Origin of the sequence: Microbispora sp. CL1-1 (assembly GCF_012034195.1) — a bacterium.
Classification (GTDB): Bacteria; Actinomycetota; Actinomycetes; order Streptosporangiales; family Streptosporangiaceae; genus Microbispora.
On the sequence record NZ_JAATEK010000014.1, the window covers coordinates 115344 to 169493 of the forward strand.

The 54150-nt window shown below is 71.2% G+C and carries 59 protein-coding genes and 1 pseudogene (2 of these 60 running past the window's edge); 36 read left to right on the forward strand and 24 right to left on the reverse strand.

Annotated features, from left to right (window positions below):
- The 5 genes from HCK04_RS18720 to ligD all read right to left on the reverse strand — a co-directional run.
- Positions 1–801: the 5' portion of a DUF4097 family beta strand repeat-containing protein gene (locus tag HCK04_RS18720; protein ID WP_142648631.1), read on the reverse strand. Its footprint begins 45 nt before the window's first position; only the first 801 of its 846 coding nucleotides appear in the window; its start codon is at positions 799–801; its stop codon lies beyond the left edge, outside the window.
- An 89-nt stretch (positions 802–890) separates the two neighbouring features.
- Entirely contained in the window at positions 891–1436 is a 546-nt protein-coding gene (locus tag HCK04_RS18725; protein WP_142648632.1) for a toxin-antitoxin system HicB family antitoxin, read from the reverse strand.
- 349 nt (positions 1437–1785) lie between these two features.
- Positions 1786–2487 carry a TetR/AcrR family transcriptional regulator gene (locus HCK04_RS42530; protein WP_240971565.1) on the reverse strand — a complete coding sequence of 234 codons (702 nt, stop codon included), beginning with the start codon at positions 2485–2487 and terminating at the stop codon, positions 1786–1788.
- A 17-nt stretch (positions 2488–2504) separates the two neighbouring features.
- Positions 2505–4121, reverse strand: coding sequence for an MFS transporter (locus HCK04_RS18735; protein WP_142648633.1), 1617 nt, complete (start codon positions 4119–4121; stop codon positions 2505–2507).
- 36 nt (positions 4122–4157) lie between these two features.
- On the reverse strand, positions 4158–5105 hold the full coding sequence (gene ligD / locus HCK04_RS18740) for a non-homologous end-joining DNA ligase (protein WP_142648634.1): 948 nt from the start codon (positions 5103–5105) through the stop codon (positions 4158–4160).
- A 234-nt stretch (positions 5106–5339) separates the two neighbouring features.
- Between ligD and HCK04_RS18745 the strand changes: the two genes are divergently transcribed.
- From HCK04_RS18745 to HCK04_RS18755, 3 genes are all read left to right on the forward strand, one after another.
- Entirely contained in the window at positions 5340–6152 is an 813-nt protein-coding gene (locus tag HCK04_RS18745; protein WP_142648635.1) for a methyltransferase domain-containing protein, read from the forward strand.
- A 162-nt stretch (positions 6153–6314) separates the two neighbouring features.
- Positions 6315–7439 (forward strand): CapA family protein, encoded by a 1125-nt coding sequence (locus HCK04_RS18750; protein WP_142648636.1) that lies wholly within the window; start codon positions 6315–6317, stop codon positions 7437–7439.
- 12 nt (positions 7440–7451) lie between these two features.
- Positions 7452–8057 carry a CBS domain-containing protein gene (locus HCK04_RS18755; RefSeq protein ID WP_142648637.1) on the forward strand — a complete coding sequence of 202 codons (606 nt, stop codon included), beginning with the start codon at positions 7452–7454 and terminating at the stop codon, positions 8055–8057.
- 277 nt (positions 8058–8334) lie between these two features.
- Here the strand turns inward: HCK04_RS18755 and HCK04_RS18760 are convergent, their stop codons facing one another.
- Entirely contained in the window at positions 8335–8787 is a 453-nt protein-coding gene (locus HCK04_RS18760) for a MarR family transcriptional regulator (RefSeq protein ID WP_142648638.1), read from the reverse strand.
- Between the two features lie 97 nt (positions 8788–8884).
- Between HCK04_RS18760 and HCK04_RS18765 the strand changes: the two genes are divergently transcribed.
- The 3 genes from HCK04_RS18765 to HCK04_RS18775 all read left to right on the forward strand — a co-directional run bounded on the left by HCK04_RS18765 (position 8885) and on the right by HCK04_RS18775 (position 11094).
- Positions 8885–9655 carry a pirin-like bicupin family protein gene (locus HCK04_RS18765; RefSeq protein ID WP_142648639.1) on the forward strand — a complete coding sequence of 257 codons (771 nt, stop codon included), beginning with the start codon at positions 8885–8887 and terminating at the stop codon, positions 9653–9655.
- Positions 9656–9796: 141 nt separating this feature from the next.
- Positions 9797–10132, forward strand: a complete 336-nt coding sequence (locus tag HCK04_RS18770; protein ID WP_142648716.1) for a GNAT family N-acetyltransferase — start codon at positions 9797–9799, stop codon at positions 10130–10132.
- Positions 10129–11094, forward strand: a complete 966-nt coding sequence (locus HCK04_RS18775; RefSeq protein WP_260617326.1) for a pirin family protein — start codon at positions 10129–10131, stop codon at positions 11092–11094. The genes HCK04_RS18770 and HCK04_RS18775 overlap by 4 nt, the downstream gene beginning before the upstream one ends.
- Here HCK04_RS18775 and HCK04_RS18780 read toward each other — a convergent pair.
- A complete protein-coding gene (locus tag HCK04_RS18780) occupies positions 11087–12550 on the reverse strand; it encodes an MFS transporter (protein ID WP_260617327.1) in 1464 nt (487 codons plus the stop codon). The two genes, HCK04_RS18775 and HCK04_RS18780, sit on opposite strands and share 8 nt — an antisense overlap.
- Positions 12551–12668: 118 nt before the next feature.
- Here HCK04_RS18780 and HCK04_RS18785 point away from each other — a divergent pair, with 118 nt between their 5' ends.
- Both HCK04_RS18785 and HCK04_RS18790 read left to right on the forward strand, forming a co-directional pair.
- Positions 12669–13592, forward strand: coding sequence for an SDR family oxidoreductase (locus HCK04_RS18785; protein ID WP_142648641.1), 924 nt, complete (start codon positions 12669–12671; stop codon positions 13590–13592).
- A 1-nt stretch (position 13593) separates the two neighbouring features.
- A complete protein-coding gene (locus HCK04_RS18790; protein WP_142648642.1) occupies positions 13594–14433 on the forward strand; it encodes a MaoC/PaaZ C-terminal domain-containing protein in 840 nt (279 codons plus the stop codon).
- A 196-nt stretch (positions 14434–14629) separates the two neighbouring features.
- Here the strand turns inward: HCK04_RS18790 and HCK04_RS18795 are convergent, their stop codons facing one another.
- Entirely contained in the window at positions 14630–15328 is a 699-nt protein-coding gene (locus tag HCK04_RS18795) for a TetR/AcrR family transcriptional regulator (protein WP_142648643.1), read from the reverse strand.
- A gap of 175 nt (positions 15329–15503) precedes the next feature.
- On the opposite strand from HCK04_RS18795, the gene HCK04_RS18800 reads away from it, so the two are divergent.
- The 3 genes from HCK04_RS18800 (at position 15504) to HCK04_RS18810 (ending at position 19553) form a co-directional block, all read left to right on the forward strand.
- Positions 15504–16673, forward strand: a complete 1170-nt coding sequence (locus HCK04_RS18800) for an acyl-CoA dehydrogenase family protein (RefSeq protein ID WP_142648644.1) — start codon at positions 15504–15506, stop codon at positions 16671–16673.
- Positions 16670–18787, forward strand: coding sequence for an acetate--CoA ligase family protein (locus HCK04_RS18805; RefSeq protein WP_240971566.1), 2118 nt, complete (start codon positions 16670–16672; stop codon positions 18785–18787). Before HCK04_RS18800 ends, HCK04_RS18805 begins: the two co-directional genes overlap by 4 nt.
- A gap of 382 nt (positions 18788–19169) precedes the next feature.
- Positions 19170–19553 (forward strand): cellulose binding domain-containing protein, encoded by a 384-nt coding sequence (locus tag HCK04_RS18810; protein ID WP_168066051.1) that lies wholly within the window; start codon positions 19170–19172, stop codon positions 19551–19553.
- Between the two features lie 33 nt (positions 19554–19586).
- On the opposite strand, the gene HCK04_RS18815 is transcribed toward HCK04_RS18810, so the two are convergent.
- Both HCK04_RS18815 and HCK04_RS18820 read right to left on the reverse strand, forming a co-directional pair.
- The gene (locus HCK04_RS18815) at positions 19587–20738 is read right to left on the reverse strand and encodes a hypothetical protein (protein ID WP_142648646.1); all 1152 of its coding nucleotides are present in this window, start codon (positions 20736–20738) and stop codon (positions 19587–19589) included.
- Between the two features lie 119 nt (positions 20739–20857).
- The gene (locus tag HCK04_RS18820) at positions 20858–21550 is read right to left on the reverse strand and encodes an alpha/beta fold hydrolase (RefSeq protein ID WP_142648647.1); all 693 of its coding nucleotides are present in this window, start codon (positions 21548–21550) and stop codon (positions 20858–20860) included.
- Positions 21551–21752: 202 nt separating this feature from the next.
- Between HCK04_RS18820 and HCK04_RS44255 the strand changes: the two genes are divergently transcribed.
- Both HCK04_RS44255 and HCK04_RS18830 read left to right on the forward strand, forming a co-directional pair.
- Positions 21753–22523 (forward strand): helix-turn-helix transcriptional regulator, encoded by a 771-nt coding sequence (locus tag HCK04_RS44255; RefSeq protein ID WP_205830429.1) that lies wholly within the window; start codon positions 21753–21755, stop codon positions 22521–22523.
- 153 nt (positions 22524–22676) lie between these two features.
- Positions 22677–23102 carry a cellulose binding domain-containing protein gene (locus HCK04_RS18830; RefSeq protein WP_142648649.1) on the forward strand — a complete coding sequence of 142 codons (426 nt, stop codon included), beginning with the start codon at positions 22677–22679 and terminating at the stop codon, positions 23100–23102.
- A gap of 36 nt (positions 23103–23138) precedes the next feature.
- Here HCK04_RS18830 and HCK04_RS18835 read toward each other — a convergent pair whose 3' ends face one another.
- Positions 23139–23588, reverse strand: coding sequence for a helix-turn-helix domain-containing protein (locus HCK04_RS18835; RefSeq protein WP_142648650.1), 450 nt, complete (start codon positions 23586–23588; stop codon positions 23139–23141).
- A gap of 86 nt (positions 23589–23674) precedes the next feature.
- On the opposite strand from HCK04_RS18835, the gene HCK04_RS18840 reads away from it, so the two are divergent.
- Together HCK04_RS18840 and HCK04_RS18845 are read left to right on the forward strand one after the other, a co-directional pair.
- Positions 23675–24118, forward strand: a complete 444-nt coding sequence (locus HCK04_RS18840) for a VOC family protein (protein WP_142648651.1) — start codon at positions 23675–23677, stop codon at positions 24116–24118.
- A gap of 9 nt (positions 24119–24127) precedes the next feature.
- The gene (locus HCK04_RS18845; protein ID WP_142648652.1) at positions 24128–24466 is read left to right on the forward strand and encodes a hypothetical protein; all 339 of its coding nucleotides are present in this window, start codon (positions 24128–24130) and stop codon (positions 24464–24466) included.
- Positions 24467–24484: 18 nt separating this feature from the next.
- On the opposite strand, the gene HCK04_RS18850 is transcribed toward HCK04_RS18845, so the two are convergent.
- Complete coding sequence (locus tag HCK04_RS18850) at positions 24485–25111, reverse strand: Uma2 family endonuclease (RefSeq protein WP_142648653.1); 627 nt, start codon at positions 25109–25111, stop codon at positions 24485–24487.
- 78 nt (positions 25112–25189) lie between these two features.
- A complete protein-coding gene (locus HCK04_RS18855; RefSeq protein WP_142648654.1) occupies positions 25190–25675 on the reverse strand; it encodes a hypothetical protein in 486 nt (161 codons plus the stop codon).
- A 171-nt stretch (positions 25676–25846) separates the two neighbouring features.
- On the opposite strand from HCK04_RS18855, the gene HCK04_RS18860 reads away from it, so the two are divergent.
- Positions 25847–27205, forward strand: a complete 1359-nt coding sequence (locus HCK04_RS18860) for an IS256 family transposase (RefSeq protein ID WP_142648655.1) — start codon at positions 25847–25849, stop codon at positions 27203–27205.
- Positions 27206–27495: 290 nt separating this feature from the next.
- On the opposite strand, the gene HCK04_RS18865 is transcribed toward HCK04_RS18860, so the two are convergent.
- The 3 genes from HCK04_RS18865 to HCK04_RS18875 all read right to left on the reverse strand — a co-directional run bounded on the left by HCK04_RS18865 (position 27496) and on the right by HCK04_RS18875 (position 29666).
- Positions 27496–28623 carry a thiolase gene (locus HCK04_RS18865; protein WP_142648656.1) on the reverse strand — a complete coding sequence of 376 codons (1128 nt, stop codon included), beginning with the start codon at positions 28621–28623 and terminating at the stop codon, positions 27496–27498.
- Positions 28620–29078 (reverse strand): Zn-ribbon domain-containing OB-fold protein, encoded by a 459-nt coding sequence (locus HCK04_RS18870; RefSeq protein ID WP_142648657.1) that lies wholly within the window; start codon positions 29076–29078, stop codon positions 28620–28622. Before HCK04_RS18870 ends, HCK04_RS18865 begins: the two co-directional genes overlap by 4 nt.
- Before the next feature lie 75 nt (positions 29079–29153).
- Positions 29154–29666, reverse strand: a complete 513-nt coding sequence (locus HCK04_RS18875) for a VOC family protein (RefSeq protein WP_168066053.1) — start codon at positions 29664–29666, stop codon at positions 29154–29156.
- A gap of 177 nt (positions 29667–29843) precedes the next feature.
- Between HCK04_RS18875 and HCK04_RS18880 the strand changes: the two genes are divergently transcribed.
- Positions 29844–31163, forward strand: a complete 1320-nt coding sequence (locus HCK04_RS18880; RefSeq protein ID WP_142648659.1) for an MFS transporter — start codon at positions 29844–29846, stop codon at positions 31161–31163.
- A 3-nt stretch (positions 31164–31166) separates the two neighbouring features.
- Here the strand turns inward: HCK04_RS18880 and HCK04_RS18885 are convergent, their stop codons facing one another.
- Positions 31167–31802: a TetR/AcrR family transcriptional regulator gene (locus HCK04_RS18885; protein ID WP_142648661.1), complete on the reverse strand. Its 636-nt coding sequence runs from the start codon at positions 31800–31802 to the stop codon at positions 31167–31169.
- Between the two features lie 76 nt (positions 31803–31878).
- Here HCK04_RS18885 and HCK04_RS18890 point away from each other — a divergent pair, with 76 nt between their 5' ends.
- The 6 genes from HCK04_RS18890 (at position 31879) to HCK04_RS18915 (ending at position 40244) form a co-directional block, all read left to right on the forward strand.
- Positions 31879–32865 carry an ATP-binding cassette domain-containing protein gene (locus tag HCK04_RS18890; RefSeq protein WP_142648663.1) on the forward strand — a complete coding sequence of 329 codons (987 nt, stop codon included), beginning with the start codon at positions 31879–31881 and terminating at the stop codon, positions 32863–32865.
- The gene (locus tag HCK04_RS18895; protein WP_142648664.1) at positions 32862–33716 is read left to right on the forward strand and encodes an ABC transporter permease; all 855 of its coding nucleotides are present in this window, start codon (positions 32862–32864) and stop codon (positions 33714–33716) included. The genes HCK04_RS18890 and HCK04_RS18895 overlap by 4 nt, the downstream gene beginning before the upstream one ends.
- A 210-nt stretch (positions 33717–33926) precedes the next feature.
- Positions 33927–35039, forward strand: coding sequence for a polyprenyl synthetase family protein (locus tag HCK04_RS18900; RefSeq protein WP_142648665.1), 1113 nt, complete (start codon positions 33927–33929; stop codon positions 35037–35039).
- 311 nt (positions 35040–35350) lie between these two features.
- Positions 35351–36724: a family 2B encapsulin nanocompartment shell protein gene (locus HCK04_RS18905; RefSeq protein ID WP_142648719.1), complete on the forward strand. Its 1374-nt coding sequence runs from the start codon at positions 35351–35353 to the stop codon at positions 36722–36724.
- Positions 36724–38916 carry a germacradienol/geosmin synthase gene (locus HCK04_RS18910; protein WP_142648666.1) on the forward strand — a complete coding sequence of 731 codons (2193 nt, stop codon included), beginning with the start codon at positions 36724–36726 and terminating at the stop codon, positions 38914–38916. The genes HCK04_RS18905 and HCK04_RS18910 overlap by 1 nt, the downstream gene beginning before the upstream one ends.
- On the forward strand, positions 38913–40244 hold the full coding sequence (locus HCK04_RS18915) for a family 2B encapsulin nanocompartment shell protein (RefSeq protein WP_142648667.1): 1332 nt from the start codon (positions 38913–38915) through the stop codon (positions 40242–40244). The genes HCK04_RS18910 and HCK04_RS18915 overlap by 4 nt, the downstream gene beginning before the upstream one ends.
- Before the next feature lie 81 nt (positions 40245–40325).
- Here the strand turns inward: HCK04_RS18915 and HCK04_RS18920 are convergent, their stop codons facing one another.
- Complete coding sequence (locus HCK04_RS18920) at positions 40326–41090, reverse strand: SDR family oxidoreductase (RefSeq protein WP_142648669.1); 765 nt, start codon at positions 41088–41090, stop codon at positions 40326–40328.
- A 53-nt stretch (positions 41091–41143) separates the two neighbouring features.
- Here HCK04_RS18920 and HCK04_RS18925 point away from each other — a divergent pair, with 53 nt between their 5' ends.
- The 4 genes from HCK04_RS18925 to HCK04_RS18940 all read left to right on the forward strand — a co-directional run bounded on the left by HCK04_RS18925 (position 41144) and on the right by HCK04_RS18940 (position 43985).
- Entirely contained in the window at positions 41144–41488 is a 345-nt protein-coding gene (locus tag HCK04_RS18925; RefSeq protein WP_142648671.1) for a helix-turn-helix domain-containing protein, read from the forward strand.
- Positions 41489–41570: 82 nt separating this feature from the next.
- Complete coding sequence (locus HCK04_RS18930) at positions 41571–42368, forward strand: IclR family transcriptional regulator (RefSeq protein WP_168066055.1); 798 nt, start codon at positions 41571–41573, stop codon at positions 42366–42368.
- Between the two features lie 210 nt (positions 42369–42578).
- Positions 42579–43139: a hypothetical protein gene (locus HCK04_RS18935; protein WP_142648675.1), complete on the forward strand. Its 561-nt coding sequence runs from the start codon at positions 42579–42581 to the stop codon at positions 43137–43139.
- 87 nt (positions 43140–43226) lie between these two features.
- Positions 43227–43985, forward strand: a complete 759-nt coding sequence (locus HCK04_RS18940) for a sulfotransferase (RefSeq protein WP_142648676.1) — start codon at positions 43227–43229, stop codon at positions 43983–43985.
- 7 nt (positions 43986–43992) lie between these two features.
- On the opposite strand, the gene HCK04_RS18945 is transcribed toward HCK04_RS18940, so the two are convergent.
- Positions 43993–44190, reverse strand: a complete 198-nt coding sequence (locus HCK04_RS18945) for a hypothetical protein (protein WP_142648678.1) — start codon at positions 44188–44190, stop codon at positions 43993–43995.
- An 80-nt stretch (positions 44191–44270) separates the two neighbouring features.
- On the opposite strand from HCK04_RS18945, the gene HCK04_RS18950 reads away from it, so the two are divergent.
- Both HCK04_RS18950 and HCK04_RS18955 read left to right on the forward strand, forming a co-directional pair.
- Entirely contained in the window at positions 44271–44903 is a 633-nt protein-coding gene (locus tag HCK04_RS18950; RefSeq protein ID WP_168066057.1) for a LysE family translocator, read from the forward strand.
- Positions 44904–44931: 28 nt separating this feature from the next.
- Complete coding sequence (locus HCK04_RS18955) at positions 44932–45993, forward strand: DUF6461 domain-containing protein (RefSeq protein ID WP_142648680.1); 1062 nt, start codon at positions 44932–44934, stop codon at positions 45991–45993.
- Here the strand turns inward: HCK04_RS18955 and HCK04_RS18960 are convergent.
- Positions 45990–47369 carry a condensation domain-containing protein gene (locus HCK04_RS18960; protein ID WP_142648682.1) on the reverse strand — a complete coding sequence of 460 codons (1380 nt, stop codon included), beginning with the start codon at positions 47367–47369 and terminating at the stop codon, positions 45990–45992. The two genes, HCK04_RS18955 and HCK04_RS18960, sit on opposite strands and share 4 nt — an antisense overlap.
- Before the next feature lie 364 nt (positions 47370–47733).
- On the opposite strand from HCK04_RS18960, the gene HCK04_RS18965 reads away from it, so the two are divergent.
- From HCK04_RS18965 to HCK04_RS18985, 5 genes are all read left to right on the forward strand, one after another.
- Positions 47734–48636 carry a DNA-3-methyladenine glycosylase gene (locus HCK04_RS18965; RefSeq protein WP_142648683.1) on the forward strand — a complete coding sequence of 301 codons (903 nt, stop codon included), beginning with the start codon at positions 47734–47736 and terminating at the stop codon, positions 48634–48636.
- A 107-nt stretch (positions 48637–48743) separates the two neighbouring features.
- Positions 48744–49235 carry a VOC family protein gene (locus tag HCK04_RS18970; RefSeq protein WP_142648685.1) on the forward strand — a complete coding sequence of 164 codons (492 nt, stop codon included), beginning with the start codon at positions 48744–48746 and terminating at the stop codon, positions 49233–49235.
- A gap of 59 nt (positions 49236–49294) precedes the next feature.
- Positions 49295–49669, forward strand: coding sequence for a MerR family transcriptional regulator (locus HCK04_RS41255; RefSeq protein WP_221889936.1), 375 nt, complete (start codon positions 49295–49297; stop codon positions 49667–49669).
- Between the two features lie 126 nt (positions 49670–49795).
- Entirely contained in the window at positions 49796–50236 is a 441-nt protein-coding gene (locus HCK04_RS18980; protein ID WP_142648687.1) for a cupin domain-containing protein, read from the forward strand.
- Positions 50233–50553, forward strand: a complete 321-nt coding sequence (locus HCK04_RS18985) for a LuxR family transcriptional regulator (RefSeq protein ID WP_142648690.1) — start codon at positions 50233–50235, stop codon at positions 50551–50553. The genes HCK04_RS18980 and HCK04_RS18985 overlap by 4 nt, the downstream gene beginning before the upstream one ends.
- Positions 50554–50930: 377 nt before the next feature.
- Here the strand turns inward: HCK04_RS18985 and HCK04_RS42540 are convergent, their stop codons facing one another.
- Positions 50931–51350, reverse strand: coding sequence for a hypothetical protein (locus HCK04_RS42540; RefSeq protein WP_240971587.1), 420 nt, complete (start codon positions 51348–51350; stop codon positions 50931–50933).
- Here HCK04_RS42540 and HCK04_RS42545 point away from each other — a divergent pair.
- Together HCK04_RS42545 and HCK04_RS18995 are read left to right on the forward strand one after the other, a co-directional pair.
- A pseudogene (locus HCK04_RS42545) lies at positions 51318–51446 on the forward strand (cytochrome P450); the annotation flags it as partial. The gene HCK04_RS42540 and the pseudogene HCK04_RS42545 overlap by 33 nt on opposite strands.
- Positions 51447–51648: 202 nt before the next feature.
- Entirely contained in the window at positions 51649–51828 is a 180-nt protein-coding gene (locus HCK04_RS18995; RefSeq protein WP_185948993.1) for a hypothetical protein, read from the forward strand.
- A gap of 10 nt (positions 51829–51838) precedes the next feature.
- Here the strand turns inward: HCK04_RS18995 and HCK04_RS19000 are convergent, their stop codons facing one another.
- The 3 genes from HCK04_RS19000 to HCK04_RS19010 form a co-directional block, all read right to left on the reverse strand.
- Entirely contained in the window at positions 51839–52084 is a 246-nt protein-coding gene (locus HCK04_RS19000; protein ID WP_168066039.1) for a hypothetical protein, read from the reverse strand.
- A 189-nt stretch (positions 52085–52273) separates the two neighbouring features.
- Positions 52274–53029, reverse strand: a complete 756-nt coding sequence (locus HCK04_RS19005; RefSeq protein ID WP_142648692.1) for an SDR family oxidoreductase — start codon at positions 53027–53029, stop codon at positions 52274–52276.
- A gap of 94 nt (positions 53030–53123) precedes the next feature.
- Positions 53124–54150 carry the 3' portion of a low temperature requirement protein A gene (locus HCK04_RS19010; RefSeq protein ID WP_205830431.1) on the reverse strand. Its footprint extends 212 nt past the window's final position, so 1027 of the gene's 1239 nt are visible here — the last part of the coding sequence; its start codon lies beyond the right edge, outside the window; its stop codon occupies positions 53124–53126.

Consider the following 54150-nt stretch of genomic DNA (forward strand, 5'->3'; position numbering starts at 1 on the left):
CACCTCGGCGACCCTGTCGGTGGTCCCGGGGCCTTCGGCGGGGTCGAGGGTGTTGCGCACCACGCCGTTCTTGGAGTGCACGTCGAGCCACGCGGACGTGCCCTCGGCGATGCCGACGCCGATCTTGCCGTAGCCGGTCTCCAGGTGGATGGTGCCGCTCGCCACCGCGTGCACCCGGATGCCGCCGTGTGCGGTCTTGGCGGTGAGGTCGGCCACCGCGCGGTCGACGGCGATGTCGCCGTGGGCGGTCTTCAGCTGCAGCGCACCGGTCGCCTCGCCGATGGCGATGCCGCCGGTGGAGGTTCGCAGCGTGCCGGGGCCGTCGATGGTCTCGATCCGGATCGCCCCGGTGGACGTGGTCACCTCGGCGGGGCCGATCACCCGGTCGACCGAGACGTCGCCGTACGACGCCCTGATCTCCAGCGGGCCGGTCTCGTCCAGGCGCAGGTCGCCGTACGAGCTGTGCAGGACGGCCTGGCCGAGCGGGCCGGTGGCGACGAGCCCCATGGCGCCCTGGGTCTCGACGCGGGAGCCGGCCGGCAGCTCGATGGTCACATCGATGGAGCCGCGCCACGGCAGCAGATATCGCAGGGCCTTCGGCTTGGGGTCCTTGACCAGCAGCCGTCCGCCGGAGAACTCGACGATGATCCGCTCGGCGACCTGCACGCTCGCCTCGCTGGAGGGGTCGCTGGGGCGCACCTCCACCACGGTGTCGGCGCGGTCGCTCGCGTGGACGCGGACCTGGCCGAGGTAGATCTGGATGTCGGCGGTGATCGGCTCGGGGGTGTCGAAAGCGGGCATGGCGGAGCCCTCCTCATGGGTCCGGTGGAACATCCCGGCCTCGGGGCCGGGCGAAGAGTGGTGGCGGGGTGACGAGACCGGGGGCGCCGCTAGCGCACCCAGCCGGTGTAGCTGCGCCCGCTCCGGGGCTGCTGCGGGCGGCCGGCGGGAGCACTCCCGGCGCCCGGCTCGAACGCGGCGGAGACGGCGCGAACCAGCCAGGCGTTGACCGAGACGCCCTGCCGGGCGGCCGCCTCTTCGACCCGCACCTTGAGGTGCTCGGGCAGGCGCAGGGTCACCCGCGCGGTGCCGCCCTCCTCGCCGTACGGCTGCGCGGCGGGCGGGGTGGCCTCTGCCGCCGTCGGCGGCGCGGTCTCCGTCACGGCGTCAGCGTCCTCCGGCGACGGTTCCGAGTGCGGTGGCGTCACCACGAACGCCGGGTCGCCACCGCGGAGCCGCACGTCGACCGAACCCTGGGCGAGATCTCGGGTGATCTCGTCCGCCGCCGCCGACAACGCCTCCAGCAGGGTGAGCCTGGTCGCGGATTCGAGAGCGCTCGTGAGGCGTTCGGCGAGCTCGCGAGCATCGGGACCGCCCGCCTCGGCGGCCACGGTGAGCTGACGGCGGAGGTTCTCGACGTACGGCATCAGATCCATGACCCAACTATGACGCCATTATGACGTCACGTCAATCGTTAATGACGTCACGCGGCATCATAGTGATGTCATATGAGGACGGCCGTCCAGAAAACGGCAGTACAGAGCGGATGCTAGGTGATGTCATGAATGCGCCACACGGCGGCGGGGAACGGCGGGTGGGTGCGGCAGCAGGGAAACGGTGCAGGTTGACGCCACGAGCGGCCTGACGCCGCCTTCGCGCGTCGGCCGGCTCACGCACTGCTCGATTAGACGCCGCCCGCGCGCATCGACCATCTCGTGGGTCAACCGGCCCGCGCTCCGGCCGGCTCGTGAGCCGGCCGGTGTCGCGTCCGCCGGTCGGCGGGGGTCAGCGCAGGGCGCGGGTGAGCACGTCGAGGGTGATCTCGATGATGTCGTCCGGGCCCGCGTCCGCCGCCGTGGGCTCCTGCTCGTGAGCCGCGGACTCCAGGCTGTGAGCCGCCGGATCCGGGTCGTGCGCCGCAGCGAGCTGCGGGTCGTGGGCCGCCGGCTCCCGGTGGTGTGCCGCGTCGGGCATGAGGCGGCGGGCGCCCGCCCGCAGCACGCCCCACGCCAGCTCGGCCCGCAGCGCCGGGTGGTCGGTCCCGGCCTCGCGCAGCGCGTCGGCGAGGGGTGCGATCAGCTCGCCGTGCAGCTCGTCCACCCGCACCCGGCACTCGCCCGGCAGCCCGATCGCCTGCAACGCGGGGATCAGCGCGTAGTCGGGGCTGCCGACGAAGTCGAGCGCGGCCCTGCCGTACGCGCGGATCCTGGCGGGCAGGGAGGCGTCCGGACCGGTGGGGGCGATGGCGGCGCGCAGGCGGGCCGACCAGCGGGGAAAGGCGTCCTCCACGAGCTGGGCCAGGATGTCGGCGGTGGAGGAGAAGTAGCGGTAGACGCTGGAGCGGGCGAGGCCGATGCGGGCGCCGACGGCCGCCGGGGTGAGCGCGTGCACGCCCTCGGAGACCAGGATCTCCCGCGCCGCCTCCAGCAGGGCGGCGTGCTGGTTGGCCCGGTGATCCGCGACGGTCGCCGCGCTGATCCTCGGCATTACCCCCTCCAGGGTCGCTACATGTCCAGGTCGCGACCTCCAGTATCCGGCCCGCCCGCGGCGACCGGCTCCGGCGACTCGTCCTTCGCGACCGGCGTGCGGGGGAGCAGGAGGGTGACGCCGACCCCGGCGAGCAGCGCCAGCGCCGTGATGAACGTGACCCTGCGGGTCGACTCGGCGGCGGCGTCGACCGCCACCGCGTGGATCACCGGGTCGCGGAGCGCGGGAATGGCGGCGCCGGCGCTTTCCTCGACCGCGCGCGCCGCGCTCGTGCGCACCTGTTCGGGCCGGTCGGCGAGCCCGCGTTCGACGGCCGAGCCGAGCCCGGACACCAGCACCCCGCCGAGGATCGCGACGCCCAGCGCCGCGCCGAGCTGGCGGACCGTGCTCTGCAGCGCGGACGCGCCGCCGGACAGCCGCGCGGGCACGTCGGCCATGAGGACGCCGGTGAGCTGCGCGGTCGCGAAGCCGATGCCCGCGCCGTAGACGAGCAGCCACGGCACGGGCCGCCAGGCGCCCATGTCCGCCGAGAGGGACAGGCCGATCCCGGCCGCGCCGACGGCCTCCAGGGCGAGGCCGATCCGCACGATGGTCCGCGGCGACCACCTCTTCGACAGCGGGGGGACCATCCCGCCCGCCAGGAAGGTGCCGAGGGCCAGCGCGGCGATGACGAGGCCTGCCCGGAAGGCGGTGTAGCCGAGCGCGGACTGCAGGAAGAGCGGCAGCACGAGGATCATGCCGAACTCGCCGAGCGCCACGATCACCGCCGCCATCGCGCCGTAGCGGAAACTCGGCAGCTCGAACAGGGTCAGGTCGACGAGCACCGCCAGGCCGGCGCGCCCGCGCCGCCGTTCGCGCACCACCAGAGCGACCAGCGCGACGATGCCGACGCCGAAGGCGAACGGCACGGGGGAGACGCTCTCGAACCGCAGGCCGAACACGTCCGCGATCCGGCGCGGCTCCCACCAGCCGTACTTCTGGCCCTCGATCAGGGCGAAGACGACGCCGGTCGTGCCGAGCACGGCGAGGACGAGCCCGAGCAGGTCACCGCCCGTCGCGTGGCCGTCCCGCGACTCGGGCACCCGCAGCGAGCCGAGCAGGAGCAGCGCGGCGATGGGCAGGTTGATCCAGAACGCGGCCCGCCAGCCGTATTCGGTGACGAGCCAGCCTCCCGCCAGCGGGCCGACGGCGGCCATGCCGCCGATGATGGAGCCCCAGACCGCGAAGGCGATCACCCGCTGACGGCCGACGTAGACGCGGTTGATGATCGCGAGGGTCATCGGCACGGCCATCGCCGCCCCCACGCCCTGCACGGCCCGTACGCCGATGAGCATGGGCCCGTTCACCGACATCGCCGCCAGCACGCTCGCCAGCAGGAAGACCGCGACCCCCAGGGCGAACAGGCGGCGCCTGCCATAGCGGTCGCCCGCCCGGCCGAAGGGGATGAGCAGCGCCGCGAACATCAGCGAGTAGATCGAGTTGACCCACTCCACGTCGGTGGCGCCGAGGCCCAGGTCGGAGATGATCGCGGGCACCGCGACGTTCACGATCGTGGCGTCGATGACGACCATCGACACGCCCGTGGCGAGCACGATGAGGGGTATCCAGCTCTGGCGCGATGTTTGCGACGACATGTCGCGAACTATAGCAACACGCTGTCGCCAACTCGCTCACGAGCGCCGGGCGCGGGCGCGGCGCTTGCCCTCGTGCATGGCCTGCACGCGGGCGACCGGGATCGTGTGGCCCTCCTCGATCAGATCGCGGGGCAGCCGCTGGGGCTCCGGCATGAGCGCGGCCCAGGGGTCGTCGTCCCGCAGCAGCCCGGCCGCCGTGTGGACGGTGAAGTCGCCGGGGGCGATCCGGTCCAGGTCGTCCCATGCCACCGGGAACGACACGGGGACGCCGGGCCGTACGCGCGGGCTGTAGGCCGCCACCACGGTCGCCCCGCCGGATCGGGTCGAGTCGATGAACACCTTGTCTCCACGGTCCTCGCGGATGAACGCCGTCGTGGCGAGGGCCGGATCGAGACGCTCGGCGCGTACGCCGAGCGCGCGGGTGGCCGCGGCGACGTCCACGGTCGCGTGCGCCTCCAGCGGCACGAACACGTGCAGGCCCTTGGCGCCGCTGGTCTTGACCGCGCCCGACAGGCCGGCGTCGGCCAGCGCCCGGCCGACCAGGCGGGCGGCGGCGACGGCCTGCGGGAACGCCTCGGCCGACGGCGGGTCGATGTCGAGCACGAGATGGGTGGGACGGTCCCACTCGCCGGCCCGGACGAGGGCCGGGTGATACTCCACCGCTCTCTGGTTGGCGAGCCACAGCAGGGTGCGCCGGTCGTCGCACAGCGCGTACGACACCCGCCGCTGCGACGACTCGGCCCAGACGGTGACCGTACGCACGAAGTCCGGGGCGTAGGAGGGCACGTTCTTCTGCATGAACGGCGCCTGGCCCTGCCGCACCCGCACCACCGACAGCGGCCGGTCGCGCAGCACCGGGATGATGCGGTCGCGGACGGCGTCCAGGTAGTCGACAAGGTCGCGTTTGGTCGCGCCCGCGTCGTCGAAGAGCGGCTGGTCGAGGTTGGTCAGCGTGACTCCGTCGCGCACCTCATCGCTGGTCATCCGATCACCATGCCCGCGCTCGGGCCGGGGAATCAACCGTCGAGCGGGGCCGGATAGCCGCGCAGCACCTTCTTCGGCTCGCGCGCCTCGGCCTTCCGCGGTGTCCGCTTCGGCCTGCCCGCCGATCGGGTGCCGACGTCCTCGGCGCCATTGCGCCGCCTGCGCAGGCGGCTGTCTGTCTCTGAATATGAGATGTAATTGCTCAAATAGCGAGACATATGGAAGGGTGTCCACATGGCACACGAAACGGCCGTTTACACCCACGGCTTTCACGAGTCCGTCCTGCGCTCCCACCGCTGGCGTACGGCCGCCAACTCGGCGGCGTACCTGCTGGGCGTGCTGAAGCCCCACATGCGGATCCTGGACGTCGGCTGCGGCCCGGGCACGATCACCGCGGACCTGGCCGGGCTGGTGCCGGAGGGCGAGGTGATCGGCCTCGACACCGGGCCCGAGATCCTGGAGCAGGCCCGCCGCGAGGCGGAGGGCCGCGGGCTGGGCAACGTGAGCTTCACGACCGGCGACGTGCACGCGCTCGACTACCCCGACGCCTCCTTCTGCGTGGTGCACGCCCACCAGGTGCTCCAGCATGTCGGCGACCCGGTGGGCGCGCTGCGCGAGATGCGGCGGGTGACCAAGCCGGGCGGGATCGTCGCGGTGCGCGACTCCGACTTCGCCGGCTTCGTCTGGTATCCGCAGATCCCGGCCATGGACGACTGGCTGGACCTCTACCGCCGGGTGGCCCGCGCCAACGGCGGCGAGCCCGACGCCGGCCGCCGCCTGCACGTCTGGGCCAGGGAGGCCGGATTCACCGACATCACCTCGTCGTCGTCCACCTGGTGCTACGCCACCCCGCAGGAACGGGAGTGGTGGGGCGGGCTGTGGGCCGAGCGCACGGTCCAGTCGTCGTACGCCGACCGTGCGGTCGAGAGCGGCCACGCGACGCGGGACGATCTGCGGCGGATCGCCGACGGCTGGCGGGAGTGGGCCGCGAGCGAGGACGCCTGGTTCAGCGTCCTGCACGGCGAGATCCTCTGCCGCGTGACCTGAGCGCCCCGCTCGCGGCCATGCCGCCCGGTGCCGCCCGGTGCCTCCCGGTGTCGCCCGGTGCCTCCTGGCGGTCAGGGGGAAGGATGGAAGTGCGACGTCCATCGACGCGCACGGCCACTGGGCTGCTCCGCCCCGTTGAGCCCGTGCCGGAGGAGGGGTGCCATGCGGTCGGCGGCGGGGGACCCGGTGACGCTGTTCCTGTGCGGTGACGTCATGCTGGGCCGCGGCATCGACCAGATCCTTCCGCACCCCGGCGATCCCGTGCTCCAAGAGCCGTACGTCCGGGACGCCCGGGTGTACGTCGGGCTGGCGGAGGCGGTCAACGGCCCGGTCCCGCGGGAGGGCGGCTACTCCTGGCCCTGGGGCGACGCCCTGGAGGTGCTCGACGAGGTCGCCCCCGACGTACGCGTGCTCAACCTGGAGACGAGCATCACCCGCAGCGGCGACTTCGCCCCGGGCAAGCAGATCCACTATCGGATGAACCCGGCCAACATCCCCGCCCTGGCCGTGGCCCGGCCCGACGTGTGCGTGCTGGCCAACAACCACGTGCTCGACTTCGGCGTACGCGGGCTCGTCGAGACGCTGGACGTGCTGGAGGAGGCGGGGCTCGACCAGGCGGGCGCGGGACGGGACGAGGACGAGGCCCGGCGGCCCGCGATCGTGCCGCTCCCGGGCGGCGGGCGGGTCCTGGTGTTCGCGGTCGCGATGCCGTCCAGCGGCGTCCCCGCCGGATGGGCGGCCGCCCCCGGCCGGCCCGGGGTGGCCTTCCTGCCCGGGGCGACCCGCGAAGCCGCGGCGGATATGGTCGCTCGGGTCCGGGAGGTCAAGCGGCCGGGGGACATCGCGGTCGTCTCCATCCATTGGGGTTCCAACTGGGGCTACGAGGTCGAGGACGACCAGGTCGAGTTCGCGCACGCGCTGGTCGACGGCGGCGTCGATCTCGTCCACGGCCACTCCTCGCACCATCCCCGCCCGATCGAGGTGTATCGGGACCGGCTGATCATCTACGGCTGCGGGGACTTCATCAACGACTACGAGGGCATCTCCGGATATGAAGCATACCGCGACGACCTGCGGCTGATGTACTTCGCGACGGCCGAAGCGGCCTCGGGGCGGCTGCTGGAGCTGCGGATGGCGCCGATGCGGGCCGTGCGGCTGCGGCTGCGGCACGCGCGCGGCGACGACCGCGAGTGGCTGCGGGCGACACTCGACCACGCCTGCCGGGATTTCGGCACCCGGGTCGTCCCGGCGCCCGGCGGCACGCTCGCCCTCGCGCCGCCCGGGTAGGAGGGGGTCACGATGCTGGTCCACGAGATCATGACGACGCCGGTGGTGACGGTCCCGCGCACGTGGACGATCAAGCAGGCCGTCCGCCTGCTGTACGAGAAGGACATCACGGCCGCGCCGGTCGTGGACGAGAACGGGCGGATGGTCGGGATCGTCAGCGAGATGGACCTGCTGCGCGGCGAGTACGGGGCCAACCCGCGGGCCTTCCTGCGTCCCGAGGCGCCGCCCACCAGCAGGCCGCCCGCGCTCGTCGAGGAGGTCATGACGCCGCACGTCCGCACCGTGGCGGAGGACGCCGACACCATGGAGGTGGTCGAACTGATGATCACGACAGGGGTGAAGAGCGTCCCCGTCGTGCACGACGGCGAGCTCGTGGGGATCGTCAGCCGCCGCGACCTGATGGGCCTGCTGGCCCACGGAGACGAGCGGATCCGCGAGGACGTGCTCGCGGCGCTGCGCGACTGCGCCGAGACGGCGTCCTTCGGCGCGGCCGTACGGGACGGCGTCGTCGAGCTGTACGGCCCGGGTGACGAGCGGTCGGCCCGCATCGCCGAGCTGGTGGCCAGGACCGTCCCCGGAGTGGTCGACGTCGTCTTCCCCGAAGGCACCGTCAGCTAGACCGGATGCGGTGCCGGTGTCAGGCGTCACGCCGTTGAGCACGACGGGGCGGCGAGCGCGGTGACCGACCAGCACCTGGTCATCCACGAGCAGCACTGTGATCAACGTCCGGCGTCCTCTCCGGCGTGGTGAGGCGCAGCCGCCTGATCGCTCGCCATCGTCGTGCGGCCCGCCCCGACCAGCACGTTGATCACGGCGATGTGGTGAGCGACCACCGCTACCAGGCGGCACGGCCGCTGGAATGTCCCGATCGCGACGTCCCCGAGGAGATCGTCCGTCAGCCGAGCCGGTCGAGCACGTCGGTGGCGAGGCGTTCGAGCGCGGTGACCTGCTCGCGGGTGAGGCCGTCGAAGAACACGCTGCGCACGGTCTCCACGTGCCCGGGGGCCGCGGCGGTGATGGCCCGGCGGCCCTCCTCGGTGATCACGACGTACGCGCCGCGGCCGTCGTCGGCGCACTCCTCCCGCCGGACGAGCCCGCGGCGCTGCATCCGGGTGAGCTGGTGCGACAGCCGGCTCTGCTCCCATTGCAGGTCGCGCTGCAGCTCGTACGGCCGCAGCCGTCCCTCCTCGTGGTCGGTGAGATGCACGAGGACGTCGTAGTCCGCCAGGGACAGGCCCGAGTCGGCCTGCAGCTGCCGGTTGAGCCGGGCGGTCAGGCGGCCCTGCATGCGCAGGTACGCCCGCCAGGCGCGCTGCTCGTCCGCGTCGAGCCACCGGGGGCTGTTCATGCTCTCCAGGCTATCCGGAATCAATGACACGTCATGTATGTTGTCAGGCACCAGTAGATGACACATCATCTACATGGCGACGAGGAAAGGGCACCCCATGACCACGACCAGGCTGACCCCTCGTGTGGACGTCCGCCGGGCGGCCGAGCGTTTCGCGACCCGCATCTCCTGGCTGGATTCCAAGCACTCGTTCTCGTTCGGCGGCCACTACGACCCCGACAACACCCACCACGGGCTGCTGCTGGTCAACAACGACGACGTCGTCCACCCGGGCACCGGCTTCGAGACCCACCCGCACCGCGACATGGAGATCGTCACCTGGGTGCTCCAGGGCTCCCTGGTCCACCAGGACTCCGAGGGCCACTCCGGCGTCATCTACCCGGGCCTGGCCCAGCGCATGAGCGCCGGCACCGGCATCCTCCACTCGGAGAAGAACGACTCCTGGAGGCTGACCGGCGGCGACACGCACGACAAGCCGGTGCACTTCGTCCAGATGTGGGTGGTCCCCGACGAGCCCGGCATCACGCCCGGCTACGAGCAGCTGGAGATCGAGAACGAGCTGCTGGCCGGCGGCCTGGTGCCGGTCGCGAGCGGCATGGACAAGCACGCAGGTGAGGCGGCCATCCGGATCAAGAACCGGTACGCCGCGCTGTACGCGGCCCGTCTCCAGCCGGGCCAGAGCGTGGAGCTGCCCGAGGCGCCGTTCCTGCACCTGTTCGTACCCCGGGGGACCGTCACCCTGGAGGGTGCGGGCACTCTGGAGACCGGCGACGCCGTACGGTTCACCGCCACCGGCGGCCAGAAGGTCACCGCGACGGAGCCCGCCGAGATCCTCGTGTGGGAGATGCACGCGACGATCGCCGCCTGACGACGAGCCGGAACAGACGAGCCCGGAAAGACGATTCCGGAACACACGAGCCCGGAACAGACGAGCCCGGAACAGACGAGCCCGGAAAGACGATCTCGGAACAGACGAGTCGGGAACAGACGCCCGGAAGAAGGAGAACCGATGCAGCAGTCAGAACCGAAGGTCGCCGACAACCCGGAGGCGAGCCGCTTCGAGATCACCGTGGACGGCGCCCTCGCCGGTTTCGCCGAGTATCGGCTCAGCGGGCCGAGGATCTCCTTCACCCACACCGAGATCGACCCGGCCTTCGGGGGCCGGGGCCTCGGCTCGACGCTGGTCAAGGCGGCGCTCGACGCCGCCAGGGACGCCGGGCTGTCGGTCCTGCCGTTCTGCCCGTTCGTGCAGCGCTACATCGAGCGCCACCCGGACTACCTCGACCTGGTGCCCGCCGACCAGCGGGCCAGGTTCTCCCTCGACGGAGGGGAGGGATCGAAGTGAGCCCGGCGGAGCCGGCGGTGTACGGCTGCACGGTCGCCGACGGCGCCGCGAACGCCGAGAGCGTGCTCCTGCCCGGCCACGACGTGCCGCTCGGCCGCTACACGACCGTGCGCAGGCTGCTCCCGCAGCGCCCGCGCCGGATGGTCGGCGCGTGGTGCTTCGTCGACCACTTCGGGCCCGACGACGTGAGCGGCCGGCCGGGCATGCAGGTGCCGCCGCATCCGCACACCGGCCTGCAGACGGTCACGTGGCTCGCGGAGGGCGAGATCCTGCACCGCGACAGCCTCGGCAACGTCCAGTCGATCGTGCCCGGTCAGCTCAACCTGATGACCGCCGCCCACGGCATCGCCCACTCGGAGCAGTCGCCGCCGGAGCACCCGCCGGGCATGCACGGCCTGCAGCTGTGGGTCGCGCTGCCGGAGGAGGCCCGGCACGGCGAGGCGCGGTTCGAGCACCACGCCGCCCTGCCCGTGCTGCGCGACGGCGACGTCACGGTGACCGTCGTGGTGGGCGAGGCCGGGCCGCTGCGCTCGCCCGCCCTCGTGCACACCCCGCTGCTCGGGGCCGAAGTGCTGTTCGCGGGGCCGGGAGAGCACCGGCTGCCGGTGGACCCGGCCTTCGAGACGGCGGTGCTGGCCATGTCGGGCACGGCCGACGTGACCGGGGTCGCGCTCAGCCCCGGCTCGCTGCTCTATCTCGGCCAGGGCCGTACGGAGATCCCGATCGAGGCGGCCGGTCCGGCCCGGCTGTTCGTGCTGGGCGGCACGCCGTTCGAGGAACCGCTGGTGATGTGGTGGAACTTCGTCGGCCGTTCACACGAGGAGATCGCGCGGGCGCGCGACGACTGGATGCGGGGCGCCCGCTTCGGCGTCGTCCCGGGAGGGCAGGAGCCGCTGCCCGCCCCCGAGATGCCCACCGTGCGGCTGAAGGCCCGCGACCGCCACGGCCGCGTCCTCAGCTGACCGGCGAGCCCGCCCGCCTTCTGGTGAAACAGGTCAGCACGGCCAGCGCGGAGACGGCGGTCATGCAGGCCAGCGCCCAGCGATAGCCGGTCACGAGCTGCCCGACCGCCGTGGACGAGACGTGGGACAGCGTTCCCGCGAAGACGGCGTCGTGCAGCCCGGCCGGCAGCGGCACCGTGATGATCGACAGGACCAGCGCGGTGCCGACCACCACCCCGGTGTTCTGCAGCATCAGGCGCATGGCGTTGACGATCCCCAGCCGGTGTGACGGCACCCCGTCGAGGATCGCGGTGGTGTTGGACGGCAGGAACATGCCCGAGCCGGCGCCGATCAGCACGAGCGCGGCCATGAGCGCCCCGGACGAGACGCCGGGGGAGATCAGGCACAGCAGGACGGCCAGGCCCGCCGTCGTCAGCGAGGTCGCCGCGACGGCCACCGTACGCGGGCCGAGGCGGCGCAGCACGAAGCCCGCCCCGACCGACGCCGCCATCGCCGCGATCGAGAGCGGCAGCACCTTCAGCGCCGCGCGCACCGGGTCCTCCCCGCGTACGGCCTGGTAGAACAGCGACACCAGGAGCACCACCCCGACCCGGGCGGCCGAGTTGAGGAACGACGCCAGCGTCCCGAGGGCGAAGGTGACGTCGCGGAACATCCGGATGTCCACCACGGGATGCCGGGCCCGCAGCTCCCGAACGACGAACAGCGGCAGCGTCACGGCGAACACGGCGAGCCCGGACACGACCATCGGATGTCCCCAGCCGAGCCGGGTCACCTCCGACAGCGCGAGCAGCAGGCCGCCGAGACAGGCGAGCACGAGCGCGTTGCCCGGCAGGTCGAGCCCCCGGTCGCGGCCCTGCGGCGGTCCTGGACGCAGCGCTACCGCGCCCCAGACCAGGCACGCGACGCCGAGGGGCACGTTGTACCAGAACACCCAGCGCCAGCCGAGATGTTCGGTGAACAGGCCGCCGAGCGACGGGCCCGCGAGCTGGGCGATGGAGAACGACGCGGTGTAGACGCCCATCCCCTCGCCGAGCCGCGACTTGGGGAAGGCGTCGGTCACCAGGGCGGCGCTGTTGGTCAGCAGCATGGCCCCGCCCGCCGCCTGCGCCACCCGCAGCCCGACGATGACCCAGGCGCTCGGCGCGAGCCCGGCCAGCAGGCTGGCGACGGTGTAGGTGGCCAGGCCGCCGAGATACATCGCCCGCCGCCCGAACAGGTCGGCGAGCCGGCCGAACACGACCATGAGCACGGTCGTCGTGAGCTGGAAGGCGAGCAGGATCCAGCTCGCGGCGTCCGCACTCGCGTGCGTCTGCCGTACGACCTGGGGGAGCGCCACGTTGAGCGCGCTGCCGCCGAGCGCGGTCAGGACGCTGGCCATGCTCACGACCGACAGCGTCCGCCAGGCGCGGCGCAGCCGCTCCCGCTCGCCGGGGTCCGCCGCGATGGTCCGCGGCACGGCCGTCATCGTACGGCGAGCTGGATCATGACCGGCTCCTCCCTACCAAATTCTAGATTCCATTACTAGAATCACGTTCATTCGGGGACGGGTCAAGGTCGAGTCAAGGGAGCTGCGCATGGGCGGAATCGTGGAAGGCCGGGTCGTGATCGTCACCGGCGCCGCGCGGGGCATCGGGCGGGGACACGCGCTGGAGTTCGCGCGCCAGGGCGCCAAGGTCGTCGTCAACGACCTCGGCGCGGAGGTCGACGGCACCGGCTCGTCCACCGGCGCCGCGGGCGAGGTGGTCGAGGAGATCAGGGCCATGGGCGGCGAGGCCGTGGTCGACGGCGAGGACGTCTCCGACTTCGACGGCGCGCAGCGCCTGGTCAGAAGGGCAGTGGAGACCTTCGGCGACCTGCATGTCCTGGTCAACAACGCGGGCATCCTGCGCGACCGGATGCTCGTCAACATGACCGCCGACGAGTGGGACGCGGTCATCCGGGTGCACCTGCGCGGCACCTTCGCCCCACTGCGGCACGCCGCCGCCTACTGGCGGTCCAGGGCCAAGGCAGGGGAGCGGGTGGACGCCCGGGTGATCAACACCACCTCGTCGTCCGGCATCTACGGCAACCCGGGCCAGGGCAACTACGGCGCGGCCAAGGCGGGCATCGCGTCGCTGACGATCATCGCGGCCAAGGAGCTGGCGCGTTATGGCGTGACGGTCAACGCGGTCGCGCCCGCCGCGCTCACCCGGATGACCGAGAACCTCATCCCGGGCGGCAGGCGGCCCGCCGAGGGCGGATTCGACCCGGCGGCCCCGGACAACATCGCGCCGCTGGTGGTGTGGCTGGCGAGCGCGCAGTCGCGGGGGATCACGGGCCGGGTCTTCAACGTGCGCGGCGGGCACATCAGCGTGGCCGAGGGCTGGCACGCCGGGCCGGGGGTCGACAAGGACGCCCGCTGGGATCCGGCCGAGCTGGGCGAGGTGATCCCCGCCCTGGTCGAGAAGGCCGCGCCGAACGCCCTGACCAGCGGCCGCATCCCCAACGGGGAGGACTGACATGCCGCTCGACCACAGCCTGATCGGGGTGGAGAGCGCGCCGCACGAGCGGTCGTGGACGTCCGCCGACACCCTGCTGTACGCGCTGGGCGTCGGGGCGGGCACCGACGAGCTCGCCTTCACCACGGAGAACTCGGCGGGCATCCGGCAGCGTGTTTTGCCGACGTTCGCGGTCCTGGCCGCCCAGGCCCCCACGGGCCGGCGGCTCGGCGACTTCGACCCGGCCATGCTCGTGCACGCCGAGCAGGCGTTCGAGCTGCACCGCGAGCTGCCGCCCGCCGGTCGCGTACGGACCACCTCGACGGTGACCGGCATCTACGACAAGGGCTCGGGGGCGCTGGTGGTGATCGAATCCAGGGCGGCCGACGCCGAGAGCGGCGAGGCGCTGATCACGAGCCGCAGCTCGGTGTTCATCCGGGGCGAGGGCGGTTTCGGCGGCGACCGGGGGCCCCGCGACGAGTGGGCCGAGCCCGGCAGGCCGCCGGACCACACCGTGACCTACGAGACCCGCCGGGACCAGGCATTGCTCTACCGCCTGTCCGGAGACCGCAACCCGCTGCACTCCGATCCCGTCTTCGCCGCCCGCGCCGGTTTCCCCCGGCCGATCCTGCACGGGCTGTGCACGTACGGGATCACCGGGCGGGCGCTGCTCCACACGGTGGCGGGGTCGGACCCGGCGCGCTTCGCGGCCATGTCGGGACGGTTCAGCAGGCCCGTCTTCCCGGGCGAGACGCTGACCGTGTCGATCTGGGTGGACGGCCTGACCGCGTCGTTCCGTACGGCGAAGGAGGACGGCACGGTCGTCATCGACCATGGCAGGGCCGCCTTCCGTCCCGCCTGACGCGCTGACGCGCCGGGCGCCGCAGAGGCCCGCCGGGGTGGCGGACGGGCCGGCCGAGGTTGGTGAGGGCCGGCGCGTCAGGGCGTCATCGAGTCGGCCGGGGTCAGCCCGCCGAGGTTAGTGCACCAAGGTCAGCTGAGGTCAGCGCGCCGCGGCAGCCGCTGCGGTCTGCCGAAGCCTGCTGGGTCGGCAGGGGTCAGCTCAGCGCGGCCTCGGCGTCGTCCGCCGCGACCATGACACCGGTGGCCGCGTCGGTGGCGGCGTCGGTGGCGGCGTCGTGGGTGGCCAGGGGGTCGCCGAAGCGGCGGATGAGCGCGATCGCCGCCTCGACGACCTCCTGGGCCTCCTCCTCGGTCTCGCTCATGGCCACCTCGCGGCCGGCCTCGCCGATCACGCTGGTGAGCACCGAGACCGTGAGGCGGTCGGTCGGGGTGTTCGCCGCGCCGAGCAGGACGGCGTTCTGCCTGACCCACTCCCGGCCGCGGGTGCGCCGCATCAGCTCGAACCCCGGCGGGCCGTCGCCGTCCATGAACAGCCGGGCCAGGTCGCGCCGCTGCCACGACCCTTCGAGGAACGCCCTGGCCCCGGCGATGAACAGCTCGACGGGGTCCTTCACGCCCGCCTGCTTGGCCGCGGCGACGCTGGCGGCGGCGGCCTCCTCGTGGGCGGCCTGGTGCTCCTCGTACAGCGCGAGGAACAGCTCGGTCTTGCCCCCGAAGTGGTGATAGAGGCTGCCGACGCTGGAGCCCGCGCGCGCGACGACGTCCGCGACGTTGGCGTCGGCGAAGCCGTGCTCGGAGAAGACCTCACGGGCGGCCTGAAGCATGCTCTTTCGCGTCTGGGCGGTGCGACTCCACTCCCATGAGCCGCTCTTGCCGCCGGGCTTGCGTGCCATCTGGGGCTCCTTGTTTCCGGGGACGGCGTGTCCACGGTCGGCGCGTTTTCCAGGGACGAGGACATCGTAACCGGTCTAATTCTAGAAACTGATTCCAGACCTCTTGACACCCCTCCGGCGGAGAACCAGTCTGGAACCGATTCCTAGAGAGCAATTCTAGAAAAGAGTCGCGTCGATGGACTTCTCCCTGAGCCCAGAGGAACTGCAGATCCGTGACACCATCCGCACGTTCGTGGAGCGGGAGATCATGCCGCTCGAACCCGAGGTGCTGCGCAACGAGCGCGCCGGCGGCCCCGGGCTCGATCCCTCGGTCCTGCGCGACCTGCGGCTCAAGGCGAAGAGGATGGGCTTCTGGGGCATCAACACCCCCGAGGAGTACGGCGGAGCCGCCCTGGGCCCGGTCATGTCCGCGATCATCACCATGGAGATGGGACGCACGTTCGTGCCGTTCAGCTTCGGCGGGTCGGCCGACAACATTCTCTACGCCGGCACCGAGGAGCAGAAGCGCCGCTACCTCATCCCGACCATCGAGGGCGAGCGTCGTTCCTGCTTCGCCATCACCGAGCCGGGCGCGGGCTCGGACGCCCGCAACATCCGTACGCGTGCCGTCAAGGACGGCGGCGACTGGGTCATCAACGGCGAGAAGACCTTCATCACCGGCGGCAACGAGGCCGATTTCGTGATGGTGTTCGCGGTGACCGACCCCGACAAGGGCGCGAACGGCGGCGTCACCTGCTTCCTGGCCGACCGCGACATGGGCTGGAAGTCCGAGCCGATCCCGACGATGGGGCAGTGGGGCCCGGCCTCCCTGGTGTTCGAGGACGTCAGGGTGCCGGAGGAGAACATCCTCGGCGAGCTGGGCAGGGGCTTCGAGCTGGCGATGCAGTGGATCGGCCAGGGCCGCTACATGATCCCCGCACGGGCGATCGGCTCGGCCGAGCGCATGCTCCAGATGGCGATCGACTACGCCAAGGTCCGGGTGTCGATGGGCAAGCCGATCGCCGAATACCAGGCGATCCAGTGGATGATCGCCGACTCGCAGGTGGAGATCGAGGCGGCCAAGTGGCTCACGCTGTACGCCGCCTGGCGCGTGCAGCAGGGCATGGACGCCCGGCACGCCTCCTCGATCGCCAAGCTCAACGGCGCCGTCATGGCCAACCAGGTCGTCGACCGCGTGCTGCAGATCCACGGGGGCATGGGTTACACCAAGGAGCTGCCCATCGAGCGGTGGTATCGCGAGCTGCGCCTGTTGCGGATCTTCGAGGGCACCGACGAGATCCAGCGCCGGACGATCGCCCGCAACCTGCTCAGGGGCCACGCCCGCCTCGGCACGATCGGGGAATGAGGATGCCGGTAGGAGAGCTGTTCAACCCCCGGTCGATCGCCCTGGTCGGGGCGACGGACAAGTCCGGCTGGTCGATCAGCACGCTGACCAACCTCCGTACGCACGGCTTCCGCGGGCCCGTCCACCTGGTCAACCCGCGCGGCGGCGTCGTGCACGGCGAGCAGGCCCACCGCAGCCTGTCCGGCATCCCAGGCCAGGTCGACCTCGCGTACGTGATGGTGCCGACCACGGCCGTGCTGCCCGTGCTGCGCGAGGGGGCCAAGCTCGGCATCCGCCACTACGTGATCCTCACGGCGGGCTTCGGCGAGACCGGCCCGGAGGGCGCCGCCCTGGAGGCGGAGATCGTCGACTTCGCCCGGGAGAACGACCTCACCGTGCTCGGGCCCAACGGCAACGGCTTCATCAACGCCGCCGCCGACGTCACGCCGTACGGGCTGCCGATCCCGTCGCCGCTGCTGCGCGGGTCGGTGGGGGTGGTGCTGCAGAGTGGCGCGCTGGCCAGCTCGGTGCTCGGCTTCGCCCAGGCCCGCAACGTCGGGATCAGCCTGCTCACCTCGATGGGCAACGAGTCGCTCGTCACCGTCACCGACGTGATCGACTATCTGGTCGACGACCCGGCGACCAAGGCCATCGCGCTGTTCCTCGAATCGGTCCGCGACCCGGCGGCGTTCTCCCGCGCGGCGCGCCGGGCGCTGCTCGCGGGCAAGCCGATCGTCGCGCTGAAGATCGGCCGCAGCCGGCTCGCCTCCCGTACCGCCCAGGCCCACACCGGCGCGCTCGTGGGCGACGACAACGTCATCGACGCGGCGTTCCGGCAGCTCGGGGTGGTGCGCGTGCGGTCGCTTGAGGACCTCATCATCACCGCCGGCCTGCTCGCCGAGGTGGGCCCGCTGCCGGGCCCGCGCATCGGCGTCGTCACGCCCTCGGGCGGCGCGTCGGAGATCATCGCCGACCGGGCCGAGGACGAGGGGCTGGAGCTGCCGGCGTTCGCCCCGGAGACCGTCGCCCGGCTGCGGGAGATCGTGCCCGTCTTCGGCACCGTGCAGAACCCCCTCGACGTCACCGGCTACGTGCTCATCGACCGCACACTGCTCGGCCGCGCGCTGGAGGCCGTCACCGCCGATCCCGGCGTGGACGCGGTCATGCTGCTGTCGGATCTCCCGCGCGTCGCGCCGCCCGACGCCGCGCCCGTGTACGCCACCTACTCGGCCAGCGCCAAGCGCATCGCCGAGGCGCCGATGCCGGTCGTCGTCGTGAGCAACGTGCTGACCGACGTCACCGAGTTCGGCCGCGACGTCCAGCGGCAGGCCGGGTTCCCGTACGTCGCGGGCGGCATCGAGCACGGCATGCACGCCATCGGCGCGGCCGTCCGGTGGGGTCGGGCCTACCACGCCGCCGTGGCGGCCGGCGACGCCGCCCCGGCGCGGGCGGTAGTAGAAGCCCCGGCGGTCGAGCGCGGGACAGGGGTGTGGGCCGAGCACCGGGCCGCCGCCCTGCTGGCGTCCGCCGGGATCCCGGTCGTGCCCGGCGAGCTGGTGCACGACGAGGAGTCGGCGGTGGCGGCGGCGGTCGGGTTCGGCTACCCGGTCGTCCTCAAGGCCGCCGCCGAAGGGCTGGGGCACAAGAGCGACATCGGCGGTGTCCGGCTGGGCCTGTCCGGCGCGCGGGACGTCGAGCGGGCCTACCGCGAGGTCGTGGCCGCGGCCTCGGCGGTCCCCGGCGCAGGCCGGGTGGGCGCGCTCGTCCAGCCGCAGCGCGGCGGCGGCGTGGAACTGCTGGTCGGCGTCGTACGGGACCCGGCGTGGGGGCTCACCCTGGCCGTCGGCCTGGGTGGGATCTGGGTCGAGGCGCTGCGTGACACGGCGCTGCGCGTCCTGCCGGTGGACGCGGCCGAGGTGCGGCATGCGCTCGGCGAGCTGCGCGGCGCCGCGCTGCTGCGGGGCGCCCGTGGCGCCGAGCCCGCCGACCTCGACGCCGTCGCCGACGTCGTGGCCCGCGTCGCCGCCCTCGCCGAGAGCCTCGGCGACGACCTGGAGTCGCTGGAGATCAACCCCCTGCTCGTGCGCGGCTCCCACGTGGAGGCGCTCGACGCGCTCATCACCTGGCGAGGGTGAGATCCGTCCGTCCGCGCCCGGCGCACCGCCGCCCGGCGCGGACGCCCGGCGCGGACGGACGGCGCGGACGGACGGACGGACGGCAAAAGCATCCGGCGAAATTCCGGCGCGTCTGAAAAGCGTTATTTGCGGTGCCGGACAGTGCGTTTATCGGGCCTCGGCGAAGTAACCGGCCCGTGGCCGACGGTGAAATCCCCAGCTCCCATCGCTCGAATTGTACGGCGCTACCGAGAAACCGGGAAATATGCCCAGGAGATTGTTTGACAGCGCATGCCTGGCGGCTCACGATCACTGTGAAATCGGTTTCAAGGAACGCCGCTCCGAAGGGGGATCCATGCGTCTTTCACGGGCTTCATCGCGGATCGGTATCACGGGGATTCTCTTGACGGCGCTGGTGACGGCTCCCACCCAGGCGGCCCGCGCGGACGTGCCGGCCGGTTACGCCTGCACGGTGACCTACAGCACCGTGGCATGGGCCACCGGCTTCTACGCGATCCTGAACATCGCCAACACCGGCACCCGGACGTTCAGCCCCTGGATCCTGCAGTTCATCTTCCCCGGCGACCAGATCCTCTCCGCCGGCTGGAGCGGGACGTGGTCCACGACTCCGCCGAGCGTCCAGGTCACCAATCCGGTTTGGCGCGCGAGTATCGATCCCGGCACGAGCTACGAGCTCGGTTTCAACGCCAACGGGGCCGACGAGCACCCCTCCGGCTTCACACTGAACGGCGTCCCCTGCACCGTGACCTTCGCGTCGGCGAAGTGACGAGCGGCGCGAGCGCATCCTTGTGCCCGCGATTCAGGATCTCGTCCAGATCCACGCCTGGCTGTCCTCGTCGTACGAGGGGTTGCCGCCGACCGCGAACACCTGGTCCTGCCCGGGACTCGTGGCCAGGCCGAACACCACCGGATCGTTGTGGACCCGCGGGGCTTTCTCGTACGTCCAGGACCGGCCGTCGAAGTGCAGCAGAATGCGATGGTTGTCGTAGGAGTAGTTGGAGGCGCCCAGCCATACGCCGCCGTGGCCGTCGGATGCGACGGCGGTGAACGCGATCGCGCCGGCCGGCAGGGCGGGGGCCGGGTTCCACCGGTCGCCGTCCCAGCGCATCAACAGCGCGGCCTGGCTGCCGCCGGGCGGCAGGATCGACCCCGCGACCCAGACCTCCCGGTCCGACACCGCCGCCAGATCGCTGAGGTCGACCTTGGCGCCTGCCGGCCACGCGGGTGCGGACAAGACCGTCCAGCGGCGTCCATCCCAGCGCTCCAGGGCGGGCCCGGTGTCCCCGTCACCGGTCAGGGCCCACAGGCCCCCGGAGGCGCTGACTCCGAAGCGACGGGTGCCCGGCGACGACACGATGGACCAGCCGGAAGGGGACCAGCGGGCGAGCAGTGGCCGCCGGCGCGGATCTCCGGCGACGTCCTCGTCCTGACCTCCGGCGACCCACACCTCCCCGGGCCCGGTGACCACGGCGTCCTCCAGGAGGACCGGGAGCTTCCAGGGTGGTCGTCCCCGGGCCGACCACCGCCGGCCGTCCCACTGCCATGCGTTCGCGTCGTCGTCGAAGATCCAGACGTTGCCGGGGGACGTCCCCGACACCACTCGGGGATAGCGCAGGCCCGGCGGCAGTGCCACGGACCGCCAGGTGCGGCCGTCCCAGCGCAGAACCGGGCCGCTCTCGTTCTCGCCGGGGTCGCCCACGGCCCAGGCATCGTCGTGCCCGGTCACGGCGACGCTCCCCATCACCGCGCCGGATTCGGCCGTTATGGTCTCCGTCCAGGTTCCGCCGGACAGAGACGGGATCACCCCGGGCCGGGTGGCCGCCGCCGGTGTGCCCGGCGTGGAGGCGGGGGAGTCACGTGCATCCGAGCCGCCATCCGAGCATCCGAACGCCGCGGCGCTCAACGCACCGATCACGGTGAGCCGTACGATCGCACGGATATCCGGTCGCATCGCCCAATGATCGGGGCAATGCGGTCAGATGTCTCCAAAATCGAGGAAGCGGCCATGCTCGAACCTGTCCGTGCGGGGTGCTCCCACGTGGAGGCGCGCGACGCGCTCGCAACCAGGGATTATCGGGGCGATGGGTCCGCGGTGCGTTCGCCGAGCAGCAGCGCGGCGACCGCCTCCGGAGCCTCGCGCATCGCGTTGTGACCGGTCGGGAGGTCGTGGACCTGCCACTCGGGATCGGCGTCGAGCCGGGTGCGGAGTCCGGCGAACGGCGTCCGGTCCTCCCAGCCCGAGCAGTAGACGAACTCCCGGCGGGGCACCCGGGCGAGCGCGCCCGTGAGCCGGATCGTCTGCAGGAACGACGCGAGGGGATGGGGACGGCGGCGGGGATCGCCGCCGTCCGGCGGCCGGACGGCGTAGCCCGTGCTCGCGGCTCCGGCGGCGAACGCCTCCCGGTAGCGCTCGGTCGTCGACGACCAGCACGACTCGCCGTCGCGCGGCACGTAGGCGTCGAGATGCACCAGCCGTGAGACCCGGCCGCCGGCGCGATCGGCGGCGGCGGCGATCACCATCCCGCCATAGCTGTGGCCGACCAGCGTCGCGCCGGTGATGTGGGCGCGGTCGAGGAGCCGCAGCACGTCACCGGCGTGCGTGTCGAGGTTGGCGGTCGCGACCGTCGCGGCGTCGTCGTCCGGCCGCAGACCGGTCAGGGTCAGGGCATGCACGGCATGACCGGCGCGCTCCAGCAGCGGAACCACCGCCTCATACGACCAGGCGCCGTGCCAGCCGCCGGGCACGAGGACGAACGTCGCCATGTGTCTCTCCTTCTCTCGCTTCGCGGCATCGAGGCGCGCCGCATCGTCTTGAGGAAGTGTCACGAGGTCACGGCATGGCCGACCACCGATACGCTGCCAACCGATGCCCGTTCGCCGCCAACCTCCCCGGACCACCGGTGCGACCTCGCATATCTGGCCGTCCGGTGGGCGTCACCTGTGGCCGTCCGGTGAGGCGAGCGCAGTGCGGTCGCACGCGCGCGGACACCTGGTGTACGCGGCGAGCGGCGTCCTGGCGGTCCACACCGAGCGCGGCACGTCGATCGTTCCCGCCGACCGGGTCGCCTGGACCCCGGCCGGGTTCACGCACTACCACCGTGCCCACGGCGACACCGACATGCGGATCGTCTTTCTCGCGCCGTCCCTCGCCCGGCTCATCCCGGAGCGTCCCGCCGTGTTCCTGGCCTCCGGCCTCGCCCGCGAGGTCCTGCTCGCGCTGACCGGCCCCCGCAACTACGGCGACACCGCGCCTGCCTACAGCCGCTCCGCGCGCCTTCGCCTCCAACGCGTCCTGGTCGACGAACTCCGCGAGGCGCCCGAACAGCCACTGCACCTGCCGGAGCCGCGGGACGACCGGCTGCGGGCCATCGCCCGGATGCTGCGGGACAATCCGGCGGACAACGCCTCGCTGGCCCGGCTCGGGAAGACGATCGGAGCGAGCACGCGCACCCTCAGCCGGCTGTTCCGCAACGAACTCGGCATGACCTTCTACGAGTGGCGCACGCAGCTACGCGTCCATCACGCGCTCGTGCTCCTCGCCGACGGCCACGACGTCACCCGGATCGCGTACGCCTGCGGATGGGCCAACCCCAGCGGCTTCATCACGGCGTTCACCGACATCGTCGGAACGACTCCGGGGCGTTATCGAACCGCTCACCAGATCACTATTCCGGCGCGCGTGAAAAGCGTGATCAGCGACGTCGAGCAATGTCCTTCGTCACGAGGCCGGCCGTGAAACTTTCAGCGCGGCCGGCCGAAGCGGCGAACGTACGTATGGCAGGGCCAAGGTGTTGCGAATATGCCCCGGGAATTGTTTGACAGCGCATTTCGAGCGGCTCACGATCACATCGAAATGGGTTGTCACGGAACACCGCCCTGAGGGGGATCGATGCGTTTTCTGCGGGCTTCGTCGGGGATCGGTATCGCCGGGCTTCTCCTGGCCACGGTGTTGACGGGGCCCGCCCAGGCGGCGCCCACGGACGTGCCGGCCGGGTACGACTGTGCGGTGACCTACGCCAGCCTTGGATGGATCACCGGGTTCACGACCAGTGTGACGATCACCAATACCGGGACCCGGGCGTTCAGCCCCTGGATCCTGCAGTTCGTCTTCCCCGGAAGCCAGACGCTCATTCAGGGGTGGAACGCGACTTTCTCCCAGACTCCACCGAGCGTTCAGGCCGCTTCGAGCTGGCAGCCGAGCATCGATCCCGGCACGAGCTTCTATATCGGTTTCAACGCCTACGGGGCCGACGAACACCCCAGCGGCTTCACGCTCAACGGCGTTCCCTGCGCGGTGACCTTCGAGCCCTACTGAGGCGGCGCCGTCCCCCACCCAAGCGACCTTCGGCCGTCAGGCCGCACCAGGGCCGGGGAGGAGGTCGACGTCGCCGGCGTGCATCGGCTCTCCGCAGTGACTGCAGCGGGGGTCGACGTGGGCGATCTGCCCGCAGGCATGGTGACGGTAGAGGACGGGCGGCCCCGCCTCGCCGGCGAGCCAGCGGTCACCCCACCGGGCCATCACCATGAGCATCTCGACGAGCTCGGCGCCCTTGGCGGTGAGGTGATACTCGTAGCGGGGGCGGGCGTCGTAGGGCTGCCGTTCGAGTACGCCCTGTTCGACCAGGTGGTTGAGCCGCTCGGTGAGCACCTTGCGAGAGATTCCCAGGTCCGCCTGGATGTGGTCGAAGCGGCGTATCCCGGCCCACACGTCGCGCAGGATCAGTGGTGACCAGGGTTCGCCGATCACGTCCAAGGTGCGCGCGATGGAACACGCCATGTCCCCGAACTGCGTTCGCTGCATGGCGGCAGTCTATCAACCGGGGTTCCCTCAAGGAACTTAAGGTGTTACCTTTGGGGTCTCTTCAAGAAATCCTGAAAGGGAATCCCATGACCTTCGTCAGGCGCTTCGACCACGTCGGCATCACCGTCGCCGACCTCGATGCCGTGACGGCGTTCTTCGTCGGCCTCGGCCTGGAGGCCGATCCGAAGGTGGCCGTCGAAGGCGAGTTCCTCGACACGGTGATCGGCATGACCGGCGCCCGCACCGAGATCGTCATGCTGCGCGCCCCCGGCGGAGGCACGACGCTGGAGCTGTCCAGCTTCACACGGCCGGACCACCTCCAGGGTTCGCCCGCCGCGCCGGCCAACGAGCTGGGCCTGCGCAACGTCGCCTTCGAGGTGCACGACCTCCACGCCGCGGTCGAGCACGCCGCCGCCGCGGGATACGGCCTGGTGGGAGGCGTCGGCGAATACGAAGGCGTGTGGCGGATGGCCTACGTCCGCGGGCCCGAAGGAATCATCGTCTCGCTGGCCGAGCGCATCGAGAAGTAGGGAGACATCATGAGCACGACCGTGACCGACGAACAGATCCGGGCTCTGGCCGCGACCGCGAAGCCCTACAGCCTGGCACTCCTCCAGTGGGGGCCGGAACGGACCATGGACGGCGCGGACGCCATCGAACTCGAACACCAGCGGCGCATGGTGTCGCTGCGCGCCGAGGGGGTGATCGCGATCCTGTGCCCGGTCGCCTCCGACACGGTGGCGGGCGTCGCGATCATGACCGTGCCGGCCGGGGAAGCCGCGGAGATCATGGCCGGGGACCCCTGTGTCCAAGCGGGAATGATGCGCTGCGAGGTCCACCCCTGCCACGGCTTCCCCGGAGACGCCCTCCCCATATGAGCCTGCCGCCGAACGGGTTCAGAACTGAAGCTCGGCCCAGTCGAGGGTGATGGGGATCGGGTTGCTCACGACGGGAGCCTCCCCAGGCTCGTCCTTCATGAGGGTGCCGATGTGCTTGTAGAGCATCGCCGCCCGGTCCAGCCGATAGCGTTCGATCGCCGATATGCCGGTGCCGTCGATACGGACGATCCAGTAGTGCGGGATGCCGGCCTTGGCATACTCACCGAGCTTGTCCGTCGTGTCCTGGGTCTCCGATCCCGGAGACACGATCTCCACGACAAGCAGCGCGTGCTCGGCGCGCAGACGCTCGCCCCGCTCTCGGTCGAGGCACCGGTAGAGCGCGACATCGGGCCTGCGGTTGAGCAACGGCACGTCCCTCAGGCGCAGATCCACGTCGTTGTTGACAGTGAGGCACTCATGCCCCTTGCTCATGGCGGCACGGGCATGTCGCTCCAGCAGGTTCGCCAGTCGCCTGCCGGCGGTCTGGTGATCAGGTGTGGGAGCCGCGCAGTAGACCACGTAGCCGTCGACGATCTCGATGGCCTTGGCGATCTCCTCGGGGAGCGCGTCGTACTCCTCCGCCGTGACGCGGGCGGGTTGAGGGCGAATGCTGAGAAGCCAACTGTCATCCGGCAGAGCTGTCATCCAGCTTCTCCTCGTCACTGTCCACTCGACGGAGCCAAGCCTACGGTCTGACGTGCCGAAGCGCCGCCGACGGAGCGGTCAGAGGGTCGGAGACGGCTGCACTCCGAAGGGGCCGTGCCACTCGGCCTCGTTGTCCCAGCTGTCCAGGCCCCAGGCCGAGCGCGCTTCGCTCGTCAGTCTCCACGCCAGCTCCGTGTTCGTGCCGAGGGCCGAGCGAGCGGACACCAGTATGTCGAACAGGCACTGCCCGTGTGAGTCGTCGGCGGCGGATCTCACCCGGTCCTCGTCGAGGCGTTCGTTGAACACGTCTTCCAACGTCATCGACAGATAGAGGAAGGCGATCAACTCGCGGCGCAGGAGGTCGGCTTCCTCGCCGGGTTTCCCGTGCACTTCCGGCGATGTGGCCCGGACGTCATGGAGCAGGTCGGACAGCTCCTTCTCGGCGTAATATCCGACCTTGACCCTGTGGAGCACGTGAAGCAGCGCGGTGTCATTCCTGATGGCCTCGATCTGGCTCAATGCTCCCGTCTTCCGCCGGACGTCGTCTCTGACCAGACGTCTCACGATCGAATCGAACTCGTCGGGCTTCCCGTGCTCCGTGGCCGATCGGATGACGTGCCGAGCCGAACGAATAAGGTCACGGACGGTCGCGTCCGGGATGCGGTGTAAAAGTGAACGAGCGTAGGTTGCCGTGCTGAACCGTCCAAAGTTCGCACAACGCAAGGACCTACGCTCGTGGCACGCACACTACCGCCCGTTCAGGCCATCCGCGCCGAGATCGACGCCCTGTTCGCCGAGGGCCGTGACCTGGTCGAGGTCATCGAAGACGTCGCCCGTCTCGGTGCCCGCCTGATCATCCAGACCGCCGTCGAAGCCGAGGTGGACGCCTTCCTCGGCCGCGCCCGATACCAACGGGCCGCCGCCGCCGACGACGGCCGGCAGATCGTACGGCCCGGTCACCGCAACGGGCACTGCCCGACCACGATCAAGACCACCACCGGGCTGGTCACCATCGCGCGCCCGAAGTTGCGGGGCACCACCGAAAAGTTCGCCTCCCGCCTGTTCGGCACCGGCGTGACCCGCACCAACGCGCTGGAGACACTGGTCATCGCCTCGTTCGTGCGCGGCTTGTCGGTACGCGACGTCGAGGGCGCCCTGGCCGACGCCCTCGGCCCGGAGGCCGCACTGTCCAAGTCGACGGTCTCAGCCATCTGCCAGGCCATCGTCACCGAGTACGACGCCTGGTGTCACCGCGACCTGCACGGCGTCGAGCTGGACTATCTCTCCTGCGACGCCTCGCACTTCAAGATGCACGACGGGCAGCGCGCCGAACCCATCCTGGCCGCCTGGGGCATCACCACCGACGGCAAACCTGTCTTCATCGGCCTGGCCCCGGCCGCCGCAGAATCCACCGACGCCTGGCATGACTTCCTCACCGGCCTGGCCGCACGCGGCTTGCGCCCGCCACTGCTGGTCATCTCCGACGGCGCACCGGGCCTCATTACCGCCGCCGAGCAGGTCTTCCCGGCCTCGCTGCGTCAGCGCTGCGTGATCCACAAATGCCGCAACGTCCTATCGAAGGTCAGTGCCGGCGATCAGGCCGAGGTCAAGGCCGCCTTCTGGGACATCTTCGACACCAGCGGGCTGCAACAGGGCGATCAGGAGATTGAGCCGGGCCAGGACCTGGTCGCCTGGGTGCAGCGGCGCATCGACGCCTTCGCCGATACCTGGGGGGCTCGCTACCCGGCGGCGGTCAAGAGCCTGCTGGCCGACCGCGCCTCGCTGACGACCTATCTGCGCTTCCCGCTTGAGCATCACAAGCGCATCCGGCACTCCAACTTCATCGAGCGGACCTTCGGTGAGACCCGCCGCCGTGTCAAGGTCATCGGCCGCTTCCCGGGCGAGACCTCCTGCGTCAGCCTGGTGTGGGCGGTTCTCGACCGGGCAGCCCGCGGCTGGCGCGGCTTCACAATGACCTCCAAGGGCCTGCGCATCCTGCAGGACCTGCGTCGAGTCCTGCTTACCCCGCCTAGCCGGCTCCGCCCGGCAACCACCCCAGCCACCGACTCGACACCCGAAACGGCAGCTGCCTAAGATCAACCCACGGCACCTACCTCGTTGAGCTTTTACACCGCTCCGAGGACGCGACCGGTCACGGGCCAACCCGCCGGAGAGCGCATGGCACAGCGCCACGTACGGCTCCGACAGACCGATCACCCGCCTGTAGAGCATGCGCCGCGACTCCCGATAGCTGAGCAGCTCCACTCGCAGAATCTCGTCGAAAGAGTGTCGGTTCTTCGGCATGTAGTCGTCGGGCGGGCGTCGGCCATTACAGCGGCGTACGCCGCCGTCGGCCCTCCGGCGGGTCGCCGGAGGGCCGTGACTCAGGGACGGCGGTTCGACAGGACGAGGGTGGCGGCGGAGGCGAACATGCCGCCGTTGCCGAGGACGACGCCGACCTCGACGTCCGGCACCTGGGCGGCGGCCTCGCCGCGCAGTTGCCGTACGGACTCCTGGATGGCGAACATCCCGTACATGCCGGTGTGGGTGTAGGAGAGGCCGCCGCCGTTGGTGTTGAGCGGCAGGCGGCCGCCGGGGGAGGTGTGGCCCTCGGCGATGAACGGCCCCGCCTCGCCGCGCTTGACGAAGCCGAGGTCTTCCAGGCCGTAGATGGGCACGTGCGCGAAGGCGTCGTAGATCATCAGGTGGTCCACGTCGTCATGCGAGATGCCCGCCTCGGCGAAGGCGGCCTCGCCGGAGCGCCGGAAGGCGGCCGAGGTGGTGAAGTCCTCCATCTGGGAGATGATCGGCGACTCGGCCGACTCGCCAGAGCCGAGCAGGTGGACCGGCGACCTGCGGGCGCGCTCCTCGGTCGTCACGATCAGCGCGCCGCCGCCGTCGGTGACGAGGCAGCATTCCAGCAAATGGAAGGGGTAGGCGACCATCCGGGAGGCGAGCACGTCCTCGACGGTGATCAGGTCCTGATACATGGCCCGGGGGTTGCGGTGCGCCCACCGGCGCTGCGCGACCGCGACCTCCGCGAGCTGCTCGTGCGTGAGCCCGGTCTCCTTCATGTAGCGCAGCGCCGTCAGCGTGAACATGGTGGGCGGGCCGAGCACGCCGTACGGCAGCTCGAACTGGCCGATCAGCGAGTCGGGGCCGAGGGCAGGCCGGGCCGCGCCGACCCGCGACCGCCCGGACTCGCCGTGCGTGATGAGCACGGTGGTGCACAGCCCGGCCCGGATGGCCGCCGCGGCGTGCCGTACGTGGAAAAGGAAGGACGAGCCGCCCACCCCGGTGCCGTCGAGCCAGGCCGGGGCGATCCCGAGCGCGTGGGCGATCTGGATCGGGCCGGGCACGCCGACGGTGGCGACGCCGTCGATGTCGTCCTTGGTCATCCCGGCGTCGGCGAGCGCGTTGCGCGCGGCCTGGAGGTGGAGCTGCGTGGTGGACATGTGGGGCAGCTTGCCGAGCTCGTCGGTCTCGGCCGCGCCCGCGATGACGATGTTCATCGGACGGAACCTCCAGCGGGCTCTCCAGCGGGTTCTCCGGCCGGCTCTCCGGCGGGCTCGAAGAGGGGCACGTGCACGTCGCCGCGCTGCTCGAACACCACGCGCAGCTCCATGTCGAGGGGCAGGTTCTCCGGCGTGATCTCGACGCCCACGATGTTCGTCATCATCCGCACGCCCTCCTCCAGCTCCACGACCGCGATCGCGTACGGCCCGTCCTGCTCGAAGCCGGGAGCCGGGCGGTGGCTGATCACGTACGAGTAGAGGGTGGCCCTGCCGCCGGCCGTCACCCAGGTGACGTCGTCGGAGCCGCAGTGCGGGCAGGCGGGCCGTGGATAGAAGTAGTGCCGCGAGCAGGCGCGGCAGCGCTGGATCCGCAGCTCTCCCTCCGCCGTGCCGTCCCAGAACGGCTGGGTGTCCGGTGTCGGCTTCGGGACGGGTTTGTGCGATGCGGTCATCGTTCTCCTACGAGGCGGAGGAAGTCTTAGAGTCGAATTCTAGAACTCCAATCTAGAGATGGCGAGGGTCCGTTGTCACGGGCTGGGGACGCCGTTGCCGCGCCGGCCGCGACCGGCCAGCACGTCGGTGAGGGACGGCGTCGGCTCGGGCTTGCGCGGCCCCGGCTGGGCGAGCTGGACCAGGACGCCGTGCGCCTCCTTCGGGTGGAGGAAGACCTCGCGCCAGCGGGGTTCGGCGAGGTTGAGGCCGAACAGCCGATAGCCGCGCTCGCGCAGCGCCGCCACGGCGGCCTCGATGTCGGTGACGTGGAAGTTGAGGTGGTGCACCCCGCCTCTGCCGCGCGTGAGGCCGAAGAAGCTGTCGAAGAAGGTGGACCCGGCCAGCGGCTCCATCAGCTCGATCTTGCTCCCGTTGGCGTACCTGAGCTGGAGCGTCCGATAGCCGTTCACCAGGTTGTCGCTGCCGTCGAGGTATTCGCCTCCCAGCAGGTCGCGGTAGATCGGCAGCAGGTCCCTGATGCGCGGCGCGGCGACGGCCGTGTGGTCGAAGGTCGCGTCAAGCCCGGCCAGCTCCTCGGCGATGTCCACCCGTCCTCCTTCGATCGAAATCCTAGAATCCGATTCTAATCATCCGGTGCCGAAGAAACAGGTGCTCACAGCCCCTTGACTCCTGACGTGAGGAGGCGGAGCATTCGTGGAAATGAATTCTAGAGCTAGCTTCTAGAACTCATCGCCGGGACGGGGGCTGACGAGAAAGGCGTGTCAATGGGCCTGTCCTACGTACGCGAGCTCGACGAGTACCCCACAGGTGCGCGTCGCATGAAGATCCTCACGATGGCCGTGCTGGCCGTCCTCATCGGCTCCTATGAGGCGCAGATCGCCCCCGTGGTCCCGCTGCTCCTCAAGGACCTCGACATGTCACTCGCGACGTACGGCGCGGTGTCCGGGGCGGCGGCGGTCGCGGGAGCCGTCGCGTCGGCGCTCGGCGGCAGGCTCACCGACCGGCTCGGCCGGGTGCGCCTGCTGGTCCCGCTGATGCTGCTGACCGCCGTGTGCTGCTTCGTCATGACGCTCGTCCACAGCCCACGTGACCTGCTGATCGCCAGGATCGTGCTGGCCTTCGTCGACGGTGTGGCGATGGCGAGCACGGCTCCGCTGGTCCGCGACTTCTCGCCGCGCCTCGGCAGGGCCCAGGCGTTCGGCTTCTGGACCTGGGGCCCGGTGGGGGCCAACTTCCTCGCCGCCGCCGTCGCGGGCTGGACGCTGCCGATCTTCGATGACTCCTGGCGGTCGCAGTTCGTCATCATGGGCTGCTTCTCGCTGGTCATCTCGATCGTCATCGCCTTCAACATCGCCGACCTGTCGCCCGAGCTGCGCGCGCAGATCCAGCACACCGAGCGCCAGGCCAGGAGCGTCGTCGACCTGACCCGGCCGGCCAAGGTCTCTTCGCTGTTCGTACGGCCCAACATCTGGGCCCACGTGGTCGGCATCTCGCTGTGGCTGGTGCTCTACATCACGCTCACGCTCTTCGGGCAGACCATGCTGGTCGGCGCCCTGGGCATCACGGCCGCCGAGGCGTCCACGATCATGGCGTGCTTCTGGAGCCTCAACCTGATCACGCTGATCGTCGCCGGCCGCGTCTCCGACCGCACCCAGCTCCGCAAGCCGATCACGCTCGCCGGCACCGTCGCGGCCGTGCTGGTCACCGCCTACCTGGCGTACATCCTCGGCGGCGAAGGCGTCTCCAGCGGCGCGCTCATGATCGTCGGTGCGCTGCTCGGCGGCTCGCTCGGCGTCGCGTACGCCCCCTGGATGGCCAACTACTCCGAGGACGCCGAGGACGTCGACCCCCGGCTGCAGGGCACGGCGTGGGGCCTGTTCGGCTTCCTCACCAAGGCGATCGCCGTGGTCGGCCTGCTGGTCATCCCGCACGTGGTCGAGGCCACGAGCTGGCAGACCTGGCTGGTGGTCTCGCTGGTGTGCCTGGCGCTGTTCGCGCCCGCCGTCTTCCTGTTCCACGGCCCCTGGCGGCGGGAGCGCGGGGCGATGGACGGCCAGGAGGCCAGGGTCGCGGTGGCCGACTAGAGGTCAGGTCTGCGGGTAGCCGCCGAGTCCCTTGCCGAGCAGATCGAAGACCCGTTCGACGTCCGCGCGGTGGGCGCGCCCGATCTCCTCGTCGGGCCCGCCCTCGCGCACCCGCTGCCGCAGCCGCCGGTAGAGCGCCCGCTGTGCGGAGACCAGCGTCGAGGCGACGACGCGGGGCAGCGGGTCGCCGGGCTCCGCGCCCGCCTCGGCCGCCAGCGCGCCGGCGAGCACCTCGATGATCCGCTCGTTGACCTCGTGCATCTTCCGCTCCAAGGAGGGGTTGCCGCTGACGAGGTCGTAGAAGCTGCGCGGATGGACGAGGTCGCGCCGCATGCCCGGGATGAACCGGGTCTGCGCCAGGCACATCGCGCGGAAGGAGTCGAGGATCGAGAACCCGGCCGGGCGGTCGGTCACCGCCGCAAGCGACATGGCCTCCCGGTCCTCGGCCCGGTAGAAGACCAGGTCCTCCTTGGTCGGGAAGTGGTTGAACACCGTCTTCTTCGACACCTGGGCGGCCGCCGCGATCTCGTCCACGGTGACCTCGTCGAAGCCCCGGGCCCGGAAGAGCGCGTTCGCGGTGTCGGCGATGAGCTGCCGGGTCTGGTTCTTCTTCAGCTCCCGTAGTCCGCCCGCTCTCATGGGCACAGCGTATCGGCCTTTCCTTGGTTACACCTGGTGTACTGTTACACCAAGTGTAAGTGATGGGGGAGGCGGGATGACGCATCCGGCGGTGGAAACCACCGGCCTGACCAAGAACTACGGCGACGTCGAGGCCGTACGCGGCATCGACCTGACCGTGCACAGAGGGGAGATCTTCGGCTTCCTCGGCCCGAACGGCGCGGGGAAGTCCACGACGATCAGCATGCTCTGCACCCTGACCACGCCCACGGGCGGCATGGCGCGCGTGGCCGGCCACGACGTGGTGCGCGAACGTGACAGCGTGCGGCGCTCGATCGGGCTGGTGTTCCAGGACCCGACGCTCGACGGCTATCTCACGGCCGAGCGCAACCTGCGCTTCCACGCCGAGCTGTACGGCGTGCCCCGCGCGGACATCGGTCCCCGGCTCCAGGGGGTGCTCGACATGGTGGGGCTGTGGGACAGGCGCGCGGCCAAGGTCGCGACATTCTCGGGCGGCATGAGGCGGCGACTGGAGATCGCCCGCGGCCTGCTGCACTCGCCACGGGTGCTGTTCCTCGACGAGCCCACCGTGGGCCTGGACCCGCAGACCAGGAGCTCCATCTGGTCCTACATCCGGGAGCTGAAGGAGGCCGAGGACATCACGGTCTTCCTGACCACCCACTACATGGACGAGGCCGAGCACTGCGACCGCATCGCCATCATGGACGGCGGCCGGATCATCGCGCTCGACACCCCCGCCGCGCTGAAGGCCGGCGTCGGCAAGGACCGCATCCAGATCCAGACCGACGACGGCCCGGCGGCCGTCGCCGCCCTGGACGAACGGTTCGGCATCAAGGCCGTCGCGTCCCGCGACGTCGTCGTCTTCCAGGTGGAGGAGGGAGAGCGGTTCGTGCCGGAGCTGTTCAGCCGGTCGGGGCTGCCGATCCGGTCCGTCAGCGTGGCCAGGCCCAGCCTGGACGACGTCTTCATGTCCTACACCGGCCGGTCGATCCGCGACTCGGAGTCGGCCGGCGCCGCGCGCGGTGCGGCCGCGCTCGCGGCGGCGCGAGGAGGCCGGCGATGACGCTGCCCGTCACGGCGGTCCGGGTGCCGGGGCGCAGCGCGATGAGCGAGCTGCGCGCGGTCAAGGTGGTCTGGCAGCGCGAGATCATCCGGTTCTTCAACGGCCCGCTGCGCATCCTCACCTCGCTCGTGCAGCCCTTCCTGTTCCTGTTCGTCCTCGGCACGGGCCTGTCCCAGCTCACCTCGGGCGGCACCGGCGGGCTCGGCCTGCGGACCTTCCTCTATCCGGGCATTCTCGCCATGGCCGTCCTCTTCACCGCCATGTCGTCGGCCGCCTCGATCGTGTGGGACCGGGAGTTCGGCTTCCTGCGCGAGATGCTGGTCGCGCCGGTGTCCCGGGGGTCCATCGTCCTCGGCAAGTGCCTGGGCGGGGCCACCGTCGCGGCCTTCCAGGGCCTCGTCGTCATCTGCATCGCCGGTCCCGTGGGCGTGCCGTACGCGCCGGGGCTGATGCTCGGCGTGTTCGGCATCCAGGTGCTGCTGGCCTTCACCATCACGGCCTTCGGCGTCGCGATGTCGGTGCGGGTCAGGCAGATGCAGTCGTTCATGGCGCTCAACCAGCTGCTGATCATGCCGCTGTACTTCATGTCGGGCGCGATGTTCCCCGCGTCGAACCTGCCCACGTGGCTGACCGTGCTCAACCGGATCGACCCCCTCTCGTACGCCGTGGACCCCATCAGGCGGCTCGTCTTCTCGCACCTCGACCTGGCGCCCGCCGTACAGGCCCGGCTCGCGCCGGGGCTGACGTGGGGCGGGTGGCACGTGCCCATCGCCGTCGAGGTGGCCGTGCTCGCGGCCCTCGGGCTCGCCCTGCTCGTCACCGCGATCGCACAGTTCGGCAAAGCCGACTAAGGAGCACAGTTCGGCAAAGCCGACTGATTGGCGCTGCTCGGCGAGGCCGGCTGAGGAGCGCCGTATCCTGCGCTCCTCCCGTGGCTTCCCGCGCGCCGCTCGTCCGGCTCGGCGAGAAGTTCCGACTATCGGAACGACCGGTTCTACTTTGCGTATTCATTAAGTAACTTTCCGCAAGGGAGATCGGCTCGCCGAGCGAGGAGGCCGTGCATGACCGCGGACACCGTGGACACGTCCATCAAGGGGATCACCGGCGTCGGTGACACCGGCGGCGTCGCCGCCGTCACCAGCGCCGTCCGGGGACGGGTCGACGAGCTGCTCGCCGGTTTCCTCGACGCCCGGCGCCCCCCGGTCGGAGATCCGGACGTCGCCGAGGGCTACCGGCTGCTGCGCGAGTTCGTCGTCGACGGCGGCAAGCGCATCCGGCCGCTACTGTGCTACTGGGGCTGGCGGGGCGCGGGCGGCGAGGAGGCGCACGACGACCGGGCCGTCGTCACCGGCGCGGCGCTGGAGCTCTACCACGCGGGCCTGCTGATCCACGACGACGTCATGGACGGCAGCGAGCTGCGCCGCGGGCGCCCGACCATCCATAGGGGGCTGGCCGGGACTCCGCGGTGGACGGGGGCGGAGGCGTTCGGCCGGTCCGCGGCCATCCTGCTCGGCGTGCTCGCGCAGGCGTGGGCGGACGAACTGATCGCGGACGCCGCCGGCGGCGACGTGCGGGGGCGGGCGGCGCGCGAGCTGTTCAACCGGATGCGCACCGAGGTCGTCACCGGGCAGTACCTCGACATCCTGGCGCACGCCCGCGCCGACGCGGACGTCGAACGGGCCCTGACGGTCATCCGCTACAAGACGGCCCGATACACCGTGGAGCGTCCGCTGCAGATCGGCGCGGCGCTCGCCGGGGCCCCGCCCGCCCTGCTGGAGGCGTACTCGCGGTTCGGCCTGCCGCTCGGGGAGGCGTTCCAGCTGCGCGACGACGTCCTCGGCGTCTTCGGCGACCCCGCCGTCACCGGCAAGCCGGTCCTCGACGACCTGCGCGAGGGAAAACGCACCGTGCTCATGGCGTACGCGTACGCGCGGGCGCGCGGGCCCGAACGCGACCTGCTGCGGACCTGGCACGGCGCGTCCGGCCTGGACGAACACCGGGCGGCCGAGCTGCGCCGGATCATCGTGGACACCGGCGCCCTCGGCGAGGTCGAGGACCTCATCGCCGTGCGGACCGGGCAGGCGCTCGACGCGCTGCGCGAGTGCGCGATCGCCCCGGAGGCGGCCCAGGCGCTCACGATGCTCACCGAGCGGCTCACCCGCCGCGTCCGGTGAGGCGCGCGACCGGTACGCCCGCCTCTCTTCTGATTCCTGCCTTCTGCCCGGCTGCTGCCTTTCCTGCGACTCCCGTCGCCGGGGAACCGCTCCGGCCGCCTCCGCACGCCGCCTCCGCACGCCGCCTTCGCACGCGGCAGTACGGGCGCGGCCGTACGGACGGCCGGCGATGCGGTGCGGCCCCGTGCGGGCCGGTAGGACCCTGACTTTCTCCCTCCCCCTCCGCCGCTCGGCGACGAGCGTGACCAGTCACCGAACAACCGGCCGCCGTGCCGACCACAGATGGGTGATGTGCCGTGACAGAAAACACCATGCCGACCGACAACCGGTTGAGCCTCAGCACCAGGGCCGCGCGCAACCTGGCCACCACGACCAAGACCCCGCCGCAGATGCAGGAGATCACCTCCCGTCATCTGCTGCGCGTGCTGCCCTGGGTCGAGGCGGTGGGCGGCGCCTACCGGGTCAACCGGCGGCTGACCTACCAGATGGCCGACGGGCGGGTGACGTTCGTCTCGACCGGGGCGGACGTACGGGTCATCTCGGCCGAGCTGTGCGAGCTGCCCGCCCTGCACGGCTTCGGCGACGCCGAGGTGCTCGCCGCCATGGCCGACCTGTTCACCCAGCGGGAGTACGAGGCCGACCAGGTCATCGCGCGGGCCGGCACCCCGATGGACGAGGTCCTGCTCCTCGCCCACGGCAAGGTCGACAGGATCGGCGAGGGCGCGTACGGCAACGAGACGCGCCTCGGGGTCCTGGCCGACGGCGAGTACGTCGGCGAGCAGATGCTGGTGAACGCGGACGCGCGGTGGGAATGGACGGTCAAGACCGTGACGCCGTGCACCGTGCTCGCGCTCGGCAGGGAGGAGTTCGAGCGGCTGCTCACCCTGTCGGACAGCCTGCGTGAGCACGTGCAGGCATACCGGGAGAACCCGCACCGGCCGGTGAACCGGTACGGGGAGGCGGAGATCACGCTGGCGGCGGGGCATGAGGGTGAGGCGACGCTGCCGGGGACGTTCGTGGATTACGAGCTGGGGCCGCGTGAGTACGAGCTGAGTGTGGCGCAGACGATTCTGCGGGTGCACTCGCGGGTGGCGGATCTGTACAACGAGCCGATGAACCAGACCGAGCAGCAGTTGCGGCTGACGATCGAGGCGTTGCGGGAGCGTCAGGAGCACGAGCTGGTCAACAACCGCGACTTCGGCCTGCTGCACAACGCCGACCTCAAGCACCGCATCCACACCCGTTCGGGCCCGCCCACCCCGGACGACCTCGACGAGCTGCTCGCCACGGTCTGGAAGAACCCGCACGTCATGTTCGCCCACCCGAAGGCGATCGCGGCCTTCGCCCGCCAGTGCAACGCCCGGGGCATCTATCCCCAGACCGTGGAGTTCAACGGCCAGAAGGCGCCGGCCTGGCGCGGGGTGCCGATGCTGCCGTGCAACAAGATCCCGGTCAACGACAAGGGCATCAGCTCGATCATGGTCATGCGGCTGGGGGAGAAGGAGCAGGGCGTCGTCGGCCTGCGCCGCACCGGGCTGGTGGACGAGTACGAGCCCGGCCTGTCGGTGCGCTTCATGGGCATCGACGACAAGGCGATCATCTCCTACCTGGTCACCACCTACTACTCGGCGGCCGTCCTGGTCCCCGACGCCCTCGCCATCCTGGAGAGCGTCGAGGTCCTCTGATGTCGTCCTACCGGCTGCCGGACTTCTATCTCCCCTATCCGCCCCGGCTGAACCCGCATGTGGAGACCGCCCGGGCGCACACGCGGGGGTGGGCGGCGGACATGGGCATGCTCGACGACCCGGACATCTGGACCGTGGAGTCGCTCGACGCGATGGACTACGGCCTGATGTGCGCCTACACCCATCCCGACTGCTCCGCCCCCGAACTCGACCTGGTCACGGACTGGTACGTGTGGGTCTTCTTCTTCGACGACCACTTCCTGGAGACGTTCAAACGCAGCAGGGACCTGAACGGCGCCCAGGACTACCTGGACCGGCTCGACGCGTTCATGACGGACGACCCGCCCGAGCCGTCCAACCCCGTCGAGCGCGGCCTGGCCGACCTGTGGCCCCGGACCGTGCCCGCCATGTCGGACGCGTGGCGGCGCCGGTTCGTACGGGTGACCCGCGACCTGCTGCAGGAGTCGATGTGGGAGCTGTTCCACATCGAGCGCGAGGCCGTCTCCAACCCGATCGAGTACATCGAGGAACGCAGGAAGGTCGGCGGAGCTCCGTGGTCGGCCGCGCTCGTGGAGCACGCGGCCGGTGCCGAGCTGCCGGCCCGGCTGGCGGGCTCCCGGCCGATCCGGGTGCTGACGGAGTCGTTCGCCGACGCCGTCCACCTGCGCAACGACCTGTTCTCCTACGAGCGGGAGGTGCTGCTGGAGGGCGAACTGTCCAACTGCGTGTTGGTCTGCGAGCGTTTCTTCGGCTGCGACACCGCGCGGGCCGTGGAGATCACCAACGACCTGCTCACCTCACGGCTGCACCAGTTCGAGCACACCGCGCTGACCGAGCTTCCGGCGCTGTTCGCCGACGACGGGGTGCTGCCGCCCGAGCAGGCGCTGGTCCTGAGCTACGTCAAGGGACTGCAGGACTGGCAGGCGGGAGGCCACGCCTGGCACACCGCCTCCAGCCGCTACACCAAGCTCGGAAGTCATTCCGGGTCCCTGGGCCTGAACGTGTCGCGCGCCCACCTCACCGGTGCCGGCGGGCTGCGCAACCACACCCACCGGCCCTTCTCGGAGGCGGCGGTGCGGCTGCCGCAGCCGTACATGCCGTTCGAGGTGCGCGACAACCCGCACCTCGACGCGGCGCGCGCGGCGGACGTCGAATGGTGTGCCGCGATGGGCTTCTTCGACGGCGTCCCCGGCCTCCCGGCGACCGCCGTGTGGAACGAGCCGCAACTCGTCGGCTTCGACCTCGCGTTGTGCGCGTCCGGCATCGACCCGGACGCCACGGCCGACGAACTGATCCTGGCAGTCAACTGGCTGGCCTGGGGGACGTACGGCGACGACTACTATCCCCGGGTCTACGGCGCGGCGCGCGACCTGGTCGGCGCGAAGCTCGGCAACCGGCGGCTCAAGGAGTTCATGCCGGTGGACCTCGTCCCGCGCCTGGCCCCGATGACGGGGCTGGAACGCGGGCTGGCCGACCTGTGGGCGCGCACCGCCGGGCCGCTGCCCGAGGATGCTCGCAGGGCGTTCCGCGTCGCCGTCGAGGAGATGATCGACAGCTGGGTGTGGGAGCTGGCCAACCAGGCCCAGCACCGCGTGCCCGATCCGGTCGACTACATCGAGATGCGGCGCAGGACGTTCGGCTCGCAGATGACGATGAGCCTGGCCAGGCTGACGCCCGGCCGGGTCATCCCCGCCGAGATCCATCGCACCCGCGAGTTCCTCGGCATGACCGACGCCGCGCAGGATTACGCGTGCCTGCTGAACGACCTGTTCTCCTGCCAGAAGGAGATCCAGTTCGAGGGGGAGCTGCACAACGCCGTCGTGGTGCTGGGCACCTTCCTCGACTGCGCCCCCGACGAGGCGGTGGGTGTGGTGGACGCGCTGATGACCAGCCGGATGCGGCAGTTCGAGCACATCACCACCGTCGACCTGCCCATCCTGCTCGACCGCATCGAGGCGGACGAGGCCGTACGGGAGTCGGTCGAGGGATACGCGTCCGACCTGCGCAACTGGATGGCCTCGATCCTGCGCTGGCACCAGCGGTCCCGGCGCTACGTCGAGGAGGAGCTGCGCAGGGGCCCGGCCGTCCGGTGGTCCCAGGGCCCGACCGGCCTCGGCACGGCCACCGCGCGCATCCTCTCCCTGGCGCCGCCGGCGCACGGCTCGCCCGCGCTCACGGTGGGGGCGCCATGACCGCGTCGCGACTGACTCTGAGCACGGCCGCCGCACGCAACCTGGCGACCACCACCAAGACGCCGCCGCAGATGCGGGAGATCACCCCCAGGCACCTGCTGCGGGTGCTCCCCTGGATGGAGGTCCAGGGCGGCGTCTACCGGGTCAACCGCCGGCTCACCTGCACGGTGGGGGACGGGCGGGTGAGCTTCGTCTCCACCGGCGCGCGGGTGCGGGTCGTCCCGGCCGAGCTGTGCGAGCTGCCCTCCCTGCACGGCTACGGCGACCTCGACACGCTCGGCGCGCTGGCGGACCGGTTCGTCCAGCACGAGCTGGGCCCGGGCGATCCGGTGCCTCGGGGACAGGTCGTGCTCGTCGCCCACGGCAAGATCGCCCGCGTCGGCCCCGGCCCGTACGGCGGGGAGGCGCTGCTCCAGGTGCTGGCCGACGGAGACCACCTGGGAGACCTCACCGGAGCGGGGGCCGCGCCCGCCAAGGCCCTCACCTCGTGCATCGTTCTCGTCCTCGACAGGTCGGCGCTGGACAACCTGGCAGCGCTCGCGGGCGGCCTGCGCGACCATCTCGCCCGTCCTCCCGTGGCACGGCCGGTGAACCGGTATGGGGAGGCGGAGATCGCGCTGGCGGCGGGGCATGAGGGTGAGGCGACGCTGCCGGGGACGTTCGTGGATTACGAGCTGGGGCCGCGTGAGTACGAGCTGAGTGTGGCGCAGACGATTCTGCGGGTGCATTCGCGGGTGGCGGATCTGTACAACGAGCCGATGAACCAGACCGAGCAGCAGTTGCGGCTGACGATCGAGGCGTTGCGGGAGCGTCAGGAGCACGAGCTGGTCAACAACCGCGACTTCGGCCTGCTGCACAACGCCGACCTCAAGCACCGCATCCACACCCTCTCGGGTCCGCCCACCCCGGACGACCTCGACGAGCTGCTCGCCCGCCGGCGCAGCTCGCACTACTTCCTCGCCCATCCCCGGGCCATCGCCGCCTTCGGACGGCAGTGCACCCGGCGTCGGCTCTACCCGGACGTCACCGAGGTGAACGGGGCGATGGTCATGGCGTGGCGTGGGGTGCCGATCCTGCCCTGCGACAAGATCCCGATCACCGAGGGAGGGCTCAGCTCGATCATCGTCATGCGCACCGGGGCGGAGAAACAGGGCGTCGTCGGCCTGCGCCGCACCGGGCTGGCCGACGAGTACGAGCCGGGCCTGTCGGTGCGCTTCATGGGCATCGACGACAAGGCGATCATCTCCTACCTGCTGACCACCTACTATTCGGCGGCCGTCCTGGTCCCCGACGCCCTCGGCGTACTGGAGAGCGTCGAGGTGAGCTGAGGCACCGAGGCACCGAGGCACTGAGGCACGCCCGCGGCCGGGGGTTCCCCGAGAGCTCCTGGCCGCGGGCGGTTTCCCGCGTCAGGTGAGCTCAAGGCCGCCGTCGAGGGTGAGGACCTGGCCGGTGAGCCACGTGGCGCCGGGATCGGCGAGACGGAGGATCCACTCGGCGACCTCTCCGGGTGCGCCACGCCTGCCGAGGGGGATGCTGCGTGCCTCGTCCTGCTTCACCTGCTCGACGGCGGCGTCGGACAGCCCCGCGGAGGCGAGCGCCTCGCTCTCGGTCGGCCCGGGCGCGAGAGCGTTGACCCGGACGCCGTCCCCGGCGAGCTCCAGCGCCCAGCTCCGGGTGAGCTGCTCGATCGCGGCCTTCGACGCGGCGTAGTGCGCCGCGCCGGGCAGCGGCCGGTGCCCGTACGTGCTGGAGACGTTGACGATCGACCCGTGCGCCTGGCGAAGGTGGGGCAGCACCTCCCGGGCGAGGAGGCTGGGCGCGGTGACGTTGAGGGCGAACAGGTCGGTGACGCGCTCCGCCGTCGTCTCGGCCAGCGGCATGATCATGGTCGCTCCGGCGTTGTTGACCAGCACGTCCAGCCGGCCCCAGCGGTCGACGGCCGTACGGACGACCGTCTCGGGCGAATCGGCGGCGCGCAGGTCGGCGACGAGCACGGCGATGTCCGGGTGCTGCCGGGCGGTCTCCTCAAGCGCGTGTGCGCGGCGGCCCACCCCGAGGACCCGCGCTCCCGCCCGGGCGAAGGCGAGGGCGGCGGCGCGTCCGATGCCCGAGCCCGCACCGGTGACGACGACGACCCGGCCGGTGAAGCGGTCATCAGCGTGTCCGGTCAACGTGACTCCAATGTTCGATGTTCGATGAACAGCGAACAAGCTATCATGTGCCCATGAAGCAGGCGCACCACCCCGAACTGGACGAGATCTCGCTCACCGTGGTCATGGCGGCGCTGAGCGATCCGATCCGGGTCGGCCTGGTCCGGCTGCTGGCCGACGGGCGGGAGCGCGGGTGGGGCGAGCTGCGGGCCCCCGTCGCCAAGTCGACGCTCAGCCATCACTTACGGGTCCTGCGCGACGCCGGGATCACGCGCACCCGTCAAGAGGGCACCCGCTGCTTCGTCGTGCTCCGCCGGGACGACCTGGAGACCCGCTTTCCCGGCCTGCTCGCGCCCGTGCTGGCCGCCGCAGAGTGCGACGGAGTCGGCCGCCAGGTCGAGCTGGCGGCCTCGGCCTAGCAACCGCGTTCTCCCTTCATGCGCGGCGCGGCGCGGCTAAGGTGACCGCTGGCCGATCAAGATGTGCGTCGAGCGTCGCGGGGTGGGATTGTTCGTACCGTTGGATCGTGCCCGCCGAGCGGAGGCGGCCTCCGCCCTGGGCAGCCTGGAACGCGGGATAGAGATCCTCCTGTGCCTGGCCGTCGGCATGCGGCCGATGAACCTGACCCAGGTGCACCGGTCGACCGGGTTCTCCAAGACCACCACGCATCGCCTGCTCGGGACGCTGCAGCGGCGGGGCCTGGTCACGCGTACGGGCGGCGACTACATGGTCGGCGGACGCCTCGCCGACCTCGTGGCACCGCGCGGCTGGGCGGTGCAGGGCCGGCGGCTCCCCGGCTCGCGCAGGGTGGTCCTGCCGCACCTGCTCCAGCTCTACGAGGCGACCCGGCAGACGGTCAACCTGGCCGTGCCGGACGGATCCGAGGTCGTGTACGTCGAGCGGTTGTACGGGCACAACCGGGTCAGGTCGCCGTCGGACGGCGTCGACCGGGCGCCGCTGCACTGCACGGCCACGGGCAAGGTGCTGCTCGCCCACGACGCAGGGCTGCGCGCCGCGTTCCTCGCCGCCCCGGCCCTGCGGAGGGTGACCGGCCGTACGGTGACCGCGCCGGTCGCGCTGGAACGCGAGCTCGCGGCCATCCGCTGCGAGGGCGTCGGGTACGCGCGGGAGGAGTTCGCCGAGGGGGTGTGCTGCGTGGCCGCGCCCGTCTTCGGCCCGGACGGCGGGGTGTATATGGCCGTCGGGGTCGCCGCTCCGGTGGGGGCGGCGGCGCTGCCCCGCCTGGGCGCGGCCGTACGCAGGACCGCCCACCAGATCACCGGCGCCCTCCTCCTGTGACCCCAGATCAGGGGATTGGAGTCGCCGGGCTCGGGGAAGGCCTGATCGAGTCGAGCGGCAGGGCCTGTCCGTGTGCCTGTGTTCGGGCTTGGCCTGGGCTGTGTGCCTGGGCTTGAACTTGGGCCCGTGCCTTGGCTTGTGCTTGGGCCTGAGCCGCTCGGGCCGCCGGTGCGTCGGACCGGCGCAGCCGTCGTGGTCTCGGGGAGAGTCATGCGTCGAGGACCGTACGCGTCCCGCTTGATCGGCCGGGCGGGCCTCGTCGCCGTACCGGTGGCCGTGCTGCTCGCGGCGTGCGGGTCGCCCCAGCCGGAGACGCAGCCGCAGACGCCGGCGGGGTCGGTGGCCACGGGCGGCCCGGCGTCCACCCTGAACCCCGTCGCCGATCCGGCGGCCACCGTCTTCGCATCGCCCTCGCCCAGCCCGTCTGTCGTCTCGGCCTTCGACCATCCGGACGCGTGCCGGAACGCCGACTGCGAGGTGGCGGTCCGCCAGGGAGACCGGCTGCGGCTCGACCCGAAGACCGGCCTCGACGAGATCACGATCGTGGGGCTCGACCAGGGCGAGGTGCGGGTGCGCTTCGAAGCGGGCGCGGGCGCCTTCCACGTCGAGGGCATGAACACCGGCGTCAGCCAGAGCTGCTTCAACGGCCGCTGCCACACCGAGGGCGGGCTGACGCTGGCCATGGGACGGCCCGGCAGGATCGGCGACATCCGCCTGCGGCTCGCGAGCGTGGCGCCCGACCACGCGGTCCTGGTCCTGTCGCCGGCATGACCCCGCCCGGCGCCTCCCCGGCCCGCGCGTCCAACGCGTTCCCGGCCCCGGCCCGGGCGCGGGCGTGACCCCGGCCCGCGCGCGGGCGTGACCCGGCCGCGCCCGCCTGCCGATCCCGCCGCCGACCGCCTGCTGCGCGCACCCGTTTTCGTGCTCTCGCCCGTCAGGTCGGGCTCCACGCTCCTGCGCGTGCTGCTGAACAGCCACAGCAGGATCCACGCGCCGCACGAGCTGCACGTCCGGCGGATCGCCGTGACCCTCACGACCGATCCCGTACGGCAGGCCATGGAGGCGGCCGGTCACCGCACGAGCGACATCGAGCACATCCTGTGGGACCGCCTGCTGCACCGGGAACTCGTCCGGAGCGGCAAGGAGGTCCTCGTGGACAAGACGCCCAGCAACGTCTTCGCCCACCGCCGCATCACGACGTGCTGGCCGGACGCCCGGTTCGTCTTCCTCCTGCGCCACCCCGCGTCGATCGCGAGGTCGTGGCACGAGGCGGATCCGCGGGCGCGGCCGATGGACGAGGCCGTACGGCACACGCTGCAGTACATGCGCCACCTGGAGGAGGCCAGACGCCGCCACGAGGGCATCGACGTCCGCTACGAGCGGCTCGTCGACGACACCGAAGGCGAGCTGCGGCGGCTGTGCGCCTGGCTCGGTGTGGAGTACGAGCCCGCGATGGTCCGCTATGGCGAAAAGGAGCACGGCGACTTCGTCAAGGGCATCGGCGACTGGCGCGACAAGATCCGGAGCGGGCGGGTGCAGCCGGGCCGCCCGCTGCCCGCCCCCGGCGAGGTGCCCGAGGCGCTGCGCGAGATCGCGGTCGCCTGGGGCTACCTGTGATTTCCGATCACCAGTGGAACCAGTGAACGCGCCGGCAACTGCTGCGCACGAAGCAGGTGGCGTCGCGGTTGGCCCAGTCGAGATTCATGAACGTCGTGCCCGTGGTCTGGAGTTTCCACCGGCGCATCTCGAACAGCTCGTTCTCGCAGGTGTCGCATTTCAGGGTGCGGCCGTTGGGGAGCGCGACCGGCTGTGGCTCGTCCATGACTTCGATGCCAGGCCGGTTTGATCGGATGCGGTCGTTCCGGTGATCGACCGGGTCGAACGGCCGCTACGGTGACCGTTGTGGATGTCTATGGCGCCATCGCCTCATTCGCCGCCATCGTGCTGCTGCTCACGCTCACGCCCGGTCTGGACACGGCGCTGATCCTGCGTACGTCGCTGCTCGCCGGCCGGAGGCCGGCCTGGGCCGTGGTGCTCGGCATCCAGCTCGGCACCCTGCTGTGGGGCCTGCTCACCGCCGCCGGCCTGTCGGCTCTCCTCACCGCCTCCCAGGTGGCGTACGAGGTGGTGCGGTGGGCGGGCGTCGCCTACCTGATCTGGATGGGCGGCAGGATGCTCTGGCACAGCCGTACGGGCGGGGCGGACGACGCCGCGCCGCCCGACCCGGCGGACACCGGGTGGGGGCGGGCGTTCCGGCGGGGCCTGCTGACCAACCTGCTCAACCCCAAGGTGGGCGCCTTCTACGTCGCGGTGCTGCCCCAGTTCATGCCGCAGGGGGTGTCGCACGCGGTGATGGGGGTGCTGCTCGCGGGCGTCCACGTCTGCGAGGGGCTGGTGTGGAGCGCCGTGCTCATCGGGTTCACCGGGATCCTGCGCGGCTGGCTGCGCAGGCCGTCGGTCAAGCGCGCCCTCGACCGGCTCACCGGCGTCATCGTCATCGGCTTCGGCCTGCGCCTGGCCGTCCAGCAGTCCTGACAATCGACCGCGAATCGGAAGGAGGCCGATGGCGGCCGACGAGATGCGTGCGCACTACCTGCGGTTCCTCGAATCCCACCAGTGGCTCGCGAACGCGCTGACCTGGACCGTCGTGCACCCCTGGGCCGAAACGCCACCACCGGTCGACGTGGTCGCGTCGAGGCTGACCGGTGGTGGCAGCCCCGAGATCGCCGAGCTGTGGATACGAGAAACGGATCTCTATCCCATGGAGGTCGTCTTCGCCGGCGCTTCGGGGCCGTCGATGATGCTGCTCGAAGCGAACGGGGCGTACACGAGCGGCCCGGACGTCATACGCAGGCTCAGCGTGGACGCTCGCGTATGGTCGCTGTCCTGGCACGTCAACGGCGGAGAGCGGCTGACGTGCGCGGCCGGTGGCGAGATCCTCGCAGTGGTTCCCGGGCTGGATCCCGCGCTGATGACCGGACCGCGTCCCGAGGCCGTCGCGGACGCGATCGGCCCCCTCCGGGACGCGGTCGCGAGCCGCCCGGTGACGACCCGGGCGGAGGCATGGGCGCTCAAAACGGCCGCGATGGCCGTCATGGAGTCGTCCACCGGTGCCCGCCTGACCGCCGAATGGGTCGGCGACATGCGGCAGGCGATCCTCATCGACCCTCCGCTCAGCGCGCCGCTCGAACGGCGGGGGTTCGGGCACGTGGAGCCGGACCTCGACGCCCGGTTGCGGCACGCCCCCGAGGCCGTACGGCGGGCGGCGCTGCTCCTGCCGGCCCGGGACCTCACCGGGCGGTTCGGACTGGACGAGCCGCCGATCGAGGACGCGATCGACGTGGTCGCGGGCGGGGGAGCGCTCGGGGAGGAACTGCGGTGGGGTCTGCTGGAGACGCAACTGCAGCTTCACGACGGCTGGGTGCCCGTCATCCCCGAAGGGGACGACCCTGACCGTGCCGAGAGGCTGCGCGCGGCGGCCGTGGTCGCGGTCAGGCTCGCGTTGCTCGAAGCCGCCGGGCGCGCGGAGAATTTCGAGGCCCTCACCTGTGCCCGATGGGTCCTCGGGGACGAATGGCCGTCCCTCCGGTCGGCTGTGGAGGACCTGCTGACGGACGTCGGCTAATCCGGGCGTCCGGTGTAGTGGCCGATCCCGCACACCTCGGGGACGGCGCTCATCGGGACGTCCTCGGTGAGGGCGCGCACCAGCAGGGCCTCGACGCCGCGCAGCATCGACTCGGCGATGCCCGACGGCAGATAGGCGGTGTCGACGATGAGGCTGAGCTTCCCGGTGTCGGGCGCCGAGACGACCGTGAAGAACGCCTTGAACCGGACACCCGGCCAGGCGTTCGTCACGTACGTCCGGGTCTTCTCGGTGAGGGGCGCCACGTCCTCGTCGCGGCCGACGGGAGGCAGGCCCGGCCAGGTGCCGGAGGTCCGCCTGTCGTTGAAGAACGCGTCGAGGTCGGGCTCCCGGCCGCGGCGGCGGCCGATCTCCTCGCGCATGGCCTGCATCTCGAACGGGTCGTAGTGCGCGTTGCGATACGCCCTGAGCGCCCCGCGCTGCGCGGCCCGGCAGGTGGCGGCGAAGTCCGTGCCGGGCAGGTCGAGCACGAACAGGCCGTCCTGTTCCACGGTGCCGACCATCGCACGGGTCCGCGCGTCGCGGCGGTTGCTGTGCACGAGCTGCATGACGGCGCGCGGGCGGCCGCTCACGACGGCCAGCACGGTGGCGCAGGCGGCGAGCAGCACGTTGGTCGTCCGCATCGTCCAGCGTTCCGCCAGCCGCTCCGCCGCGACGGCGAGCGCCACCGACTCCATGCCGACCTCGATGAACCGCGGGTCCTCCGCCTCATGCGGCGGATGGTCGAACACGTCCAGCGGTCCGTCCGCCAGCACGGAGTGCCAGTAGCGGACGGACTTGGCCGAGCGGGCGGGGTAGGGCTCCTCGCGCTCGGCGGCGGCCTGGTCCATCGGCTGCCACTCGGCGGGCGGCAGCTTCTCGCCGCGCAGCAGGGCCTTCCACTCCTCCGACAGCGTGTTCAACGCCTGGAAGTCAACGGCCAGATGGGAGAAGGCGAGCGCCAGCGCCGTCGGGCGGCCGTTCTTGAGAACGACGGAGCAGCGCAGCGGCAGGTCGCGGTCGTGGACGAAGGCCGTGCGGCCCAGCTCGGCCGAGACCCGCTCGGCGACCCGCAGTGCCCGTTCCTCTCCCGCCTCCACCAGGTCGACGGTCAGCTCGCCGCCGCGGCCGACCCGCTGCACCGGCCCCTCCGGAGTGAGGGCGAAGGTCGTACGCAGGCTCTCGTGGCGTTCGAGCAGCACGCGCAGCGCGTCCAGGACGCTGCCGAGGTCGCGTCTGCCGTACACCGGGAGCACCCACGGGCAGCTCAGGAACGTCTGGCTGTCGCCCATCAGGTGGACCGCACGCCACATGAGCCGCTGTCCCCAGGTCAGCGGCGCCTCGCCCTCCCGCGTGCCGCTGAACGCCACCGTCACCATGCGCGCGTCGTCCCTCGGAAGGCCGGCCCGTCACCGAGGCGGATCTCCCCACTGTCACCGAAAGGTTTCGACACGATGCTCGCTCCATGATCGGCACAGGAATGCCAGTTGGTCCGGTTTTGGTCACGCCGGAAGGCCGCCGTGCAACGGAAGAATAGGCAACGAGAGTCGAAGGGGGACAGTGAAAGTCGAAAGTCCCATGTCGAAACTTTTCGACGCGCTTCGGGTGAAGCGTCGGTCTCCCTCGTGTCCGTGAAGTGTAGGCGGGTCGGCCGTCCGCGTGTGCTTCGAGTGCCTCTGTTGCCGATGGTCCGGTCCGGCGCGCGAAGATCGTTTGTCGGTCCGGGCTCGTACGATGAGGCCCATGACCAGCCACGGTTTCACCATCACAGCGGAAGGCCCGTACGACTTCGGCGCCACGTTGCGCTTCGTCGAGGACTGGCCGGTCACCGGCGGGCTGCCCTCCGACGGGCGGGCGCTGCGCTTCGCCTACTGCGCGGAGTCCGACTGGCTGCCGATCGGCGTGACCGTGACCGCCGCACCCGACGGGGTCGCCGTCGCCACGACGCGGGCCGCCGGGCCGCGCATCCGGGCCGAGGTGGCGCGCATCCTGTCCCTCGACGTGGACGGCTCCGGCTTCGCCGCGGCAGGCGAGGCCGACCCGGTGCTCGGCGACCTGCAACGGAAGAGTCCCGGCCTGCGCCCGCTCTGCTTCTGGAGCCCCTGGGAGGCGGCGTGCTGGGCGGTGATCGTGCAGCGGTCGTCGATGCTCGTCGCCGCCCGGATCAAACAGCGCATCGGGGAGCGATACGGTGCGAAGGTCATCGTGGACGGGGAACCCTACGCCGCCTTCCCTCCGCCCATGACGCTGCTGCGGGCCGGTGGTCTCGGCCTGCCCGCGCAGAAGGAGGAGTGGCTGCGCGGGCTGGCCCAGGCGGCGCTCGACGGCGTGCTCACCACCGAACACCTGCGCGCGCTCGACCCCCAGGAGGCGTTGGCGGAGCTCAGGGCGCTGCCCGGCGTGGGGCCGTTCTCCGCCGGCCTGATCCTGATCCGCGGCGCGGGCGCGCCGGACGCGTTCCCGGGTGACGAGCCGCGCCTGTTCGCGATCCTCCGCGAGGCGTACGGCCTGCCGGAGGACGCCTCGCCCGCCGTCTACCGGAAGGTGGCCGAGGCGTGGCGGCCCTACCGCTCCTGGGCCTCCTTCCTCTTCCGCGCCACCGGCTACGGAGCCGCCGACGAGGCCCGGACGGCGCGAGGCCGCTGAGCCCGCTGCGACGGGGGTAGCGCGCTGACCGGGCCGTCTCCGTGCCATGCCTGTCCGCGTCCGCACAGGCTTGACCCTCACGTTGCGGGAGGCTCGACGATCGGGGCATGAGCGAGTACATCAGTCCCGTTCCCATGCCCGCGCTCGACGCGACCGCCCCGGAGATCTACCGGGACTACTACGGCATGCCGATGTTCGTCACCATCCCCACCCGGGATCTCGCGGCGTCGACGGACTTCTGGACCCGCGGGCTCGGCTTCGTCGACCTGTTCACCGTGCCGGACCGCCTGGTCCATCTTCGCCGCTGGGCCTTCCAGGACGTCCTGCTCGTGCCCGCGGAACAGGTGAGCGAGGTCCCGGCGATGAGCGTCAGCTTCGCCTGCGTCCTCAGCCAGATCGACAAGATCGCCGCGCGGTGTGAGGAACTCGTGCCGGGATGCACCACCGGCCCGCGAGAGATGCCGTGGAACTCCATCGAGCTGACGGTGGTCACGCCCGAGAACGCCCGGGTCGTGATGACGGCCGCCCAGCCGCTCGACCCGCACAGTGCGAGGGCGGCCGGCCTGCGAGAGATCGGGATCGAGATCCCCGCCGAGTGACGACGCCGTACGCCGGTCTCAGACCGTGGGCCTCCGGCCCGATCGGCGATACTGGGCCGGTGACGAGCGCCCCCGAACGCGAACCGGCCGCCGCAGGGCCGGACGGCGCCGACGGCCTCACGGTCGGCCGGGCCGCCGCGCTCGTCGGCGTCAGCGTGAAGACGCTGCATCACTGGGACGCGATCGGCCTCGTGTGCCCGAGTGAGCGCACCTGGGCCGGATATCGGGTGTATTCGGGCGACGACGTCGCCCGGATCCACCGCGTCCTCGTCTACCGGGAGCTCGGGTTCCCGCTCGCCGAGATCGGCCGGATCCTCGACGACCCCCGGTTCGCCGCCCACTACGACGCGATGGAGCCGGGCCTGGCCGGCTGGCTGCGCGACACGATCTGGGCGAACGCCGAGGGGCGCGAGGAGCGCCGTCGTGACGGCTGACCTGCGACGAAGATGAGGGTTCCGGAGGCCGCATCGTGTGCGGCGCTGTCACGCATCGGGACGCTGTCTTGTCTGAGCTGGTGTACGGCCGGATCGAGCCGGTCACCGTCTCGCGGAGGAAACCCGATGACCACCGATCACGCTCACATCCACTACCTGGAGAACCCCGTCAAGAGCGGCCCGCCACCGAAGATCGACGTCGTCGGGACCGTGCCGGAGGCCCCGCCCGCACCGGAGGGGGCCGAGGCGATGACGATCCTCGTCACGTTGCCGCCGAACAGCCCCGGCTCGCCGCCGCACCGGCACTCCGGACCCGCGTACGGGTACGTGATCAAAGGGGCCATCGACTTCGAGCTCGAAGGCGAGCCCGCGCGGGTCGTCCGGGCCGGTGAGACGTTCTGGGAGCCCGGCGGGGACGTGATCCACTACCAGGACGGCAACCACCTCGCCGACGAGGAGTCGGCGTTCGTCGTGACGATGTTCTGCGCACCCGGGCAGCCGATGCTGACCGTGGTCGGCCCGGAGGAACTGGAAGCCCGGAGAGACCGCCGGGCGCCGCGGTCATGACCAGGGTCTCGCTCGCCGCGCTCGCCCGTGATCTGCTCGCGCTCGCCCGTGCGGCGGACACCGGCCGCATCGCCACCACCGTGCACGGCGGCTACGACCGTTCGCTGCGGCAGACCCTCATGGCCCTGCGACAGGGCGAGCACGTCCACGAGCATCCCGGCGAGGTCACCGTCCACGTGCTGCACGGGCGGGTGCGGCTCGTCTCCGGGCGCGACTCGTGGGAAGGACGGCCCGGCGACCTGCTGGTCATGCCGGAACGCCGCCACCGCATGGAGGCCGTACAGGACTGCGCGTTCCTGTTCACCACGGCCCGGTGAGAGCGGGGGAGGGCGAGCCCAGGGAAAGGACGAGAGCGAAGAACGGCGAGAGCGAAGAAGGCGGGAACCGGCTCCGGTCCCCGCCTTCGGCCTGACCCGTTGACGGACCGTGTCACATTTCGTACGTTCCGCATAGGCCGCGCCCCGGGCGACCCGGACCGGAAGGGGTTGCAGTGACCGCCGAGCTGGATCCGAACGGGACCGAGCCGACCCCCGAGCCCGTCATAGGGCCGGATATCGTGCCGGGACCGCTGGGTACGCCATCACCGGAGTTCGCCCGCAGACGCGAATGCGGGCCGCTGGATCCGGCGACCATGCCCAGTGGCGACCAGGTCCCGATGGCCGCCCGATATGAGGACGTGCGGGTCCTGCTCGCCTCACCCACGTCCAGCCGCAATCTGCGCCTGCCCGGACTGCCGCGCTTCGTGAGCGGCGTCGGCATCGACGACGACCCGGACGCGCTGATCAATCAGGATCCGCCGGAGCACACGCGCTATCGACGGATCATGCAGGGCACCTTCACACCGCGCCAGACCGAGCGGTGGCGTCCGCGCATCGCGGCGATCGCCGCCGAACTCCTCGACGGCCTGGGTGACCGCTTCGAGCTGGTCGAGGAGTACGCGCTGCGCCTGCCGGCCCATGTCATCTGCGAGATGCTCGGTGTGCCGGTGGACGACTACGAGCGGTTCGTCCAGTGGACGGACATGTTCCTGACCACCTCGACGGCCACCGAGCAGGCGCGTCATGAGGGCTACAGCGACTTCATGGCCTACGCCGCCGAGCTGGTCGCCCAGCATCGCCGCTCGCCCGGCGACGACCTCATCGACCTGCTCATCCAGGCCAGGGACGCCGACGACCGGCTGTCGGAGGGCGAGCTGGTCAACACGGTCTTCTCGCTGATCACGGCCGGTTATGAGACGACCGCCTCGATGATCGCCCGTGGCGTGTTCCGGCTGTGTCCTCCGGCCGGTCGCCCTGCACGTCACCTCGGCGGCGGGCGACTGACCCAGCCGGGCCCGTACGCGCCGTCCATGGGGGCCCGGGCCAGGCTGCGCCTTCGATTATCTCTATCGCCGGATCTCCGAGATTCTCCACGTGGGCGAAGACCACGCGCGGCAACTCGTGCGACGCGCCCGCGACCACCTCGCCGCCGGCCGCCGCAACCCGGTGAGCACCACCGGGCACCGGCGCCTCGTACGGACGTTCCTCTCCGCCGCGCAGACCGGCGACCTCGCCGAGCTGGAAGAACGGCCGGCCGCCGGGGTCGCCCGATAGCCGGGGCCCGCTACGCGGCGGGGTCGCCGGGCGGGAGGTCGTCTTCCATCGGGAGGTCGTCCTCCAGCACCTCGACCGCGGCGAGCAGACCCCGCAGGCCGATCTCCTCGCGTTCGGCGTCCGCAGGGTCGAACAGCCACTCGGCGACCGGCAGGTCGGCGGCGTCCTCGGGACGGCTGAGCTCGACCTGGACCACCTCCGCCTCGACCTCGAGTTCGAGCTCGTGCAGGAATCCGTCGTCGCTCGGAGCTGTCATCGTTCCTCTTTCCGTGTCGTGAGGGGCGGCCCGGCCGGGGCGGGACGCGATGGCCGCGCCGACCCGCACGCCGCGGGCCCGTGGCGGGGGGCCCGCGGTGGGAGCCCGCGGCGGGGCACTGCGCGGCGGTGCGAGGGGGGTGACGGTGGTCATCGCGTACGCGCCCGGGGAATGAACGGCCTCGCCTGCCTACTTGCCGGTGGCGGCGTCGCCGAGCCAGTCGAGGTAGTGAATGGTGCCGAGGGAGGCGTCGCCGATCGGAACGAGGGAGTGCTCGCTCAGCTCGCTGCCGAAGTAACGCGCGTGCGGGTCGACGACGACCTCGCGCGGGTCGCCCCACGCGGTCAGCGCCTTCTGGAAGAACTCGTCCATCCGGAACCGCTCGGGCCCGGCGATCTCGACCCGGCCGTTCAGCGGCGACCCCATCGCGGCCCGGCCGACCGCCTCGGCGACGTCCTCACCCGCGATGGGCTGGAAGAGCACGGGCGCCATGTGCACCTTGCCGTCCACCGTGGCGTCGTCCGCGATGCCGCGGGCGAACTCGAAAAACTGGGTCGAGTGCACGAGCGAGAACGGGATGCCCGACTTCTCGATGAGCTGCTCCTGGGCGATCTTCGCCGCGAAGTAGCCGTTCTCCGGCATCCGCTCGGTGCCCACGATCGACACCGCGACGTGGTGACCCACGCCCGCGTCGGCCTCGGCCGCGAGCAGGTTGCCCGTGGAGGTCTCGAAGAACTTCAGCACCGCGGTCCGCTCGAACGACGGCGAGTTCGACACGTCGACCACCACGTGCGCACCCTTCAGCACCTCGGCCAGGCCCTCGCCGGTCAGGGTGTTGACGCCGGTGTTCGGTGAGGCCGCCACCGCCTCGTGGCCGTGCTCGCCCAGCTTCTTCACCAGCTTCGACCCGATCAGGCCGGTGCCGCCGATAACGACGATCTTCATCGTGCTCTCTTTCTGTCCGCCGGGCGGTCTCGTCGCCGCCCGGTCGCCAGCTAAGACCGGACAGCCTCCGGGGTTGTGACGGCGGAGGCGAAGTTCACATCGGCTCGTCACCGGCGAGGTGACTCATGTCACGCGAGCGGGACCTGACGGCCGCCGTCCAGATCGTGACCGCGACCAGCAGAACGCAGACCGTCGCGATCGCCGCGACCGTGCCGGCCACACCGATCCAGGGCGTCGTGAGCGGCAGTGACAGGACGACGAGGACGCACGCCACGACCGCGGCGGGGGACATGACGGGCTCTCGGACGACGAGCACGTGCACCGCCCACAGCAGGGCGAGACAGACCCCTACCGGGACGGCGACCGCGTAACCGAGCGCCGATGACGACACGTCGTGCCCGTTCCGCTCCACCGCCACCTCAAGCCCGGCGCCGAGGGCCGCCAGGGCCGCGAATATCCCATAGTGGCCATATCCCCACAGGTAGGACCTATGGCGGCGGTCGGTGAGACCGTCCCCGGCAGGCCCGAGGAAGTACAGCCACCACAGAGCGAAGAGCAGGATGAGACCGGCGATGGAGATCACGACGAAGGAGCCGCCGACGGCGTCCGCCTCCAGAGCCCGTCCGACCCCTCTGCTCGCGGCCAGCACGCTCTCCCCGAGCAGGATGATCGTGAACAGGCCGTACCGCTCGGCGATGTGGTGCGGATGCCAGTTGGTGGCCCCGGCCCGCTCCGCCCACCACGGCACGGCGAGCTCCAGGACGGCGAGGCAGACGAAGTACGGCAGGCCGGAGGACGAGGGCAGCACTCCCGTCTCCACAAGAACGAGCCGCGACAGCCAGCCCAGCTGCAGGACGGCGATGCCGGCGGCGTAGCGGAACGCCGTACGCCGCCTCGCCGGGTCTTCGAAACCGGCCCGCAGCCACTGGGCGACGAGCCCGATCCTCATCACGAGGTAGCCCAGGGTGATGACTCCGTACTCGGAGCGGCTCGCCGCGGCGGGCACCCCGGCGGCGAGGACCAGCACGCCGGCCATCTGCACCATGGTGAGCACCCGGTAGGCGACGTCGTCGGTGTCGTAGGACGAGGCGAACCACGTGAAGTTCATCCACGCCCACCAG

Excerpts from the sequence above, each read along its gene's own strand:
- HCK04_RS18725 (WP_142648632.1), bottom strand. The coding sequence starts at position 1,436 with ATGGATCTGATGCCGTACGTCGAGAACCTCCGCCGTCAGCTCACCGTG.
- HCK04_RS42530 (WP_240971565.1), bottom strand. The coding sequence starts at position 2,487 with ATGCCGAGGATCAGCGCGGCGACCGTCGCGGATCACCGGGCCAACCAG.
- HCK04_RS18735 (WP_142648633.1), bottom strand. The coding sequence starts at position 4,121 with ATGTCGTCGCAAACATCGCGCCAGAGCTGGATACCCCTCATCGTGCTC.
- ligD (WP_142648634.1), bottom strand. The coding sequence starts at position 5,105 with ATGACCAGCGATGAGGTGCGCGACGGAGTCACGCTGACCAACCTCGAC.
- HCK04_RS18745 (WP_142648635.1), top strand. The coding sequence starts at position 5,340 with ATGGCACACGAAACGGCCGTTTACACCCACGGCTTTCACGAGTCCGTC.
- HCK04_RS18750 (WP_142648636.1), top strand. The coding sequence starts at position 6,315 with ATGCGGTCGGCGGCGGGGGACCCGGTGACGCTGTTCCTGTGCGGTGAC.
- HCK04_RS18755 (WP_142648637.1), top strand. The coding sequence starts at position 7,452 with ATGCTGGTCCACGAGATCATGACGACGCCGGTGGTGACGGTCCCGCGC.
- HCK04_RS18760 (WP_142648638.1), bottom strand. The coding sequence starts at position 8,787 with ATGAACAGCCCCCGGTGGCTCGACGCGGACGAGCAGCGCGCCTGGCGG.
- HCK04_RS18765 (WP_142648639.1), top strand. The coding sequence starts at position 8,885 with ATGACCACGACCAGGCTGACCCCTCGTGTGGACGTCCGCCGGGCGGCC.
- HCK04_RS18770 (WP_142648716.1), top strand. The coding sequence starts at position 9,797 with ATGCAGCAGTCAGAACCGAAGGTCGCCGACAACCCGGAGGCGAGCCGC.
- HCK04_RS18785 (WP_142648641.1), top strand. The coding sequence starts at position 12,669 with ATGGGCGGAATCGTGGAAGGCCGGGTCGTGATCGTCACCGGCGCCGCG.
- HCK04_RS18790 (WP_142648642.1), top strand. The coding sequence starts at position 13,594 with ATGCCGCTCGACCACAGCCTGATCGGGGTGGAGAGCGCGCCGCACGAG.
- HCK04_RS18795 (WP_142648643.1), bottom strand. The coding sequence starts at position 15,328 with ATGGCACGCAAGCCCGGCGGCAAGAGCGGCTCATGGGAGTGGAGTCGC.
- HCK04_RS18800 (WP_142648644.1), top strand. The coding sequence starts at position 15,504 with ATGGACTTCTCCCTGAGCCCAGAGGAACTGCAGATCCGTGACACCATC.
- HCK04_RS18805 (WP_240971566.1), top strand. The coding sequence starts at position 16,670 with ATGAGGATGCCGGTAGGAGAGCTGTTCAACCCCCGGTCGATCGCCCTG.
- HCK04_RS18815 (WP_142648646.1), bottom strand. The coding sequence starts at position 20,738 with ATGCGACCGGATATCCGTGCGATCGTACGGCTCACCGTGATCGGTGCG.
- HCK04_RS18820 (WP_142648647.1), bottom strand. The coding sequence starts at position 21,550 with ATGGCGACGTTCGTCCTCGTGCCCGGCGGCTGGCACGGCGCCTGGTCG.
- HCK04_RS18830 (WP_142648649.1), top strand. The coding sequence starts at position 22,677 with ATGCGTTTTCTGCGGGCTTCGTCGGGGATCGGTATCGCCGGGCTTCTC.
- HCK04_RS18835 (WP_142648650.1), bottom strand. The coding sequence starts at position 23,588 with ATGCAGCGAACGCAGTTCGGGGACATGGCGTGTTCCATCGCGCGCACC.
- HCK04_RS18840 (WP_142648651.1), top strand. The coding sequence starts at position 23,675 with ATGACCTTCGTCAGGCGCTTCGACCACGTCGGCATCACCGTCGCCGAC.
- HCK04_RS18845 (WP_142648652.1), top strand. The coding sequence starts at position 24,128 with ATGAGCACGACCGTGACCGACGAACAGATCCGGGCTCTGGCCGCGACC.
- HCK04_RS18850 (WP_142648653.1), bottom strand. The coding sequence starts at position 25,111 with ATGACAGCTCTGCCGGATGACAGTTGGCTTCTCAGCATTCGCCCTCAA.
- HCK04_RS18865 (WP_142648656.1), bottom strand. The coding sequence starts at position 28,623 with ATGAACATCGTCATCGCGGGCGCGGCCGAGACCGACGAGCTCGGCAAG.
- HCK04_RS18870 (WP_142648657.1), bottom strand. The coding sequence starts at position 29,078 with ATGACCGCATCGCACAAACCCGTCCCGAAGCCGACACCGGACACCCAG.
- HCK04_RS18880 (WP_142648659.1), top strand. The coding sequence starts at position 29,844 with ATGGGCCTGTCCTACGTACGCGAGCTCGACGAGTACCCCACAGGTGCG.
- HCK04_RS18885 (WP_142648661.1), bottom strand. The coding sequence starts at position 31,802 with ATGAGAGCGGGCGGACTACGGGAGCTGAAGAAGAACCAGACCCGGCAG.
- HCK04_RS18890 (WP_142648663.1), top strand. The coding sequence starts at position 31,879 with ATGACGCATCCGGCGGTGGAAACCACCGGCCTGACCAAGAACTACGGC.
- HCK04_RS18895 (WP_142648664.1), top strand. The coding sequence starts at position 32,862 with ATGACGCTGCCCGTCACGGCGGTCCGGGTGCCGGGGCGCAGCGCGATG.
- HCK04_RS18900 (WP_142648665.1), top strand. The coding sequence starts at position 33,927 with ATGACCGCGGACACCGTGGACACGTCCATCAAGGGGATCACCGGCGTC.
- HCK04_RS18905 (WP_142648719.1), top strand. The coding sequence starts at position 35,351 with ATGCCGACCGACAACCGGTTGAGCCTCAGCACCAGGGCCGCGCGCAAC.
- HCK04_RS18910 (WP_142648666.1), top strand. The coding sequence starts at position 36,724 with ATGTCGTCCTACCGGCTGCCGGACTTCTATCTCCCCTATCCGCCCCGG.
- HCK04_RS18915 (WP_142648667.1), top strand. The coding sequence starts at position 38,913 with ATGACCGCGTCGCGACTGACTCTGAGCACGGCCGCCGCACGCAACCTG.
- HCK04_RS18925 (WP_142648671.1), top strand. The coding sequence starts at position 41,144 with ATGAAGCAGGCGCACCACCCCGAACTGGACGAGATCTCGCTCACCGTG.
- HCK04_RS18935 (WP_142648675.1), top strand. The coding sequence starts at position 42,579 with ATGCGTCGAGGACCGTACGCGTCCCGCTTGATCGGCCGGGCGGGCCTC.
- HCK04_RS18945 (WP_142648678.1), bottom strand. The coding sequence starts at position 44,190 with ATGGACGAGCCACAGCCGGTCGCGCTCCCCAACGGCCGCACCCTGAAA.
- HCK04_RS18955 (WP_142648680.1), top strand. The coding sequence starts at position 44,932 with ATGGCGGCCGACGAGATGCGTGCGCACTACCTGCGGTTCCTCGAATCC.
- HCK04_RS18960 (WP_142648682.1), bottom strand. The coding sequence starts at position 47,369 with ATGGTGACGGTGGCGTTCAGCGGCACGCGGGAGGGCGAGGCGCCGCTG.
- HCK04_RS18965 (WP_142648683.1), top strand. The coding sequence starts at position 47,734 with ATGACCAGCCACGGTTTCACCATCACAGCGGAAGGCCCGTACGACTTC.
- HCK04_RS18970 (WP_142648685.1), top strand. The coding sequence starts at position 48,744 with ATGAGCGAGTACATCAGTCCCGTTCCCATGCCCGCGCTCGACGCGACC.
- HCK04_RS18980 (WP_142648687.1), top strand. The coding sequence starts at position 49,796 with ATGACCACCGATCACGCTCACATCCACTACCTGGAGAACCCCGTCAAG.
- HCK04_RS18985 (WP_142648690.1), top strand. The coding sequence starts at position 50,233 with ATGACCAGGGTCTCGCTCGCCGCGCTCGCCCGTGATCTGCTCGCGCTC.
- HCK04_RS42540 (WP_240971587.1), bottom strand. The coding sequence starts at position 51,350 with ATGCTGGGCGACCAGCTCGGCGGCGTAGGCCATGAAGTCGCTGTAGCC.
- HCK04_RS19000 (WP_168066039.1), bottom strand. The coding sequence starts at position 52,084 with ATGACAGCTCCGAGCGACGACGGATTCCTGCACGAGCTCGAACTCGAG.
- HCK04_RS19005 (WP_142648692.1), bottom strand. The coding sequence starts at position 53,029 with ATGAAGATCGTCGTTATCGGCGGCACCGGCCTGATCGGGTCGAAGCTG.